At 68.3% G+C, this 55814-nt stretch carries 54 protein-coding genes (2 of these 54 only partly in view); 28 read left to right on the top strand and 26 right to left on the bottom strand.

What is annotated here, in order from left to right; genetic code table 11:
* From E5F05_RS01305 to E5F05_RS01295, 3 genes are all read right to left on the bottom strand, one after another.
* Positions 1 to 1378, bottom strand: the 5' portion of a protein-coding gene (locus E5F05_RS01305; protein WP_129117234.1) for a histidine kinase. The gene continues 908 nt to the left of window position 1, outside the view; 1378 of the gene's 2286 nt are visible here — the first part of the coding sequence; its start codon is at positions 1376 to 1378; its stop codon lies beyond the left edge, outside the window.
* 33 nt (positions 1379 to 1411) lie between these two features.
* Positions 1412 to 2008 carry a hypothetical protein gene (locus tag E5F05_RS01300; protein ID WP_129117233.1) on the bottom strand — a complete coding sequence of 199 codons (597 nt, stop codon included), beginning with the start codon at positions 2006 to 2008 and terminating at the stop codon, positions 1412 to 1414.
* A 544-nt stretch (positions 2009 to 2552) separates the two neighbouring features.
* On the bottom strand, positions 2553 to 3044 hold the full coding sequence (locus tag E5F05_RS01295; RefSeq protein WP_129117232.1) for a cupin domain-containing protein: 492 nt from the start codon (positions 3042 to 3044) through the stop codon (positions 2553 to 2555).
* A gap of 244 nt (positions 3045 to 3288) precedes the next feature.
* Here E5F05_RS01295 and E5F05_RS01290 point away from each other — a divergent pair, with 244 nt between their 5' ends.
* On the top strand, positions 3289 to 3585 hold the full coding sequence (locus E5F05_RS01290) for a DUF6916 family protein (RefSeq protein ID WP_129117231.1): 297 nt from the start codon (positions 3289 to 3291) through the stop codon (positions 3583 to 3585).
* Here E5F05_RS01290 and E5F05_RS01285 read toward each other — a convergent pair.
* From E5F05_RS01285 to E5F05_RS01255, 7 genes are all read right to left on the bottom strand, one after another.
* On the bottom strand, positions 3578 to 4084 hold the full coding sequence (locus tag E5F05_RS01285; RefSeq protein ID WP_206732969.1) for a GNAT family N-acetyltransferase: 507 nt from the start codon (positions 4082 to 4084) through the stop codon (positions 3578 to 3580). The two genes, E5F05_RS01290 and E5F05_RS01285, sit on opposite strands and share 8 nt — an antisense overlap.
* On the bottom strand, positions 4081 to 4605 hold the full coding sequence (locus E5F05_RS01280) for a phage tail protein (RefSeq protein WP_129117230.1): 525 nt from the start codon (positions 4603 to 4605) through the stop codon (positions 4081 to 4083). Before E5F05_RS01280 ends, E5F05_RS01285 begins: the two co-directional genes overlap by 4 nt.
* A 10-nt stretch (positions 4606 to 4615) precedes the next feature.
* The gene (locus E5F05_RS01275; RefSeq protein WP_129117229.1) at positions 4616 to 5122 is read right to left on the bottom strand and encodes a phage tail protein; all 507 of its coding nucleotides are present in this window, start codon (positions 5120 to 5122) and stop codon (positions 4616 to 4618) included.
* A gap of 15 nt (positions 5123 to 5137) precedes the next feature.
* Positions 5138 to 5635: a phage tail protein gene (locus tag E5F05_RS01270; RefSeq protein ID WP_129117228.1), complete on the bottom strand. Its 498-nt coding sequence runs from the start codon at positions 5633 to 5635 to the stop codon at positions 5138 to 5140.
* Between the two features lie 63 nt (positions 5636 to 5698).
* Entirely contained in the window at positions 5699 to 10015 is a 4317-nt protein-coding gene (locus E5F05_RS01265) for a beta strand repeat-containing protein (RefSeq protein WP_129117227.1), read from the bottom strand.
* Between the two features lie 13 nt (positions 10016 to 10028).
* Positions 10029 to 11642 carry an invasin domain 3-containing protein gene (locus E5F05_RS01260; protein WP_129117226.1) on the bottom strand — a complete coding sequence of 538 codons (1614 nt, stop codon included), beginning with the start codon at positions 11640 to 11642 and terminating at the stop codon, positions 10029 to 10031.
* Positions 11643 to 11653: 11 nt separating this feature from the next.
* On the bottom strand, positions 11654 to 12520 hold the full coding sequence (locus E5F05_RS01255) for a hypothetical protein (RefSeq protein WP_129117225.1): 867 nt from the start codon (positions 12518 to 12520) through the stop codon (positions 11654 to 11656).
* Positions 12521 to 12999: 479 nt separating this feature from the next.
* On the opposite strand from E5F05_RS01255, the gene E5F05_RS01250 reads away from it, so the two are divergent.
* The 7 genes from E5F05_RS01250 to E5F05_RS01220 all read left to right on the top strand — a co-directional run bounded on the left by E5F05_RS01250 (position 13000) and on the right by E5F05_RS01220 (position 18946).
* Positions 13000 to 13455: a MarR family winged helix-turn-helix transcriptional regulator gene (locus E5F05_RS01250; RefSeq protein WP_129117224.1), complete on the top strand. Its 456-nt coding sequence runs from the start codon at positions 13000 to 13002 to the stop codon at positions 13453 to 13455.
* The gene (locus E5F05_RS01245) at positions 13452 to 14426 is read left to right on the top strand and encodes a ring-cleaving dioxygenase (protein WP_129117223.1); all 975 of its coding nucleotides are present in this window, start codon (positions 13452 to 13454) and stop codon (positions 14424 to 14426) included. The genes E5F05_RS01250 and E5F05_RS01245 overlap by 4 nt, the downstream gene beginning before the upstream one ends.
* A 2-nt stretch (positions 14427 to 14428) precedes the next feature.
* Positions 14429 to 15397: a ring-cleaving dioxygenase gene (locus tag E5F05_RS01240; protein WP_129117222.1), complete on the top strand. Its 969-nt coding sequence runs from the start codon at positions 14429 to 14431 to the stop codon at positions 15395 to 15397.
* A 45-nt stretch (positions 15398 to 15442) separates the two neighbouring features.
* Positions 15443 to 16297, top strand: a complete 855-nt coding sequence (locus E5F05_RS01235; RefSeq protein ID WP_129117221.1) for an SDR family NAD(P)-dependent oxidoreductase — start codon at positions 15443 to 15445, stop codon at positions 16295 to 16297.
* Between the two features lie 40 nt (positions 16298 to 16337).
* Positions 16338 to 17921: a VOC family protein gene (locus E5F05_RS01230; RefSeq protein ID WP_164973290.1), complete on the top strand. Its 1584-nt coding sequence runs from the start codon at positions 16338 to 16340 to the stop codon at positions 17919 to 17921.
* Positions 17922 to 18008: 87 nt separating this feature from the next.
* Complete coding sequence (locus E5F05_RS01225; protein WP_129117219.1) at positions 18009 to 18593, top strand: NADPH-dependent FMN reductase; 585 nt, start codon at positions 18009 to 18011, stop codon at positions 18591 to 18593.
* Positions 18594 to 18628: 35 nt separating this feature from the next.
* Positions 18629 to 18946: a GNAT family N-acetyltransferase gene (locus E5F05_RS01220; RefSeq protein ID WP_129117218.1), complete on the top strand. Its 318-nt coding sequence runs from the start codon at positions 18629 to 18631 to the stop codon at positions 18944 to 18946.
* A 405-nt stretch (positions 18947 to 19351) separates the two neighbouring features.
* Here E5F05_RS01220 and E5F05_RS01215 read toward each other — a convergent pair whose 3' ends face one another.
* Together E5F05_RS01215 and E5F05_RS21080 are read right to left on the bottom strand one after the other, a co-directional pair.
* Positions 19352 to 19552 (bottom strand): ABC transporter permease family protein, encoded by a 201-nt coding sequence (locus tag E5F05_RS01215; protein WP_129117217.1) that lies wholly within the window; start codon positions 19550 to 19552, stop codon positions 19352 to 19354.
* The gene (locus E5F05_RS21080; protein ID WP_164973289.1) at positions 19537 to 19875 is read right to left on the bottom strand and encodes an ABC transporter permease subunit; all 339 of its coding nucleotides are present in this window, start codon (positions 19873 to 19875) and stop codon (positions 19537 to 19539) included. Before E5F05_RS21080 ends, E5F05_RS01215 begins: the two co-directional genes overlap by 16 nt.
* Before the next feature lie 297 nt (positions 19876 to 20172).
* On the opposite strand from E5F05_RS21080, the gene E5F05_RS01205 reads away from it, so the two are divergent.
* The 6 genes from E5F05_RS01205 to E5F05_RS01180 all read left to right on the top strand — a co-directional run bounded on the left by E5F05_RS01205 (position 20173) and on the right by E5F05_RS01180 (position 27805).
* Positions 20173 to 21894, top strand: a complete 1722-nt coding sequence (locus E5F05_RS01205) for an ABC transporter substrate-binding protein (protein WP_129117216.1) — start codon at positions 20173 to 20175, stop codon at positions 21892 to 21894.
* A gap of 81 nt (positions 21895 to 21975) precedes the next feature.
* Positions 21976 to 22992 carry an ABC transporter permease gene (locus E5F05_RS01200; protein ID WP_129117215.1) on the top strand — a complete coding sequence of 339 codons (1017 nt, stop codon included), beginning with the start codon at positions 21976 to 21978 and terminating at the stop codon, positions 22990 to 22992.
* A complete protein-coding gene (locus E5F05_RS01195; RefSeq protein ID WP_129117214.1) occupies positions 22989 to 23906 on the top strand; it encodes an ABC transporter permease in 918 nt (305 codons plus the stop codon). The genes E5F05_RS01200 and E5F05_RS01195 overlap by 4 nt, the downstream gene beginning before the upstream one ends.
* Positions 23903 to 24703 carry a DeoR/GlpR family DNA-binding transcription regulator gene (locus tag E5F05_RS01190; protein ID WP_129117213.1) on the top strand — a complete coding sequence of 267 codons (801 nt, stop codon included), beginning with the start codon at positions 23903 to 23905 and terminating at the stop codon, positions 24701 to 24703. The genes E5F05_RS01195 and E5F05_RS01190 overlap by 4 nt, the downstream gene beginning before the upstream one ends.
* Positions 24700 to 25977, top strand: a complete 1278-nt coding sequence (locus E5F05_RS01185) for a Gfo/Idh/MocA family protein (RefSeq protein WP_129117212.1) — start codon at positions 24700 to 24702, stop codon at positions 25975 to 25977. Before E5F05_RS01190 ends, E5F05_RS01185 begins: the two co-directional genes overlap by 4 nt.
* A 67-nt stretch (positions 25978 to 26044) precedes the next feature.
* On the top strand, positions 26045 to 27805 hold the full coding sequence (locus E5F05_RS01180; RefSeq protein ID WP_129117211.1) for a glycoside hydrolase family 35 protein: 1761 nt from the start codon (positions 26045 to 26047) through the stop codon (positions 27803 to 27805).
* Between the two features lie 35 nt (positions 27806 to 27840).
* Here E5F05_RS01180 and E5F05_RS01175 read toward each other — a convergent pair whose 3' ends face one another.
* The 3 genes from E5F05_RS01175 to E5F05_RS01165 are packed head-to-tail and all read right to left on the bottom strand — an operon-like array spanning position 27841 to position 30622.
* Entirely contained in the window at positions 27841 to 28668 is an 828-nt protein-coding gene (locus E5F05_RS01175; RefSeq protein WP_164973288.1) for a class II fructose-bisphosphate aldolase, read from the bottom strand.
* On the bottom strand, positions 28665 to 29642 hold the full coding sequence (locus E5F05_RS01170) for an SIS domain-containing protein (RefSeq protein WP_206732968.1): 978 nt from the start codon (positions 29640 to 29642) through the stop codon (positions 28665 to 28667). The genes E5F05_RS01175 and E5F05_RS01170 overlap by 4 nt, the downstream gene beginning before the upstream one ends.
* On the bottom strand, positions 29618 to 30622 hold the full coding sequence (locus E5F05_RS01165; protein ID WP_164973287.1) for an N-acetylglucosamine kinase: 1005 nt from the start codon (positions 30620 to 30622) through the stop codon (positions 29618 to 29620). Before E5F05_RS01165 ends, E5F05_RS01170 begins: the two co-directional genes overlap by 25 nt.
* A gap of 290 nt (positions 30623 to 30912) precedes the next feature.
* Between E5F05_RS01165 and E5F05_RS01160 the strand changes: the two genes are divergently transcribed.
* Positions 30913 to 31797 (top strand): 1-phosphofructokinase family hexose kinase, encoded by an 885-nt coding sequence (locus E5F05_RS01160; RefSeq protein ID WP_129117208.1) that lies wholly within the window; start codon positions 30913 to 30915, stop codon positions 31795 to 31797.
* 119 nt (positions 31798 to 31916) lie between these two features.
* On the opposite strand, the gene E5F05_RS01155 is transcribed toward E5F05_RS01160, so the two are convergent.
* The 5 genes from E5F05_RS01155 to E5F05_RS01135 form a co-directional block, all read right to left on the bottom strand.
* Positions 31917 to 32825, bottom strand: a complete 909-nt coding sequence (locus E5F05_RS01155; RefSeq protein ID WP_129117207.1) for an ROK family protein — start codon at positions 32823 to 32825, stop codon at positions 31917 to 31919.
* Complete coding sequence (locus E5F05_RS01150; RefSeq protein ID WP_129117206.1) at positions 32818 to 34152, bottom strand: alpha-L-fucosidase; 1335 nt, start codon at positions 34150 to 34152, stop codon at positions 32818 to 32820. The genes E5F05_RS01155 and E5F05_RS01150 overlap by 8 nt, the downstream gene beginning before the upstream one ends.
* A gap of 134 nt (positions 34153 to 34286) precedes the next feature.
* Complete coding sequence (locus E5F05_RS01145; RefSeq protein WP_129117205.1) at positions 34287 to 35147, bottom strand: carbohydrate ABC transporter permease; 861 nt, start codon at positions 35145 to 35147, stop codon at positions 34287 to 34289.
* Positions 35144 to 36091, bottom strand: coding sequence for a carbohydrate ABC transporter permease (locus E5F05_RS01140; protein ID WP_206732967.1), 948 nt, complete (start codon positions 36089 to 36091; stop codon positions 35144 to 35146). Before E5F05_RS01140 ends, E5F05_RS01145 begins: the two co-directional genes overlap by 4 nt.
* 37 nt (positions 36092 to 36128) lie before the next feature.
* Positions 36129 to 37376, bottom strand: a complete 1248-nt coding sequence (locus E5F05_RS01135) for an ABC transporter substrate-binding protein (RefSeq protein ID WP_129117204.1) — start codon at positions 37374 to 37376, stop codon at positions 36129 to 36131.
* 230 nt (positions 37377 to 37606) lie between these two features.
* Here E5F05_RS01135 and E5F05_RS01130 point away from each other — a divergent pair, with 230 nt between their 5' ends.
* The 10 genes from E5F05_RS01130 to E5F05_RS01085 all read left to right on the top strand — a co-directional run bounded on the left by E5F05_RS01130 (position 37607) and on the right by E5F05_RS01085 (position 47039).
* Complete coding sequence (locus E5F05_RS01130; RefSeq protein WP_129117203.1) at positions 37607 to 38788, top strand: ROK family protein; 1182 nt, start codon at positions 37607 to 37609, stop codon at positions 38786 to 38788.
* A 51-nt stretch (positions 38789 to 38839) separates the two neighbouring features.
* Complete coding sequence (locus tag E5F05_RS01125) at positions 38840 to 39541, top strand: FadR/GntR family transcriptional regulator (protein WP_129117202.1); 702 nt, start codon at positions 38840 to 38842, stop codon at positions 39539 to 39541.
* A gap of 129 nt (positions 39542 to 39670) precedes the next feature.
* On the top strand, positions 39671 to 40747 hold the full coding sequence (locus tag E5F05_RS01120; protein ID WP_129117201.1) for an aldo/keto reductase: 1077 nt from the start codon (positions 39671 to 39673) through the stop codon (positions 40745 to 40747).
* A complete protein-coding gene (locus E5F05_RS01115) occupies positions 40744 to 41088 on the top strand; it encodes an L-rhamnose mutarotase (RefSeq protein WP_206732966.1) in 345 nt (114 codons plus the stop codon). The genes E5F05_RS01120 and E5F05_RS01115 overlap by 4 nt, the downstream gene beginning before the upstream one ends.
* Complete coding sequence (locus tag E5F05_RS01110) at positions 41085 to 41900, top strand: amidohydrolase family protein (RefSeq protein ID WP_164973286.1); 816 nt, start codon at positions 41085 to 41087, stop codon at positions 41898 to 41900. Before E5F05_RS01115 ends, E5F05_RS01110 begins: the two co-directional genes overlap by 4 nt.
* Positions 41897 to 43219, top strand: a complete 1323-nt coding sequence (locus E5F05_RS01105) for an L-fuconate dehydratase (protein WP_129117199.1) — start codon at positions 41897 to 41899, stop codon at positions 43217 to 43219. The genes E5F05_RS01110 and E5F05_RS01105 overlap by 4 nt, the downstream gene beginning before the upstream one ends.
* Positions 43216 to 43959: an SDR family oxidoreductase gene (locus E5F05_RS01100; RefSeq protein WP_129117198.1), complete on the top strand. Its 744-nt coding sequence runs from the start codon at positions 43216 to 43218 to the stop codon at positions 43957 to 43959. Before E5F05_RS01105 ends, E5F05_RS01100 begins: the two co-directional genes overlap by 4 nt.
* The gene (locus E5F05_RS01095; protein WP_129117197.1) at positions 43956 to 44801 is read left to right on the top strand and encodes a fumarylacetoacetate hydrolase family protein; all 846 of its coding nucleotides are present in this window, start codon (positions 43956 to 43958) and stop codon (positions 44799 to 44801) included. The genes E5F05_RS01100 and E5F05_RS01095 overlap by 4 nt, the downstream gene beginning before the upstream one ends.
* Before the next feature lie 40 nt (positions 44802 to 44841).
* Positions 44842 to 46290, top strand: coding sequence for a M81 family metallopeptidase (locus tag E5F05_RS01090; protein WP_129117196.1), 1449 nt, complete (start codon positions 44842 to 44844; stop codon positions 46288 to 46290).
* Positions 46287 to 47039, top strand: coding sequence for a copper homeostasis protein CutC (locus E5F05_RS01085; RefSeq protein WP_129117195.1), 753 nt, complete (start codon positions 46287 to 46289; stop codon positions 47037 to 47039). Before E5F05_RS01090 ends, E5F05_RS01085 begins: the two co-directional genes overlap by 4 nt.
* A gap of 364 nt (positions 47040 to 47403) precedes the next feature.
* Here the strand turns inward: E5F05_RS01085 and E5F05_RS21075 are convergent, their stop codons facing one another.
* The 6 genes from E5F05_RS21075 to lsrA form a co-directional block, all read right to left on the bottom strand.
* Positions 47404 to 47547, bottom strand: coding sequence for a hypothetical protein (locus E5F05_RS21075; protein ID WP_164973285.1), 144 nt, complete (start codon positions 47545 to 47547; stop codon positions 47404 to 47406).
* Between the two features lie 52 nt (positions 47548 to 47599).
* Positions 47600 to 47749, bottom strand: coding sequence for a hypothetical protein (locus E5F05_RS21070; protein WP_164973284.1), 150 nt, complete (start codon positions 47747 to 47749; stop codon positions 47600 to 47602).
* A 530-nt stretch (positions 47750 to 48279) separates the two neighbouring features.
* Positions 48280 to 49302, bottom strand: coding sequence for an autoinducer 2 ABC transporter substrate-binding protein LsrB (lsrB, locus tag E5F05_RS01080; protein ID WP_129117194.1), 1023 nt, complete (start codon positions 49300 to 49302; stop codon positions 48280 to 48282).
* Positions 49303 to 49349: 47 nt separating this feature from the next.
* Complete coding sequence (locus E5F05_RS01075) at positions 49350 to 50363, bottom strand: ABC transporter permease subunit (RefSeq protein ID WP_129117193.1); 1014 nt, start codon at positions 50361 to 50363, stop codon at positions 49350 to 49352.
* The gene (gene lsrC, locus E5F05_RS01070) at positions 50360 to 51382 is read right to left on the bottom strand and encodes an autoinducer 2 ABC transporter permease LsrC (RefSeq protein ID WP_129117192.1); all 1023 of its coding nucleotides are present in this window, start codon (positions 51380 to 51382) and stop codon (positions 50360 to 50362) included. Before lsrC ends, E5F05_RS01075 begins: the two co-directional genes overlap by 4 nt.
* Positions 51379 to 52890 carry an autoinducer 2 ABC transporter ATP-binding protein LsrA gene (lsrA, locus tag E5F05_RS01065; RefSeq protein ID WP_129117191.1) on the bottom strand — a complete coding sequence of 504 codons (1512 nt, stop codon included), beginning with the start codon at positions 52888 to 52890 and terminating at the stop codon, positions 51379 to 51381. The genes lsrC and lsrA overlap by 4 nt, the downstream gene beginning before the upstream one ends.
* A gap of 208 nt (positions 52891 to 53098) precedes the next feature.
* Between lsrA and E5F05_RS01060 the strand changes: the two genes are divergently transcribed.
* The 3 genes in view from E5F05_RS01060 to E5F05_RS01050 are tightly spaced (at most 11 nt apart) and all read left to right on the top strand, a layout consistent with a single transcriptional unit that may run on beyond the window.
* Positions 53099 to 54058, top strand: a complete 960-nt coding sequence (locus E5F05_RS01060) for a sugar-binding domain-containing protein (protein ID WP_206732965.1) — start codon at positions 53099 to 53101, stop codon at positions 54056 to 54058.
* Positions 54055 to 55614 (top strand): autoinducer-2 kinase, encoded by a 1560-nt coding sequence (gene lsrK / locus E5F05_RS01055; protein WP_129117190.1) that lies wholly within the window; start codon positions 54055 to 54057, stop codon positions 55612 to 55614. Before E5F05_RS01060 ends, lsrK begins: the two co-directional genes overlap by 4 nt.
* 11 nt (positions 55615 to 55625) lie before the next feature.
* Positions 55626 to 55814, top strand: the beginning of a protein-coding gene (locus E5F05_RS01050) for a cupin domain-containing protein (protein ID WP_129117189.1). Its footprint extends 201 nt past the window's final position; 189 of the gene's 390 nt are visible here — the first part of the coding sequence; the start codon lies at positions 55626 to 55628; the stop codon falls past the right edge of the window.

Genomic DNA, 55814 nt, shown 5'->3' with positions numbered 1-55814 from the left:
CGATGGTCTGGGTGATGGCGGGCAGCAACGCCGAAGGGTGAGCAGCGCGCCCGACACGGTCGCTGAGCGTCCGCAGCACCTGGTACGGCTCGTCCCGCTCCCCGTACAGCAGGCGGTTCACGCCGCGTTGCAGCCCCCGGCGCAGGGGGTCGAACAGCACCGCGATCAGTCCGGTCGCCAGCAGCGACAGGGTGCCATCCGCGGGCAGGCCCAGCAGCGACCCCAGGCCGCGCACGACGAGGGCGTACACCCCGACGACGCCCGCCGTCAGCCCTCCGTACACGAGCGTGCGGTTCAGGATCACGTCGATGTCGAACAGGCGGTACCACAGCAAGGCAATGGTCGTGCAGACGGTGTACACGAGGTCGCACAGGCAATCCTCGATCAGCAGCCGCGAGAGCCACGGCACGGCGGGAAGCGCCTGAAGCTGCCACGCCCCGTGCAGGACGGTGATCAGGCTGGAGAAGCCGTACCCGAAGCCGAACCAGCGCACCTGTGCCCGGCGCGGCCCCTCCCGCACCGTCACCAGCAGGTAGACCACCACGGCGAGACTGAGCAGGTTGTACGCGGACATCAGGTGGAACACCAGGGGGGCATTCCCGGTGACCCAGATGACCGCCAGCACGACCCAGGGAACGCCGTACATCAGGAGGTACGTCCACCCGGTTCGCAGGACCCGGCTGGGGGTGGGAAAGCTCAGGATGAAGTGCAGCCCCAGCGGGGGGACGACCAGCCAGAACACCATCGAACCCAGAAGCCGCGCCAGGTAGAACGCGGCGGGGACGAGCGTGTCCGCCACACTCAGCAGTGACCCGGTGGTGCTGATGGCGGCGGCGACCGGAACGGCTTGCAGCAGCAGGAACAGTTGCGCGCTGCGGTACGTGGGTCGCCGCCAGAACACGTAGGCGGCCAGGACGAACCCCAGCCAGACGTACACGCCTCCCACGGGCGGGTCGATGAAGGTGTACCAGGCGGCTTTCGCCACCCCCCCGGCCGACCAGTAGCCCAGCGGGACCTCCAGGGTCAGCGTCTCCCCCGCCCGCTCCACCATGTACTCGACCGTCTGTCCCGCCGTGTAGTTCAGGGGGGACGGTTCGAAGCGGACGGCATGGCCCATCAGTTCGGTCATGGGCACGCCCTGCACCGCCAGCAGGTGGTCCCCCTCCCGCAGCGGGGAGGGCAGGCCCAGCAGGTTCTCCTGAAAGACCGGCGTCTCATCCGGCGCCGCGGCCGTTCGCCACCCGTCGGTGGGCAGGGACAGGCGGTAGGCCTTCTGCCCGGCGGACACGAGCAGCAGCAGCAGGACCAGCCCCAGCGTGACCCAGGCGGAGCGGCCCAGGCGCGAAAAGACGGGTCGGTGACCGGACTGCTCAGGCATGCCCATGACGTCCTCGGCGGCTGTGCGAGCGGCTTACGGAAGCTTGACCAGTTGCACCAGCATTGTGACACCCCTCGGTGTCCGCCCGCCGAAGAAGTCCTGGGTCGTCAGAGTTCCCGGTGTGGCGAGCGTGGGCGTCTCCGTCCCCTCCGGCCCGCACGGGCAAGGGATGACGTGGTTCTGGCTGTTTGCGCGCGGAGCGTACAGCAGGGAGTTTCTCGCCCAGATGGTCGGCTTGCCCTTCAACACGCCGTCCGGGAATCCGGAGGTGCGGAGGAAGGCCTCGGCTTTCTCGCCGTAAATGCACATCCCCGAGAAGGGCTTGACGTGCGGCTCGTCGCAAGCATCTTCTGGCCCGGCGCCAGGACGGCCACGGAAGATGTTGGAGCCGATGTAGGTCATGGTGCGCCCGTCGCTGTGGATGTGCCCGAAGAAGCTGAAGCTCTCCCACCACGGGGGGAGGACCGGCTGGCCGAACGCAGCAACACACAGCGCCTCAGTCTCACAGCGCATCTCGATGGTCCAGGCGTACTCCCCGGCGGGCAAGGCCTGGGGGGGCTGGGCCTGGCTCCCCGCACCCCCTCCGAGGCTCGCGAGCAGCAACAGGGCGGTCTGCATACTGTTGGTCATAAAGACCTCCTCGCCGCAACGGTAGGCCGGGCGATGTCCCAAGCGCATGGGAGCAGGGTCCGGGGGGCATGGGACACCCCTTGCCTCTTGACGCCCGCAGCGAGAACGGTGTTGGAGGTGCCTTTCCTCCAACACCTCCATTCGCTGCTTCGCAGCTTTGCAAGTCCCAAACGCTCTCTTTATTTCGCTCGCTCTGCTCTGCAAGTCCGCGCGGTCAAAAAGCAGGGCTCTTTTTGACAAAAGCTCTATATGCAACTCCAAGCGGCGATGACGTGCACACTGATGGCTATGCGTGAGCTACCGCTCCAGCGACCAGGCGCGTACCTGCTCAGCCAACTGCAAGAGGCCGGGTAGATCGAGGCTGTCTATCGGACCTCCTGACCTACCTGACCTCACGTGCTCATTTCCAGACCACCCTGCGGTATGCAGAAAGCAGCGATGCTCCAGCCGGTGCGGAGCTGAGGAAATGGCGGCGCCAGTCAGCTTTGGCTGCCTTCTCGCTTCCTAAGGCATGTGGGGGGTCACCGCACACGACCATACGGGGTCACCCGTCCCCCGGAAAATCCACGAACTCGTAGCCGTAACGTTCCGTGAACACCCGCAGCCGCACCTGTTGCCCGGCATCGTCTGGCCTGGCCTGCAAGGGGTGGTGGCCTTCAGCGGCCTCCACGAAGAACCGGTCCATCCCGCCAGGTGAAAAAATCAGCAGCACGTGCGTCTCGTTCGCGGTCTGGTTCGACGGTTGATGCACCACCCCGCGCGGAATCACCACGAATGTTCCGGCCCCCGCCCGAAGCGTCTCGTCTCCCACCCGAACGGTCAATTCGCCCGCGAGCACGTAAAAGGTTTCCTCGTGGTCGCGGTGCAGGTGCGGCCTCGGCCCGGGCGAGTGGGGCGGGAGGATGTTGTCATGAACGGAGTAGGCACCAGCCGTCATCGCGTCGGGGACCTTGAGGACCATCCGTCCCCCGATGGGATTCACGAGGACGCGGCCGTCCTCTGGACCCACCTTGCGGGCGTGTTCTTCAGCCGTCATGCTACCCTCCTGCCGCAGGTGCCCACGTCCTGGAACGTCATGCTGTGCCGATGCTTCCGCATAGTACCTGCCGATTCGTCCCGCACTCTGTGGCCGAGGCCCTGGCCTTAGGTTTCGCCCGTCGGTATCGTGGCCCCCTGCCACGCTTCCGGCTTGTGCAGACGGAAAAGGTTACGTCCTCGCCGGATCGGCCCCCAGCCCACACCCGCCCGTCGTGCCGCCCGGTTCCTTTTATGCTGGGGGAATGCTCCCGACCTGGACGTTTACCGCCCTCGAACCGCTTGTCGGCCAGACCTTTCTGCTGCACCTCGCGCCGGACCAGGTGCAGTCCCTCCGGCTGTCCGAAGCGCAGGCCCTCGGGGAGCCCCGCGGGGAAGGCGTCAGCGTTCCCTTTTCCCTGCTGTTCCACGGCCCTGCCCAGCCCTGGGCCGCCCAGGGCACCTATCACATGGAGCAGGCTGAGCTGGGTGCCCTCGACGTGTTCCTGGTCCCGCTGGGGCCGGACGCGCGGGGTATGCGCTACCAGGCCATCTTCAACTGACGCCGGGCGGGCGCCACTCCAGGAACCAGTACAGGCCGCGTTCCTCCAGCTGGACGAAGCCCAGCCGCCGGTAGAGCCGCAAGGCCGGGTTGAACCCCTCCACATGCAGCCGCACCGGCTTCGCCTCGCGCGCCGCGCCCCGCATCACCTCGCGGATCAGGGCCGTGCCGATGCCCCTGCCCCGGCACGCGGGCAGCAGGGTCAGCTCCATCAGCCTGTGTTCGTCTTCACGGCGGTGGACGTAGAGCCGCCCCACCGGCAGACCGCCTTGCTCAATCACCCGGAACTCAGCCCCGGGGTAGGACGCACGGTAATAGGCGTCCTGGGCCAGGAACTGCTGGCGCAGAAAGGCCACCTTCTGTTCTTCCGGCCAGGCCACCCGCGCGAGTTCCTCCGCACGGGTGCTGGTATAGAGGTCCAGCAGGAAGGTCTGGTCGGCCGGGGCCGTGTCCCGGTAGGTGATCCCCCGCAGGACGCCGCGCAGGTCCTCCGGCGTCAAGGGCGGGCGGGATACACGCCTTGCAGCGCGATGCAGAAGTTCAGGACGAGGTACGGCTGCATGTTGTTGTGCGGCTGGTCCGACCCGGCGGGCGCGAGGGCCTGCGGCGCCAGCGCCGTCAGCGGCGGCGTCCCGCCCACATAGGCATGGCCGCCCGTCGAACTGGCCAGCGCCAGCGTCGGCCCCGGCGCCAGGTTATCGCCCGGGAAGGGGTTCGCCCGCAGGGCATGGGTGTGGGCGGGCATCTCGGAGGCCAGCAGCGTCACCGTGGCCGAGCCGCCTATCTCGCCCAGCGAGTGCGCAGACAGCCCCGGCCCCTCGCCCGGCTGCATCGGCGCGCTGCCTTGCAGATTGGGGAGCGCGAAGGTGGACTTGCCGTCGCCGCCGTAGACCGTGCCCAGCAGCGAGAACAGCGCCGTGTTCTGCGACAGGGGCATGAGCTGCCCGTTGCAAAAAGCCCAGCCCCTGGGTGCGAAGTTAAAGGGAAAGATGCGGATTTCCGCCAGGAAAGGTTCTGCCATGTTCGGCTCCTCAGCTCGGGCTGGGGTACAGCCCGAAGAGCGAGATGATGAAGTTCACGCACAGGTACGGCTGGAGGTTGCTGTGCGGCTGGCTGCCGCCCGCCCCGCCGACGGCCTGGGGGGCCAGGTTCGCCGCCGGGTCGTCCTCCACGTAAAGTTGGACGCTGCCCGGATTGGTCGCCAGCACCGCGCTGCCCGGATTGGGCGTACTGCCGGTGGCGGTCGAGGCAAGCAGCGGGTGGCTGTGAAGCGGCGTCTGGTTGACGGTCAGGGCCACTTCCTCGACCCCGCCGCTCGTCGCCAGAGGATAACCTGCCCCCTGATGGACCGGGATGCGCCCGCGCAGGTCCGGCAGACCGAAGGTGTTCTCGCCGTCGCCGCCGTAGGTCGTGCCGAGCAGGTTGAACAGCGTTTCGTTTTCCGAGATGGCGAGCAGTTGGCCCGCGCAGAGTTCCCAGCCCACGGGCGCGAACGTTCCGGCGAACATACGAATCTCACCGACATAGGGATCACTCATGTCAGCCTCCTCTCTTCAGTTGGGGGTGGGAAAGATGCCCTGCAACGCGATGCAGTACGTGAGCGTCAGGAAGGGCTGCCGGTTCTCGTGCGGCTGGCTCCCCCCGGCGCCCGTGACCGAGGCGGGATGCAGGGACGTGGAGGGCGCCGCCGTCTGATACCCACCGCTGAAAGCGCCCAGAAAGGCGTTCGCCGGGGCGCTGGCCGAGCCGTTGCTGCTCGCGGCATTCAGCGCGTGCGTGTGTGCCGGAAGCTCGGCGAGTGAGAGCGTATGCGCCTCTTCCCCACCCCGTTCGCCCAGCGTGTGGCCGCTCCCGGCGTGGATGGGCACCCGCCCCTGGAGGTTGGGCAGCGCGAAGGTCGTCCGCCCATCCCCGCCGTAGGTCGTGCCCAGCAGCGAGAACAGCGCCTGATTCTGGTTGATCGGCAGAAGCTGCCCGTTGCACAAGGCCCAGCCGCGCGGCGCGAAATTGAAGCTCATGATCCTGATCTCGGAAAGAAAGGGTTCTGCCACAAGGCCTCCTGTGAAAGCACGGCAATCCCGGCGGGTGTTGGACGGCCCGCCGGGGAAGAAGGGTCAGGGGGTGGAGCAGGGGGCGCCGCCGACGAAGCCGCCCGCACCCGGATAGGTGGCGACGCTGGTGGCCGCCGTGGCCGACGCCCCCCCGTTGTTGCTCTGGACGAAGTTCATGACGGCAGCAGTATCGTTATTCGCTCCGACGTAGCCCGGCAGCCGCACGGTGGTCATGAACCGCTGCCGCAGGACGATATCGTTTCCGGCGCCGACACCCGAGCCAGTCAGGCTGTTCCCGCTGATGCTGGCGCAGACCTGGTAGGCGTCCGGGGTACCGCCCGGGCTGTTCGAGGTGGTGCCCGAGTTCAGGTAGATGCCGTAGATCAGCGCGCCGCCGTTCCCCGGATTGCTGATGGTGTTCCCGGTGATCGTCGCGTTCAGCGCCGCGTTGTGGGTCGTGGTGCCCGACGCCGACTGCGCGATACCGCCCGCCTGGAGGGAAACCCCATAGTTGTTGTACTGGTAGATCCGGTTGTTCTGGATCGTGGCCGAGTTGCTGCCCTGCACCGCCGAGATGAGCTGGATGCCCGACCCCTGCTGTGACCCCGAGTTCGCCACACCCGCCACGCCGATGGTGTTGCCCGAGATCGTGCCGCTGAAGGTGCCCGCGTCGATCAGTTTGGAAACCAGCAGCGCGGTGCCCAGCGCGTCGCGGAAGGTGTTGTTCGTGATGCTGTAAGTGAGCCTGGGGCTGTAGCCGACCGCGCCCCCGCTCGTGAGCGTCATGCCGCCCCCGCCGCTGACGATGCTGGGGTGATTGTTGGAGAGGGTGTTGTTGCTGAAGACCAGGTCCGCCGTCGGGCTGCCGGTCAGATTCAGCATGAAGAGTTGATCGCGGGCAGCGGTGAGGCGGCTGTTCTGCACCGTCACCTTCATCACGGCGCTGCCCTGCGGCTCGATCAGGACGCTGTTGCCGCCCGCCGTGCTGTTCGCCCCCACCGTCACGTTGTCGAGCAGGAGGCGGTCGAGGGCGCCCGACGTGTTGGTCACGCGCAGGTTGTTGGCCCGCCCGCCGCTGATGCTGCTGTTGCTGAAGCTGGCTGCGCCCGTCAGTTCGGTGAAGTACACGCTGCCCTCGGTGTAGGGGGCGTTCTCGTTGCTGCCGTTGGTGCCGCTGACCGTGCTGCCCGCGAGCGTGAAGCCGCTGACCCCGCTCCCCCGGATGGCGAAGTTGGGGTGGTCATTGAGTTGCATCCCGTTGAGACTGACGTTGCGCGTGTTGTTCAGGGAGATGCCGATGCCGCCCGTGGTCCCGTCGGCCCCGACGGTGTTCTGGATGGTGCCGCCGGACCCCGCCGCGCCGGTCCCGCTCACCGTCAGGCCGCCGCCGCCCCCAGTGTTGTTCAGCACGATGCCGTTGGTGCCACCGCTGGCGCTGATGCTCTGGAAGTTCAGGCCGCCCGCCCCGATGCTGGTGTCCGAAACGTTCAGCGCGGTGGCACCGGTGCTGCCCAGGGTGCTGCCGGTCCCGGTGGCCGTTACGGTGCCGCCGCCGGTCGCGCTGAAGCCGATGGTGTTCGTGGTGGCGATCTTGAGGGGACCGCTGAAGTTGACGGTCGCGCCCGTGTTGTTGCTCAGCGACACGCCGCGCGCCGCACCCGCCGGGTTGAGCGCCCCCGAGAAGGTGACGGTGCCGCCCGTCTTGCCGGAGACATTGACCGCGAGCGCACTCGCATTGCTGATGCTCCCCGGATACGTGAACGAGCCGCTGCCCCCGCTGACCTTGAAGGCGTCCCCGCTGGCCCCCGAGAGCGCATCACCTGCCGCGCCCAGCGTGGCCGTGCCGTTCACGTTGGAGAGCAGCACGTTGTTGGCGCCGCCCGTCGAGCGCAGCGTGGAGAAGCTGCCGGACAGCGTCCCGTTCGTGAGGCTCAGGGCCTGGCCGCCGGTGTTGATGCCCACCTCGGCAACGGTGAGTGTGCCGAAGCCCGACCCGCCGAGGGCCGTCCCCGCCGCGTTCCCCAGGTTGAAGCCGCGCAGCGTGTTGTTGCTGGCCAGGTTGAGGCCGTTTCCGCCCGAGGTGATCGTGGGCGGCGTGCCGCCGGTGGCCGGAAGGGCCGCGTCGGCGGGCACGGTCAGGCCGGACGCGGCGCCCAGGGAGACGCTGCTGCTCTGGCCGATCAGCTTCTGCCCGCCACGCAGGGTCAGGGGGCCGCTGTAGCTACCCGCGCCGGTCGCCAGGAAAACCGTGTCGTTGTCGGCGGGGTGCAGGGCCGCCCCGTCGTTGACGGCGGCAAAACTGGCGAGGTCCCTGAAAGGCGCGCCCTGCCGCCCGTCCCCACCGGGCGCGGCGGCGCTGTCCACGAACCAGATGCGGCCCGCGACGGTCAGGTTCACGCTCGCGGTTTTGCTGCCGAAACCGTTCGCCACCGTGTAGTTGAAGCTGGTGGTGCCGGTGAACCCGGCGGCGGGCGTGAAGCTGAAGGTGCCGTCCGGGTTCACGCTCACCGTGCCGCCGCCCCCGGTCGTGGTGGTGTCGGCCCCGGTCACGCGCAGGCCGCTGCCCGTATCGTTGGCGAGCAGCGAGAAGCCCGAACCGCCCGCCCTGGCGGTGTTGACCGGCACGTTGCCGATCACGGTGGGGGTATAGGTGTCATTGACCGCCGCAGGTCGCACCCCCACCGCGAGGGTCACGGTCCCGTCCGACGTCCCCACGCTGTTGCCCAGCCGGTACTGGAACGTGAAGTTCCCGGTGAAGCCCTGCGCGGGCACGAAACTGAAGCTGCCGTCCGCGTTCACCTTGAGCGACCCGCCCGTGCCGAAGGTGACGCTGCTGCCCGCCGCGTGATCCGCGACATTGCCCCCCAGATCGCCCCCCCCGAAGGAGGCGATGGCCCCCACCGGGAAGCCCCGGTTGTCGTTCGCCAGCAGGCCCGTCGTGGAGGACGCCGCGACGGTCAGGGGCGCCGTCTGATTGAAAGCGACGTGGTACGGATCGCCGGGAGCACTGGTCGCGCCCGGCCCGTCCGGCGCGGCGGTGGGCGGCCCCTGGATGCCGATGGTGTCGCTGCTGCCGGTGACCGTCACGCCGTAGTCGCTGGTGGTCGCCGTGACGGTCTGGGTGCTGCCCGCGGCCCCGGTCGGCGTGTAGGTGACGCTGGCCTGCCCGCTGGCGTCCGTCGTGGAGGTCGGGCTGGAGAAGCTGCCCGTGCCGCTGCTGCTCCAGGTCACCACGTCGCCCGCTTTCTTGAGCGGCTGGTCGGAGGCGTCGAGCAGCTGCGCGGTGAGGGTCACCGGGTCGCCCGACCTGGGCGCATAGGTGCTGGCCGTCACCTTGAAGGTCACGTGGACGGCCTGCGTGTACGTGAAGGTCTGGGTCAGGGGCGCCCCGAGCCGGAGGGTGACCGACACGCTCCCGCCGCCCGGCGTGTAGCGGTTGACCCCGCTGTTGATGACCTGCGGCGTGAGGGTATAGGCCCCCGGCACCAGAGCGGCGCTGCCGCGCACGGTGAGGTCGGGCAGGGCCGCGCCCCCGCCGTCCTGAAGCTTGACCGGCCCGGTCACGTCGGTGGGCAGCGCCGCGTTCGCGTCCAGCGTCAGCGCCACGGCGTTGGCGACGTGGAGCGCAGTGACCACCGTGCCCGTGCAGGCGTCGCGGCGCAGCGACACCACCGCATCGGTCAGCTTGGCGTTGGCGGTGGTCAGGGTGAAGTTGCCCAGGTGGTCGTCGGCGCTGACCTGCACGTCCGGCGAGGCGGGGCAGGCGTAGAGGGCGGGCGTCCCCGGTCCGCTCACGACCTGATTGGCCGGGTCGTACTGGGTGGCGCGGAAGTTGCGCGGGGTTCCGGCGGACAGCAGGTAGGTGCTGACGCCCACGTTGTCGTCGCTGGCGGCCTGGGTCGGCTGCACCTGCACGCCGTTCACCACGGCGGTCAGCGTGAAGTTCAGGCTGTTGGTCACCCCGGCGTCCAGCGTGCGGCTTTCCGGGCCGAAGGTGCCCAGCAGACTGCCGGTCCCGTCCTGGCCCGCGTAGGCGGTGACCGTGAAGGTGTGGGCGCCGGGCGGCGCGACATCGGTCAGGGTGAAGGTACACAGCACCGGCCCGCTGCCCGTGCAATTGGGTTGCCCGGTGCCCGCCGCGAAGGTCTTGGCCGTGCCATCGATGGTGACCTTGACGGACTGGGTGGCGCTGGACACGTACTGCGGCGTCAGGGGGGCGGCTTCCGGTCCCGCCGGAATCAGGATCGCGAGTTGAGCCGAGGCGAGCGCCGGGGAGGCCGGAGGCGTGGGCGGTGGGGGCGCCTTCACCTCGGGAGAGGCGGAACAGGCGGCGAGCAGCACGGTCAGCAGACCGAGACGCCAGGAGGGGGAACGGCGCATAAAGTCTCCGGTGTCAGTTGATGGTGATGGTCACGGCGGTCACGGTCACGTCGAAGGTGAAGCTCTGACCGTTCGTGTCCTGCACGGTGATGGTGCTGATGCCGACCCCGACGGGCGTCACGGTGAGGGTGCCGCCGCTGAGGCTGGCGGTCGCCACGCCGGTGTTGCTGCTCGCCGCGCTGAAGCTGCCGCTGTAGTGGTCTTCCTGCACCGTGAAGGTCTTGGCGGCGGCGGAGGCGAAGTCGTACCGCGCCCCGGCGCTCAGGCTGGTGCTGCCGTCCTTCACGACCAGCGGGTAGGCGCTGACCATCAGGTCGGCCTGGCTGACCAGTGTGCCGTTCACGCGGGCGTCGAACGTGACCTTGCCCGGCGTGGAGGGCGCCGTGACGCTGTAGGTGTAGACGTTGCCGCTGCTGCTGGTCGCCGTGACCGTCGCGCCCGCCGGGCCGCTGATCACGGGGGTGGCCGTGACCGGGTTGCCGTTGGCGTCCTTGAGGGTGAGGGTCAGGGTGGTCGTCGCCTCCACCTTCACGCTGTCGGGCGTGAAGACCAGGGTGGAGGTGACCCCGGCAGGCTGCCCCGCCACGCTGGTAAAGGTCGCGCTCTGGCTCACGCCGTCGCTGGTGGCCGTGACGGTGCCGCTGCCGACCGCCGGACTGGTTACGACGGTCGTGCGGGCGGTCCCGGCGGCCCCGGTGGTGACCGGCGTGGTGACGGTGCCGTTGGTGGTGACAAAGGCGACCGAACGTCCGCTGATCGGCAGCGGATTGCCGCGCCCGGTCCTCAGGGCAGCGGTCGCCAGGACGCTCGACCCGGCCACCGGCGAAGACGTGTCCAGCGTCAGGCTGAGCGTCTCGGCGGGCACGCGCACGCTGCCGCTGGTCAGGACCGTGCCCGCCCCGCAGTTGTCGCCCGTGACGACGCTCAGGGTGGTGGTCTGGTCCTGGCCGGTCGGTTCAGGCGCCGTCAGGGTGTAGCGTCCCCGCCCGGTCGCCGCGACCACAAAGGCGGCGTTGCTGCTGCACAGCAGGTCGTCGGGGCGGCCCGGATCGACGATGATCTGGCCGCTGGGATCGGTGAGGGCCACGCCCAGCGCGTAGTCGCCCCCCCGGTCCAGGTCGGTGGTCCCGCTGCCGTTCGTCACCTCGGCGGCGCGGTCGGTGAAGGTGTAGCTCGCGCCCGCCGCGACGCCCGTCAGGGTGATGCTGAGGGGATTGTCCTGGCCCAGGTTCACGCTGACGGTCTTGCTGGCCGTCGCCAGCACCGTGAGCTTGCTGTCCAGCGCGTCCACCGTCAGGGTGAGGTCGTTCCCGGCGGCGACCTTCAGGCTCAGCGTGAAGGTGCAGGTGGTGCCCTCGGCGCCGGTCACGCAGTGGTCGCTGCCCGTGGTCACCGGCAGGGTCTGGTCGGTGCCGCCGATGCGGATACGAATCTGGGTGGTGCTGCTGGACACGTACTGCGGGGCGATGGCGGCGGGATCGGCGGCGCGCGGAATCTTGACCGTGACGGTCACGCGGGTAGCGGCCACCGTCACCGGGGGCGGGTTCTGGGTGGTGGGACCGGGGGCTTGGTTGCAGCCAGCGAGCAGCAGGGCGCTCAGGAGCAGCAGGGCGCGGGAGGTGTTCATCGGGAATCCTTTCAGTTCAGCCCGACCGAGGTGGTCGTGACCGTGACGGGAACGGTGGCCGTCTGATCACCGGACTGGAAGACCAGGACGCAGGTCCCGGCCTTCAGCGGCGTGACGGTAAAGGTGGCGCTGGGCGCCCGGCCCTGATCGGGCGTGATGCTGACGATGCCCGCGCAGGTGCCACCGGGGGTGATGGGGGCCGTTTCCCCGGCCCGGGTAACGGTCAGGGTGAGGGCGTCCGGGGTGCCCGTGAAGTCCAGCCGGTTGGGCGTGACCGCCAGCGCCTGCACGGGCGGCGGGGCGGTGGTCACCACGAACACGCCGCTGGTGTTGCCCACGGTCGCCACCGCCGCGACCGCCGTGCTGTAGGCGTTGCTGGCCTGCACCCGCAACTGCAACCGGTCGCCGTTCTGCACGGTCCCGGCCGCCCCCGCGCGCGCTTCGCCGTTCACCAGCAGCGTGCCGCCCTGGACCTTCACCGGGGCGGCGGCGGTCAGGCCGGACAGCGTGACGGCCTCGCTGGTGACCGTGCTGCCGGGCACGGCACCGCTCACGGGCGGGAACGTGAAGGGATCGGGCGAGACGACCGCAGGCGCCCCCGCCGTGCAGACCAGCACGACCGGCACCTGGGTGACCGGACGCGGGGGTGTGGAGCGCAGCGTCACCTGGCCTACCCGCGTCTCGGGTGCGGCACCACAGGTCGCCGTGGCCGTGAGCTGCCGGTCGCTGACCGGGGTCAACGTGAGCCAGTCGGGCGCCGTGTCCACGCTGGAAGTGGTCCCGTCCGTCCAGCCGGGAAGGGCCAACGTGGCCCTCGCCGTCTGCCCCACTGGCGCGACCAGCACCAGTGGCTCCAGGGTGGGCGGCAGGGGCGACACGGAGACTTGCAGGCATGCCGTGAGCAGTGCAGGCAGACAGATGAGCAGCCGAGGAGTTCTCCCCATCAAGACCTCCAGAATAAGAAGAGGGGCAGGCCGCCGAGGCGCTGCTCAGGCTGAGGCGCGCCCTCTTTCGTAGCTCAGCCCAGGCGTTTAAAAATCCTTGTAACTCTACCCATATTTTTCTAAGGCTGCTGTCATCTTCTCCCCACCCCCCAATGGGGGTACTCGTCTTGGCGCTCGCCCCCACGTGCCCACACCGGGCGTGAGGGGGTCTGGATACGCTTCCGCACGGTTGTAGAGGCAGGGGTCACACTAGCGGTGAATCGCGGCGGCCATTCCTGGCGCGTTGGCGGCGGTCAGCGGGCGCTCCTCATAAAAGCAGGGGATATCGCCTCACTTACTTGCTTTGCAAAGCAAATAGATGTAAGATGAACCCAATGAAGTGGTGGCGGTGGCCCGCCGCCCGAGGAGGACCGATGCCCCAGCTTTCCAGCACTGAACTGCGCGCCTGGCGCGGCTTTCTGCATACCCACGACACCCTCTGGAAGACCCTGGACACGGACCTCGCCCGCGAGTTCGACCTGAGCCTGCCCGCCTACGAGCTGCTGCTGTCCCTGGAAGACGCGGGGGAAGCGGGCGTGCGGATGACCGACCTGGCCCGCAGCCTGCGCTTCTCGGGAGGCGGACTGACCCGGCTGGTGGACCGGCTCCAGCAGGGCGGCCTGCTCGAACGCCGCCGCTGCGCGACCGATGGCCGGGGGTTCGAGGCCGTCCTGACGCCGGAGGGCCGCCGCCTGCTGAAGCGGGTCCACGTCAAGCACCTCCAGGCCGTGCGCGCCCTGTTCCTGGACCAGCTCACGCCCGAGGAGCAAGCCACCCTCGCCGCGATCTGGGACAAGCTCCAGTCGTCCCTACAGGAGAAGCCTTCATGACCACATCCTCTCTGCACTTCAGTGGCATTCACCACGTCAGCGCGCTCACGGCACGGGCCGAGCGGAACCACGCCTTTTACACCCAGGTGCTGGGTCTGCGGCTGGTGAAGAAGACCGTCAACCAGGACGACCCGCAGATGTACCACCTGTTCTACGCGGACGGGGCGGGCAGTGCGGGCAGCGACATGACCTTCTTCGACTTTCCCCGCGCGGCGCGGGAACACCGGGGCAATGACAGCATCACCCGCACCACCTTCCGCGTGACGGGCCGGGAAGCGTTGGCGTTCTGGGCCGGGCGCCTGACCCGTGAAGGTGTGCCGCACGGCGGCATCGTCACCCGTGACAGCCGCCTGCACCTGGACTTCGAGGATTCCGACGGCACCCGCCTCTCCCTGATCGACGACGGGGGCGAGGGACCGCGCGGTGTGATCAACCCGCTGACGGACATTCCCGCCGCCTTCCAAATCCAGGGCCTGGGGTACAGCGGCTTCACGGTGGCGGACCTCGCGCCCACCCGCGCCTTTTTCGAGCGCGGCCTGAACCTGCGGGAGGTGCGGACGTATCCCACGGAAGCGTTTACCACCCACGTCTTCCAGATGGGGGAGGGCGGCCCACACGCCGAGCTGCACGTCACCGGGCGGGACGACCTGCCCCGGCACCGCCCGGGCGCGGGAGGCGTCCACCACGTCGCGCTGCGCGTGCGGGACGAGGCGGAACTGCGTGGCTGGCTCGCGCACCTGGAGGAAGCGGGCTACCCGAACAGCGGGCAGGTGAACCGCCACTACTTCCAATCGGTCTACATCCGCGACCCGAACGGCCTGGTGATCGAACTCGCCACCGACGGCCCCGGCTTCACCACCGACGAAGCCCTGGAAACGCTGGGCGAGCGCCTGGCCCTGCCGCCCTTCCTCGAACCGCGCCGCGCGGCCATCGAAGCCCACCTCCGCCCCCTTTCCCTGCAAGGAGCCTGACCATGACCAAGAGTGACCTGCACTTCAGCGGCATCCATCACCTGACCGCCGTGTCCGCGAACATCCGCGAGAACAAGCGCTTCTACACGCAGGACCTGGGGATGCGGCTGGTGAAGCGCAGCGTGAACCAGGACGACACCAGCGCCTATCACCTCTTCTATGCGGACAAGGTGGCGACGCCGGGAACGGACCTCACCTTCTTCGATTGGCCGGTGGAACGTGAGCGCCGGGGCAATCACACCGTCACCCGCACGGCCCTGCGCGTGAAGGACGACCAGAGCCTGCGCTACTGGCAGGACCGCTTCGGGAAGCTGGGCATCCGGCACGGCGACCTCACGGAGCGGGACGGGCGGCTGTATCTGGATTTCGAGGACCCGGAGGGGCAGCGCCTCAGCCTGGTCACGGACGGCGGGGCGGGCGACGCGCCGACGCCCTGGGAGCAGAGCCCGGTGCCCGCCGAGCACCAGCTTCGCGGCCTCGGCCCGATCACCATGACCGTGCCGAACCTGCGGACCACCGATCTGGTGCTGCAAAAGGTGATGAACCTGCGCCCGGTGCGTGAGTACCCCGACCCGGAAAGCCCCGCGCACACGGTCCACGTCTACGAGATGGGCGAAGGTGGTCCCCACGCCGAACTGCATGTGGCGGTGCGACCCGACCTGCCCCCGGCCCATCCCGGCGCGGGCGGCGTGCATCACGTCGCCTTCCGGACGCCGAACGACGAGCAGTACCACGCCTGGAACGAGCGCCTGAACCAGTTTGGGATTCGCAGCAGCGGTGAAGTGGACCGTCACTACTTCCGCAGCCTGTACTTCCGTGAGCCGAACGGCGTGCTGTTCGAGATCGCCACGGACGGCCCCGGCTTCGGCGTGGACGAGGACATGGCGACGCTGGGCGAGAAGACCATCCTGCCGCCCTTTCTGGAGCCGCGCCGCGCGCAGATCCTGGCGGGCCTCAAGCCCCTGGACTGAAACTGAGGGGGGCGCCCAGCCGTCTGTCCTTCCGGAGGAGAAACTATGCAGCGTTTGGCCGACAAGACCGCCGTCGTGACCGGGGCCGCCCGTGGCATTGGCCGGGCCATCGCCGTCGCCTTCGCCCGTGAGGGTGCGGTCGTCGTGGGCCTCGACCAGGCGGGACAGGTCAGCAAGACCACCGCCTATCCCCCGGCGACTCCCGCCGATCTGGAAGAGACGGGCCGCCTGGTACGGGAAGCCGGGAGCCGCTTCATCGGCATTCAGGTGGACATCCGTGACCTGGCCGCCCTGCGGGGCGTGGCCGAGCGGGTCAGGAACGACCTGGGCCACCTGGATATCCTGGTCGCCAATGCGGGCATTCAGGTGTTCGCGCCGTTGTTGGAAATGAACGACGCACAGTGGAACGACGTGATCGACACCAACCTGACCGGGACGGCCAACACGGTGCGGGCCTTTGCCCCCCTGATGGCCGAGCGCGGGTACGGGCGGATCATCGTGACGGCCTCGGGCCAGGGCAAGAAGGGCCTGCGGCACGGTAGCAGCTACGCGGCTTCCAAATGGGGCATCATCGGCTTCATGAAGTCGGCGGCGATGGACCTGGGCCAGCACCACATCACGGTGAATGCCCTGGTGCCGGGGCTGATCTCCACCGACATGACCTGCAACGAGACGCGGCTGACCGAAGCCTACGAGGACTATAGACCCCCCACCTCCCAGCCGCCGAGCGTGCAAGAGGTCGCGCGGGTGCGGGCCGAACACTCCCCGCTGGGGCTGCCCTGGCTGCCACCCGAAGACATAGCCCCGATGGTGGTCTTCCTAGCCTCGGACGAGGCGAAACACATCAGCGGGGCCACCTTCGCCGTGGACGCCGGGGCGAGCAGCGAGTTCACCGGCTGAGCCGTATCCATCCCCGCAACCCAGCGACAGAAGGATGAAGATGACCAACGGGATTCACCACACCACCGGCATCACCGGCGACGCGCAGGCGAACGTGGATTTCTACGCGGACCTGCTGGGCCTGCGGCTGGTGGGGCGCACGGTCAGCCACAACGACCCCACCACCCTGCACCTGTTCTATGGGGATGCGGCGGGCACGCCCGGCACGCTGCTGTCTTTCTTCGCCTGGCCGGACACCGCCCGGGGACGGCGCGGCTCCGGGCAGGCCAGCGAGATCGGCCTGACGGTGCCTCTGGAGAGCCTCGGGGACTGGGTGCAGCACTTCCTCAGCCGGGGCGTGACGTTCAGCGGGCCGACCCGTGACGGCGACACCAGCCGCCTCACGCTGGAAGACCCTGACGGGTTGCCCATCGTCCTGGTCGGCGTGCCGGACGCGCCCGCCGGGCGGCCCTGGAACGGCTCCACCGTCCCCGCCGCGATGCAGGTTCGTGGGATACACCATGTCGTCTTCTGGACGGAAGACCCCCAGGGCACGGGCGCGGTGCTGGAACGGCACCTGGGGTTCCGGCGGGTGGGCGAGCAAGGCGGCCTCTCGACGTACCGCGCGGCGGCACCGCTGGGCCACACCGTGTACGTGCGGGATACCTCCGGCTTCTGGCCCTCGGCGGGCGGCGTCGGGACGCTGCACCACGTCGCCTTCCGCACGGCGAGTCCCGAGAGCGAACGGGCGATTCTGAAGGCGGTGAAAGAAGAAGGCCTGGAGGTATCCGAGGTGCGCGAGCACGGCTACTTCCAGAGCATCTACTTCCGCGAACCGGGCGGCAGCCTGATCGAGGTGGCGACGGACGGCCCCGGCTTCACGCTGGACGAGGACGCCGCGCACCTCGGGGAGAAGCTGGTGCTGCCCCCCGAACTGGAAGCGCAGCGGCAGGACATCGAGGTGACACTACCCCGCATCGCCCTCCCCGGCGAGGCCCGTCTCCCGGCCCGTGATCTGGACTGGATTCACCGCTTTCAACCCGGCACCACTGGCCTGACCCTGCTGCTGCTGCACGGCACCGGCGGCAACGAGACTTCCCTGCTCGCGCTGGGACGGCAACTCGCCCCCGAAGCGAACCTGCTGAGCGTGCGGGGCCGCTCGCTGGAGGAAGGCTCGCCCCGCTTCTTCCGCCGCTTCAGCGCTGCCCGCTATGACCAGGCGCACCTCGCGGAGGAGGCCGACGCGCTGGCGCAGTTCGTGCGGGACGCGGCGGCCCTCTACGACCTCGATCCGGGGCAGGTGATCGCCCTGGGTTACTCGAACGGGGCGAACATCGCGCTGGCGAGTCTCGTACGCTGGCCTGCCGCGTTCGCCGGGGCGGTGCTGCTGCGCCCGGTGATGCCCTTCGAGGCCCCGCCGCAGACTGACCTGGGCGGCCTGCCGGTGCTGGTCCTGCACGGCCAGCGTGATCCCTTCCTGCCCCTGGCGGAACCCGTGACCCCCTATCTACGCCGGATGCACGGCGATGTTCAGGAAGAGCGGCTGGAGGCGGGGCACGAACTCACCGCCCAGGACCTCGCGGTGGCCGCCGGGTGGCTGCGGGAACAGGCCCAGCGCCTCGCGGTGCGGTCCTGGCCGGAGTGAACCGGAGTTCATGCCCGGTGATTCTGTTGCTGCGGTTGTCCTGGGGCACGCCTCCCTCGCCCTGCCTGAGACACACAAGGAGCTGCCATGAGCCAACCCTCCCCCTCCGATACCCCCCGCCTGGTGGTCTGTGCCATCGCGGGCAGCCTGCGCCGCGGCTCGTACAACCGGGCGCTGCTCCGTGCGGCACAGGAGGTTGCCCCCGAAAGCCTGGATATCCGCATCTTCGACCGCCTGGGTGATGTGCCGCTCTACAACGCCGATGTCGAGGCCGCAGGGGACCCCGAGGCGGTGCGGGCGCTGAAGGACGCCATCCGGGAAGCCGACGCCCTGCTGATCGCCACGCCCGAGTACAACCACAGCGTGCCCGGTGTCCTGAAGAATGCGATTGACTGGGCCTCCCGCCCACCACGCGGCGCCGTGTTGGCAGGAAAACCGGCGGGCATCCTGGGCGCGAGTCCCGGTATGACTGGCACAGCCCGTGCCCAGAGTGCCCTGCGGCAATCGTTCGTGTTCACCCAGACCCCGGCGATGCTGCAACCGGAGTTCCTGCTGGGCCGCGCCACCGAGAAGTTCGACGAGGCGGGGCGGCTGACCGACGAGGGGACCCGCACCTTCCTGAAGCAGTTCCTGCTCGCACTGGAGGCGTGGACGCTCCGCCTGCGCGATTGAGCCGCTGAACCCCCTTTCCCCGAAATGGAGGCGCTATGACCCAGGAACACTCTTCCATCACCGTTCAGGACAACCCCCAGGCAGGCCGCTTCGAGGCGCGCGTGGGGGAGCAGCTCGCCATCGCCGCCTACCGCCCGGTGGGGAACGCCCTGATGTTCACGCACACCGAGGTCCCTGCGGCCCTGGAGGGGCAGGGGGTAGGGAACCGCCTGGTGCATGACGCGCTGGAGGAGGTCAGGGCGAGAGGCCTGCAAGTCATTCCGATGTGCCCCTTCGTCGCGGCGTACATTCGCAGGCATCCCGAGTATCACGATCTCGTTCAGCCGCAGTACCGGGCCAGACTCGGCCTCTGAGGGGGAGCAGACATTCAGGTGGGCGGGACCTTTCCGGATGCGGACGTGCTGCGGCTCACCCGGAGGTCCGGCGTCAGCAGCTCAGTCACCGCCAGGGACAGATCCTCCTCCTCCGTCGGCCTACACCCCAGAACACTCAACTCTTTCGCCGCAACGCCGGGGGCCACCTTGATGAACCCTCCTGACCTTCTCTTCCCAGCCAGTGCTGGCCGGACGTGGAGACCGGGGACGACGAGCCGCAACTGGTGGTGCAGTCGGGCAAGGGGCGCAAGAGCCGGGTGGTGCCGATCAGCCCGCGCAGGATAGGTGCTCCGGGCGTCTGCTCCTCAAACTTCGGGGCCGCCAGGCCGGGCAGGGGCCAGACAGACGCCCCCGCCCGGCCTGGCGGGGCCACCGCGCCCGCGTTCACTTCCCGCTGCCCATCGCCGGGCCACTGATGATCTGGCGCTGCGCGAACACGAACAGCAGCAGCATCGGCCCGGTCGCCACCAGGGCGGCGGCCATCACCTGCTCCCACTCCACGGTGTAGCGCCCGCCCACCAGGCCGCACACCTGCATGGTCACGGTGGCCTGCTCGGAGCGGCGCAGGATCAGGTAGGCCAGCACGAACTCTTCCAGCAGTAGATGAAGTTGAAGCCCGCGGCAATGGCGCTGCCGGGCAGCGCCAGCGGGAGAAACACCCGGGTGAAGCTGGTCAGGCGGGTGCAGCCGTCAATCCAGGCGGCTTCCTTCAGCTCGGTGGGAATGGTCGAGAAGTAGCTTTGCAGCTTCCAGGTGCTGAACGCGATGCTGAACACCGCGTAGATCACCACCAGCGGCAGGTACACCAGCGGGTAGGGCCAGGTCTGGATGAAGGCGAGATTGCTAGCAATCAGAACCGTTTCCAGTTCAAAACGGCGGGCGGTAATGGTCGGATTCGGCGGAATCAACCAACGACAGCAGCCCGCGCCGGTAGCCAGCGGTGACGACCGGGGCAAGGCTTCCTCTCCCCCGGCGGCTTTGACAAGTTGACTCGGGGAGATGCCTGAGTCGGGACTGAGCCGCAGTCGTGCCGTCACTGCTTCCCCGGGAGTGAACTGCTCCTGTTTTGACCGAATCCTGAAGAAACAACCAAGTTGTGCCGCCTGAGTCTTGAGCGCCGCACAGAGAACCTCTACCGTGGTTTCCAACAGCAGCTCGGAGAAACCGTGTTCGGCAGCGCCCCGTCGCGCTGAGGGAGGCCTTTTATGTTGAAACGTCTGACCGTCGCCACCCTGTCCCTGGCGGCCCTGAGCGGCGCTCTGGCGCAGCAGGGCAAACCGGACGTCCTCACCAGCGTGACCTCGGGCGGGTGGGACCCCGGCTTCGATCCGGCGTACTGCTGGTCGGCGGGCTGCGCCTGGATTCTCAACAACACGATGGAGACGCTGTTCCGCAAAAAGGACACGGACGCCTCCGCCATCGAGCCGATGCTGGCGGCGCAGATGCCGACTCAGGCGAACGGCGGCATCAGCAAGGACGGCAAGACCTACACCATCAAGCTCAAAAAGGGCCTGAAGTTCAGTGACGGCACGCCCCTGACCGCCGACGACGTCGCGTACTCCTTCAAGCGGATGCTGGTCTACGCGGCCCCCAGCGGCCCCAGCTCGCTGCTGACCTCGCCCCTGCTGGGGACCGAGGACATCGTCACCACCAAGACGCCCTGGGCGGCCATCGACGGTGCGGTCAGGGCGACCTCGCCCGACACCGTCGTCTTCAAGATCAAGCGGCCCTTCGCGCCCTTCGTGTCGATCCTCGCCTTTCCCAGTTTCGGCATCGTCTCGAAGGCGGCGGCGGTGGGGGCGGGCGACTGGAGCGGCACGGTCAAGGACTGGCAGAACTTCGTGGGGATGGACGTTGCCAAGAGCAAGTTCGCCAGCACCGGCCTGATCACCAGCGCCCCCTTCCTGGTTGAACGCTACGACCCCGGCAAGCTGGTCGTCCTGAAGCGCAACGACCGGTACTGGCAGGCCCCGGCGAAGTTCTCGCGGGTGATCGTGCAGAGCGTGGACGACGACAGCACCCGCGTCCAACTCCTCAAGACCGGCGACGCGGACATGGCCGAGCGCAACGCGATTCCGGCCCCCCTGCTGCCCCAGCTCCAGGACTCACCGAACATCAAGGTGGACACCGACCCGCCTCTCGGCATGAGTTACGGCATGTTCTTCACGTACAAGATCACGCCGTCCGACCTGACGGGCAGCGGCAAGCTCGACGGCAACGGCATCCCCAGCAACTTCTTCACGGACAAGAATGTCCGCACCGGCTTCGCCTCCGCCTTTGACTCCACCGGGTACATCAAGGAAGTGCTGCAAGGCCGCGCCGTGCCCGCCAGCACGCTGAACGTCCAGGGGCTGCTGGGCTACAGCAAGAGCAACCCGCAGTACAAGTTCGACAAGGCCAGGGCCACTGCCGCCTTCAAGAAAGCCTTCGGCGGTCAGCTCTGGGACAAGGGGTTCAAATTCACCACCCTGGTGGGCGCCGGAAAAACGGACAACATCCGGATGCTGGACATCATGAAGCGCGGGCTGGAGAGCATCAATCCCAAGTTCCGGATGGACATCAAGGAAGTGCAGGGGTCGCAGCTCAGCGCCCTGTTCCTCGACCACAAGGTGCCGCTCTACGCGGGAGCGTGGGGCGTGGACTACGCCGATCCGCACAACATGTTCCAGCCGCTGGTGGGGTCGGACGGGTTCTATGCCGCCCGCACGCTCTACAAGAACCCCAAGGTGGACAGCATGATCGAGCAGGGGCTGGTCGAGACCAACCCGGCCAAGCGCGCCAGCCTCTACCAGCAACTGGGCCGCGTGGTGTTCGACGATGTGGGCCTCCTGCCGGTGTACAGCCCCACCCGCGTCCGCGTGCAGCAGAAGTGGATCACGGGCCGCGCCGAGGGGGACGAGTACTACTACCACATCGTCAAGAAGTGAATCCCGGTTCAGCCGCCTGCATGCGGGCCAGGCGCCCCGGCGGGCGGCTGAAGTTCCGGTGGCCCGCCGGAAGGAGGTCCCATGCTGAACTACATTCTCCGCCGGTTGCTGCAACTGCCGCTCGTGCTGCTGGGCATCAGCTTTCTGATCTTCGCCGTGATGCAGTTTCTCCCCCCCGCCGTGCGGGCGAGCGCCTACATCCAGAACGACAAGCAGATGGGCGCCCTGCCCGCCCTGATCCAGCAGTACGGCCTCGACCGGGACGTCTTCACGCAGTATTTCGCCTGGCTGGGACAGGTGTTCCGGGGCAACCTGGGCTGGAGCGGCTCGGTGAGTGAGCCCGTGCTTCAGGCCATGCAGACGCGGCTCCCCGCGACCATCGAGCTGGCGCTGCTCACCTTCGTGTGTACCGTGATCCTGGGGGTGGGGCTGGGGCTGATCGCCGGAGCGCGGCGGGGCACCTGGGTTGATCAGGCGATCCGGCTGTACAGCGTGGTCACCTGGACGCTGCCCACCTTCGTGCTGGCGATCTTCATCCTGGCCTACTTCTACGGCAAGCTGCGCTGGTGGCCGCCGGGCCGCATCGACAACCTGCTGGCGATCACCGAGGGCATCCCCTCGGTCAACGGGTTCCTGCTGCTGCCCGCCATCCTCAGGGGGCAGTGGGAGGTTGTGGGTGACCTGCTGCGGCACCTGATGGGGCCAGTCCTCACCATCACCATCGTGGCTTGCGGCGGCCTGGTCCAGATCGTGCGCGCCAACGTGATCGAGCAGGTGCGGCAGGATTACGTGCGGACCGCGCGGGCCAAAGGGTTGCCGGAAACCCTGATCCTGCGCAAGCACGTGCTGCGGAACGTGATGATTCCCGTCGTGACCTGGATTGGTGGGCTGCTGTTCGGTCTGCTGAGCGGCGCGACCATCGCGGAAACTGTCTTTAACTACCCCGGCGTCGGCCTGTGGGTCACCAAGGCCGCCACGGTGAGCGACACGGCAGCGGTGGTGGGCTTCGCCCTGTTCTCGGCCACCGTGATCGCCGTCGTCAACCTGATCGTGGACCTCCTGTATGCCGTCATCGACCCGAGGGTGAGCTACTCATGATCACGACCCTGTCACGCGGCGCCCGCTCCGGTTGGCGCGAGAACCGCATTCTGCGGCGTTTTCTGAGGAACAAGCTGGGCCTGCTGGGGCTGACGCTGGTGCTGGTCTTCATCCTGGTGGCGCTCCTCGCGCCCGTGATCGCGCCGGTGCCGCCCAACTCATACGGCTCGTCCTTCGGCATTCCCAACCGCATGGCGCAGGACGGCTTCTCGCCCATTCCGCAGCCGCCGAGTAGCCAGCATCCGCTCGGGCTCGCGCAAGACGGGTACGACATCCTGTTCGGTTTGGTGTGGGGCACGCGCACCGCCTTTATCGTGAGCGGCATCGTGGTGACGATCAGCCTGGTGGTGGGGGCGCTGGTGGGCACGCTGGCAGGCTTCTACCGGGGCTGGATCGACACGCTGCTGATGCGCTTCACCGACGTGGTGTACGCCTTCCCGGACCTGATCCTCCTCATCACCCTGGTGGTGGCGCTGGGGCGCAACGTGACCAGCCTGATCATCGCCACGGCACTGCTGGGGTGGGCGGGGTACGCGCGGCTGATCCGCGGGGAAATCCTGAAGGTCCGCGAACTCGAATACGTGGACGCGGCCCGGTCCCTGGGCGCGAACAACCGCCGCTTGATCCTGCGGCACGTGCTGCCCAACAGCCTGACCAGCCTGCTGGCGCAGGTCAGCCTGAATATCGGCACGGTGGTGCTGAGCTTCGCCACGCTGAGCTTCCTGGGGCTGGGCGTGCCGAACGGCTTTCCCGACTGGGGCCAGCTCATCAACCTGTCGCGCAACTGGGTCACGGAAGGCCAGCAGTGGTACACCTATGTGTATCCCGGCGTGACCATCCTCCTGTTCGGCGTGGCCTGGAACCTGCTGAGTGACGCGCTGCGCGAGGCCGCCGACCCACGGGGGCAGTCGTGAAGAGTGTTCAGCGGCAGGATCAGCTTTTCCGGTTCATCGGGGAGACCGGCGAGACGTCGGTGGAGACGCTGGCCGCACGCTTCGGCGTGTCGGTGACCACCGTGCGGCGCGACCTGGACGCGCTGGAGCGGCGCAAACTGATCGAGCGCACCTGGGGCGGGGCGCGGGTGGCGATTCCCGTGGTGTACACCGAGGAGGCCTTTCAGGGCGAGGCGGTCAAACGCGCCATCGCCGCCGCCGCCGCCGCCCTGGTGGGGCCGGGGATGACCATCGCCATCTCGGGCGGCTCGACCTGCACCGAACTGGCCCGCCGCTTGCGGGGGCAGCGCATCAAGGTGCTGACCAACGCGCTGAACGTGGCCCTGGAACTCCGCAGCACGCCCCACACGCGGGTGGTGCTGACGGGCGGCGAGCTGAACAACGCCAGCTACGAACTGGTGGGCGATCTGGTGGGCCGCAGCCTCAGCGAGTACCGGGTGGACATGGCCTTTGTGGGGTGCAGCGGCCTGACGCCGGACTTCGGCTTCAGCATGCGCGACGACCCGGAGGCGGTGGCGGCGCGGGCGATCACCCAGGTGGCCGCGCGGGTGGTGGTGCTGGCCGACCACCGCAAGGTGGGCTGCAAGACCTTCGCCCGCTTCGCCCAACTGCACGAGGTGGAGCGTTTCATCACCGACGAGGGCCTCAGCGAGGAATGGACGGCCCGGCTGGCGCAGGCGGGCCTGCACGTCGAGAAGGTGCCCCTGCTGCACGGTGACGACAAGCAGGCGACCACCTCTGAGAAAGGAACCGCATGACTGTCCCCCAACCCGACCCCGTGCGCCTGATCGTGGTGGGCGCTGGCAACCGAGGCCACGCCTACGCGAAGTACGCCCTCCAGCACCCGCAGGACGTGCGGATCGTGGGCGTGGCCGAGCCGCGCGAGTTTCAGCGGACGCAGCTCGCCGCCGAACACGGCCTGCCGCCGGAGCGCGTCTGGTCCGACTGGCGCGAGCTGCTGAGGCACCCCCGGCTGGCCGACGGCGTGATCATCGCCACGCAGGACGAGCAGCACGTGGAACCGGCGGTGGCGCTCTCCGGACTCGGCTACCACCTGCTGCTGGAAAAGCCGATGGCGCCCAGCGCCGCGGAGTGCGTGCAGATCGTGGACGCGGTGAAGGCGGCGGGCGTGATGCTGGCGGTCTGCCACGTGCTGCGCTACACCCCGTACACCCAGGCCTTGCAGCGGGTGCTGCGAAGCGGGCGCATCGGGCAGATCGTCAGCGTGGAACATCTCGAACCGGTGGGCCACACCCATCAGGCGCACTCCTTCGTGCGCGGCAACTGGCGGAACGAGGAGGAGAGCAGTTTCATGCTGCTCGCCAAGTCCTGCCACGACCTCGACTGGCTGAGCTACGTGATGGGCGAGCCGTGCGAGGCCGTCAGCTCCTTCGGCGGCCTGCTGCACTTCCGGCGCGAGAACCAGCCGCCGGGGGCTTCCGACCGCTGCCTGACCTGCCCGCCCGAGGTGGAGGAAAGCTGCCCCTACTCCGCCCCCCGCTACTACCTGGGCCTGGTGGAGCAGGGCAAGACCGGCTGGCCGGTGGAGGTCATCACGAACGACCCCACCCGCGAGGGGGTCCTGCGCGCCCTGGAAACCGGGCCGTATGGCCGCTGCGTCTACGCCTGCGACAACGACGTGGTGGACCATCAGGTGGTGAACCTGCGCTTCCGCAGCGGCGCGACGGCCAGCTTCACCATGACCGCCTTCAACCGCGGCAGGGGGCGGGAGACGCGCATCTTCGGCACGCGGGGGGAAATCTACGGGGACAGCCGCTGCATCCACGTCTTCGACTTCCTGACCGGGCAGACCGAGGTGATCGATACCCAGGTCGCCTCCGACGGCGCGATCACCTCCGGGCACGGCGGCGGCGACGACGGGATCATGGCGGCCTTCGTCCGGGCGCTGGCGACGAATGACCCCAGCCACATCCTCTCGGGGCCGGACGCGACGCTCGAATCCCACCTGATCACCTTCCGGGCGGAGGAAGCGCGGCGAAAAGACGCGGTGCTGCGGATGGAAACGCGGTGAGCCAGGCGGCAGGCGCGGGGCCTCCCGTGGTCGAGACGCCCTCCCCCATCCCCACCGGAGACCTCCCGTGACGCCCCCCTTCGACGTCCGGCCCGACGGCTTTTTTCTGCACGGCCAGGCGTTTCGCCTCCTTAGCGGGGCGATCCATTACTTCCGCGTCCACCCGGCGCAGTGGGCGGACCGGCTCGCCAAGGCCCGCGCGCTGGGCCTCAACACGGTGGAAACCTACGTGGCGTGGAACCTGCACGAACCCCGGCCCGGCGAGTTTGACTTCGCGGGACAGGCGGACCTCGTGGCGTTCATCCGCGAGGCCGAGCGTCAGGGGTTGGCCGTGCTGGTCCGCCCCGGACCGTACATCTGCGCCGAGTGGGAGTTCGGCGGCCTGCCCGCCTGGCTGCTGCGCGAGGGGGACATGCGGCTGCGAACCTCGCACCCGGCCTTCCTGCGGGCCGTGGAGCGGTTTTTCGGGGCGCTGCTCCCCCGGCTGGCCCCGCTGCAAATCACGCGCGGCGGCCCCGTGCTGATGATGCAGGTGGAGAACGAGTACGGCAGTTACGGCAGCGATCAGGCTTACCTGCGCGCGCTGGCCGAGTTGTTGCGGCAGGGCGGCATCGACGTTCCCCTCTTCACCAGCGACGGCCCCTGCGCCCCGATGCTCACGCACGGCACGCTGCCCGGCGTCCTGAAGACGGTCAATTTCGGCTCGGACGCGCCCAAAGCTTTCGGTGTGCTGGCGCAGCATCAGGCGCAGGGGCCGCGGGTATGCCTGGAGTTCTGGAACGGCTGGTTCGACCACTGGACGGAAGCCCACCATGTCCGCGCCGCCGCCGACGCGGCCCGCACACTCGACGACATCCTGCGGCTGGGAGGGCATGTCAACCTCTACATGCTGCACGGCGGCACCAACTTCGGCTTCATGGCGGGCGCGAACACGGCCCCGGACGGCACCTACCAGCCCACCGTCACCAGCTACGACTACGACGCGCCCATCAGCGAGGCGGGCGACCTCACGCCCAAGTACCACGCGCTGCGCGAGGTCATCGGGCGCTATGAAGCCCTCCCGCCGCTGCCCGAGTTTCCGGTATGGCGGGCGAGCATCGGCGGCGTGCGTGCGGCGGGGCGGGCACCCCTGTGGGACGCCCTGCCGGAACGTGGCCTCACCGCGCCCCAGCCCCTCGGCATGGAGGAACTCGGCCAGGCTTACGGCTACCTGCTGTACCGGGGCCGCTTCCGGCATGTGCCCGGCGAGGCTACCCTGCATTTTCCCGCGGTGCATGACCGTGCCCTGGTCTTCCTAAATGGCGAGCGGGTGGGCACGGTGGAACGCGACGGGCCAAAGACGCTCCCCGTGACGCTGACCGCAGCAGAGTTCGAGCTGGAGATTCTGGCCGAGAACCTGGGGCGGGTGAACTACGGCCCGGAGCTGCATGACCGCAAGGGGCTGCTCGGCGCGGTGCGGCTGGGGTACATCCACCTGCACGGCTGGGAGCATTTCCCCCTGCCGCTGGCCCCCCTGCCGGAGCTGGACTGGCGGGAGGACGGAGTGAACGGCCCGGCCTTTCACCGCTTCGGGTTCGAGGTGTCCGCACCGGGCGACACCTTCCTCGCCCTGCCCGGCTGGCACAAGGGGACGGCGTGGGTGAACGGCTTTCACCTGGGCCGGTACTGGGAGGTCGGCCCGACCCGGACGCTGTACGTGCCGGGGCCTGTCCTGCGGGGCGGACGCAACGAGCTGGTCGTGCTGGAGGAGGAAGCGGCGGGGGACGTGCCCGAGTTCCGGTCAGAACCGGACCTGGGCCGGGTCCAGGAGACGGCCAGGGGGGGTTGACCCGGCCAGGTTCACGCCCCACCGCCTGACCGACCCTACCGCAGCGCCCTGGCCTTCCCGCTCGCCCCCAGCAGCCGGATCACCGCCCGCGCCCGCGCCTGGTATGCCTCGCGGCCCGCGCCCAGGGCACGGCGAGGATCGCGGGCGCCCGTCTGGAAGACCTCCAGGGCCGCCTCGCTGAACGCGGTGGTGAGTTCAGTCGCCACGTTGACCTTGCTCAGGCCGCAGCGGGCCGCCACCTCAAGGTCAGCCTCGACCACGCCGCTCGCCCCGTGCAGCACCAGCGGCAGCGGCGTCTGCGCGGCGATGGCCTCAAGGCGTTCGAGGTCGAGGCGGGTGGTCTTCTGCGCCTGCTTGTGGACGCTGCCGAGCGCCACCGCCAGCAGGTCGCAGCGGCTGTCGCGGGCGAACTGGGCGAGTTGGGCCAGGTCTTGATGCTGCGTGGCCTGCCTCTCCCCTTTCTCGGTGACCTCGTACTCCGCTTCGAGGTAGGCGCCCGCCGCGTGCAGCCGCTCCGCGAGGGGGGCCAGGACCGCCGGGTCGTCACTCTCCAGCATCACCCCGTCGAAACCCGCCTCCACCGCCTGCCAGGCCACGTCCGGCGACTCGGCGTGATCGAAATGCAGGATGACTGGCACGGCGGCGCAGGCCCGCAGTTCCCGCCCCAGGGCCGCCAGCATGGGCAGGCCCGCGTACCGTGCGGCGTTCTGCGAGAACTGGAGGATGACCGGGGCGCCCTCCGCCTCCGCCGCGCGTACGGCGGCCTGCGCAGTTTCCATGTTCACCGCGTTCAGGGCGGCCAGGGCATAGCCCTCACGCCGGGCGGCCCTCAGCAGGTCGAGGGCCGGAGCAGTGATCGTCACGCGAGGCTCACCACCTTGGTGAGGTGGCGAGGTTGCTCGGAGTCGATGCCCTTGCTGCGGGCCACCCGCTGCCCGAACCACTGGAGGAGCGGCAACACCGTCAGGCCGCGCCGGGCCGCGTCCTCCTCCTCCAGCGGTACGCTCAGGTCGCCGGGGCCGCCCAGACCCAGCACCCGGGCGCCCTTGTCCTGAAGCTCACGGGCCAATTGAGCCTCCTCCCCGGCGGTGTCGGGATGGTAGAGCAAGGCGACCAGCGTTTTCTGGTCCACGAGGCTGACCGGGCCATGGCGGTACTCCAGCGGGTGATAGGCCTGGGTGAAGGACAGGCTCATCTCCTGCAACTTCAGCGCCCCTTCCTGCGCCAGGCCGTGCAGTTCCGCCGCGCCCAGAAAAACGAAGTGCGTCCGTCCGGGGAGCAGCGCGTCGAGGCGCGGGCCGTACTCGTGCAGGAGTTGCTCGGCGGAGGCGGCCAAGGCGTTCCCGTCCACCGCGAGGCCCGCCAGCCGCAGCCCTTGCAGCAGCATCAGGCTGGCGGAGGCGGTCATCACGATGCCCTCGGCGGGGTGGGTGGGGGTGGAGACCACGGTGTCGGCCTCGCGGGCCAGGGTGCTACTTTGCTCACACGTCACCCCGACCACATGCAACCCCGCCTCGCGCGAGGCCCGCAGCGCCTGCACCGTCTCGGTGCTCTCGCCGCTGCGCGAGACGGCGAGCAGGCTCACCTTCTCCTGCCGGGTCACGTAAACCTGCTGGTGCCGCACCCATTCGTTACCCGGAACGGCCAGGGCGGCCTGCCCCTGCCGGTTGAAGGTCGCGGCCATCGTCTGCGCGAGGTAATACGACGTGCCGCAACCCACGGCCACCAGCCGCCCGCCGAAGCGGTAGGGCGGGACAGGTTCGGCCTGCTGCCACAGAGGAAACTGTTCGAGGATGCTGCGTTCGACGTTGCTCATGGGGCTGATGTTGTGGGACATGGTTCTCCTCTCGTGCCTTGTGGCGTGCCGCCTGGAAGGTGGGCGAGTTCGGTGGCGAGGGTCTGGACCCATTCAGGGGTGAGGGTCCATCCGGCCCGACGTGCCCCCAGAAGTGCCGCGCCGCCCAGCGGGGGCAGCCGGACCTCCCGGAAGTGAGCCGCGCCGAGTTCGCCTTTCAGGTGGTCGCGGACGATGCGGCTGCGCGTGACGCCCCCGGCGACGCTCCAGCGCGGTCCCGCCGAGGGCAGGCGGCGCTGCGCGGCCCGCGCGGCCTGCGCGAGTTCACCGGCGGCAGAGGCCAGAAGCTGCCGGGCCTCCGGTTCTCCTCTCTCGGCGGCAGCGTCCACCACCCGTGCCAGCGCCGCGATGCCCGACCGGGGATGCCCCAGGCGACCCAGCCAGGTCAGGACGGCGGCGGAGGGCGTGAGGTCGGGTGAGCTGGGCCATTCCCCGCGCACGGCCTCCAGCACGGCCTGCTCCAGTCCGCCGAAGGCCAGGCGACCGTCCAGCGAGCGGGTCAGCCGGTTCAGTGCCCGCAGGCCGATCCAGTGCGCGCTTCCTTCATCCCCGAGGACATCGCCCCAGCCACCCGCGCGGGTGTGCCCGCCCGCCCCGTCCGCCGCCCAGACCATCGAGCCGGTGCCCGCCAGGATCAGGGTGCCCGCGCCGCCAGCAAAGGCACCCACATGTGCCGCCTCGACATCGTTCACCAGCGTGAGGGGGACGGCGAGCCCCCGCGCGGCCTCGTCCTGCCGGGCCGTGACCTCTGGGGCTTCCCCATAGCCGGGCAGCCCCAGGCCTGCCGCGCCGTAGGGCCGGGGCACCCGCGCCAGGAGCACCTCCAGCACGGCGGACCAATCCGGTTGGTCGAAGGGGTTGACTCCTTCCCCGCGGGCATGGAAGACCACATGCCCACGTTCGTCGATCAGCGCCGCGTCGGTCTTGGTGCCCCCACCATCCACCGCGAGGATGGCCCTCACCGTGTTCCGCCTGTCCCGCCTGGGACTTCCCCACCCGGCCCACACCAGGGGTGAGCGAACACCCAGCGTCTTGCCATCTGCTCCTCCCCCTTCCTTCAGCCACGCCGAAGTTTGTCGTGCCCCCATCTTAGGCAGCGCCGCGTGGATAAGCATTTCGCCGTTGCTCTATTTCGGGCTTTTCGCTCAGAAGGTCGCCTGGTTCGGGGCAGGAATGCCCGAGTTGATCTCCATTCATTCAACCTGGCCGCGTGGGGCCACAGCGCCGCGCACGTGCCGCCTAGGATGCGGGCATGTTCGTTCCGCTCACCCTCAATCCAGCCATCGACCGCATTCTGCGTCTGGACCAGCCTCTCCAGCCGGGCGAGCTGCACCGCGTCACCGAACGGCGCGAGCAGGCGGGCGGCAAGGGGGTCAACGTGGCACGCGCCCTGCGGACCCTGGGGGCGGAGGTCACGGCGGCGGGCGTGCTGGCCGGGTTCAACGGGCAGAAGTTCGCGGCGTTGCTGGCCGCCGAGGGCCTCGCGGGGCAGCACGTCTTTCTGGACCGGGGCGAAACCCGGGAGTGCCAGATCGTCCTCCGGGAAGGGCACCCGACCGAGATCAACGAGGCGGGCGTTCCCCACGACGCCTCCGCCCTGGAGCGCCTGCTGACCGCCTGCGCGGGGCACACCCTGGTGCTGTGCGGCAGCCTCCCCCCCGGAATGCCGCTGGAGGCGTTCGGTGCCCTCATCCACCAGCAGGCGCCAGCCGCCGCCGATACCAGCGGCCCAGCCCTGCGGACCGCGCTGGAGGCGGGGGCGGCCCTCGTGAAACCCAACGAGGCCGAGCTGAGGCAGATCGCCGGGAGCGCGGAGCTGGAGGCCGCGAGGCGCCTGAGGGAGAGGTTCGGGAGTCGGCTCCTGGTCACGCGCGGCGCGCAGGGGGCCTGGTTGGTCGGTCAGGAGACGTGGGAGGCGCGCGTTCCCAGGGTCGACGTCGCCAATCCCGTCGGCGCGGGCGACTGCACCCTCGCCGGGTTTCTGTGGGCCGAAGCCCAGGGCCTCCCCGAACAGGAAGCGCTGGCCTGGGCCGTGGCCTGCGGCAGTGCCAGTGCCCTCCAGGGCGGCCCGACCGCCCTTACCCGGCAGGCCGCCGAGGAGTTGCGGCAGGCCGTGGAGGTCAGCAGGGCCAGGTGATCCCCGACCGTGTTTGCTCGGAGGACGAGCGGGGCGAGAATAAGGGACTCGGGGACCACGTTGCTTCCAACTGGTGTTGTTGTTTTTTCAACCCGGGTTGGAAGCAATGCAATGCCCTCTCAGGCTTCCCCGGACAGGAGAGGCGTCAGGCTCGCCATCCCGGCCAGCCCGGCCGAGTCGCCCAGAACGGCATGCTGGAGAATCGGCTTGACGGGGCAGAGGCTGGCCTGGAGGTGCTGGGTCAGAATCTTCAGGCTCAGTGGGCGGAAACCAACGCCTCCACCCAGCGCCACGCGCCGGATGCTGAGGGGAGCGGTCAGGCCCAGCACCTTCTCGGCCAGGGGGGCCAGCGCCGCGCGGATGAGGCCCTCGGCCTGGGCATCCCCAGCTTCCGCCGCCCTGTAAAGCTGCTGCACGTCCCGGTACCCCTGCTCCCCGGCCAGGCGAGACAGGGCCGAGCCACTGCTCAGGTATTCCACCAACTGCTGCCCCTGGGGCGTGAGGACCGGAACGTAACCCAGTTCGGCGGGACCGCTGTAGGCTGCCCCCCCGGTTCGGCTGGGCAGCACGAGCCCCCCCCCGATGCCGGTGCTGACGGTCACATAGAGGAAATTCTCGGTCACGCCCAGGGCCTGGTACTCGCCGAGGGCCGCCGCGTGGGCATCGTTCACCACCTGAACCGGGCAGCGCAGCGCCTCTTCCAGGCGGCATTGCAAGGGGAACTGCTGCCAGCCCGGCGCGATGCTGGTATCCAGGGCGGTGACATGGCCATCCTCGACGAATCCGAAGATGGCCACACCCACCCGGCTGGGCCGGGGATTCAGGGACAGGATCTCGGTGGCCAGGTGGCGCGTCACCGCTTCCGGTCCCTGAAGGGCGGGGGTTCGGCTGTACCGGGGGGGCTGGAGGCCGTCTTCGCGGGGGATGGTCACCCGTGTCGTGGTGGCCCCCACGTCGAGCACCACTGGGCCGCCGCTCAGCCCCGCTCCCGCCCACCCGCCCTTCACCGCAGAGGCAGGATCAATCATGGAGGAACAGCTCCACGACGGGGACCAGAACGTCGGGGCGGCGTCTGGGAAGTTTCAGCGACAGGGTGCCCGGCAGGACACTGGGCACCACGTTATCCACGTGCTCCGGGTCGTCGGTCCGGCTGGCGTCGATCTCCTGGTAGAGCACCTGTGAGTGGTCATGCAGGAACCGGGCGAACTGCACTTTTCCAGCCAGACCCGGCAGGTGCAGGAAGCCCAGCGGCCAGCTCAGGATGTGGACGTACAGGCGGCCAGGTTTGCTGGTGTAGCGGCAGTCGGTGGCGGCGGGCAGGTCCGCTGGGCCGGACCCGTAGATGCTGGCGCCATGCAGGTCCATCCAGCGGCCAATCCCCACCAGGCGGTCCAGTACGGGTTCGGGGAGCTGCCCCCGGGCATCGGGGGCGACATTCAGCAGCAGGTTCCCACCCTTGCTGACCACGTCAATCAGCAGCTTCACGAGGTCCTCACTGCTGAGGTACTGCTCGTCCGGCGAGTACGTCCAGCTCCCGCTCGTGCCCATGGTCACGCAGCTTTCCCAGATCACCGGCCGGTCGCCCTCCATCAGGCGCGTCATCGGTTGCTGCTGCTCCGGGGTGACAAAGTCGGCGGGAAGATCGGCACGGTTATTCATCAGGATGTGGGGTTGCAGTTCGCGGGCGGCCGCGAGGAGTGCCTCGGCCTGCCAGTCCTCGCGGCCTTTCCCCTGGCTCCACGCATAGCCGTGGTTCCACTTCGGATAGCTGAAATCGAACCAGAGGATGTCGATCTTGCCGTACTCACTGAGAAGTTCCCTGACCTGGCCGTGCAGATAGGCGGCGTACTTGCGGATGTCGCGGCCCTGCTCTGCCAGGCGGAAGGCCTCGTCGTCCCGCTGCGGGTGGAGGCTGTCCACCGGGAACTCGGGGTGGTGCCAGTCGATCAGGGAGTGGTACAGGCCCACTCGGAGGCCCTCATTCCGGAAGGCGTCCAGCAGGGGCCGCAGCAGGTCGCGCCCGGCGGGAGTCTGCATGGCCGTGTAGTCCGTCAACTGGCTGCCCCATAGGCAGAAGCCGTCGTGGTGCTTGCTAGTCACCACCATGTAGCGGGCCCCGGCCTGCCGTGCCGCACGCGCCCACTGGGCCGGGTCATAGCGGTCAGCCTCGAAGTGGTCGAGGTAAGCCTGGTACTGCTCCGTGGTGAGCCGCTCACGGGTCTTGAGCCACTCGTGCCGCCCGGCGACGGCGTACACGCCCCAGTGGATGAAGATGCCGAAGCGGGCCTCGGTGAACCATTGGACCTGCTCGGGGGGCAGGGCAAACGAACGGGGAGAAGTGGAGGTATCAGTCATACGTGTCCTGGTTGAAGGGCAAGAGGAACTTCCTGGAGCATTCGGCCGGTTTTCCTGGCCTGCCCGGCTGTATCAGTGGGTCAGGAAAACCGGCGCGAGGAAGCGGGCGCGGGAAGGCAGACCGTGGTGGTGGCTTACCCCTTGATGGCGCCCGCCGTGATGCCCTGGATGATGGAGCGCTGCATGACGAAGAAGACGATCAGCAGGGGCAGCACGGCGAGGCCCGCAGCGGCGAACAGCGTGGTCGGCTCGAAGCCGTACTGGCCGACGAAGGAGTACACGCTGACCATCATGGTGCGGAACTCCGGCTTGTAGAGGAACAGCAGGGGCAGCAGGAAGTCGTTCCAGATGCCCAGGCTGATGAACATGCTGATCGTGGCCGTCACCGGGCGCAGCAGCGGGAAGACGATGTACCGGAAGCTCTGCAGGGGGTTGCAGCCGTCGATATACGCCGATTCCTCCAGCTCTGCCGGGAGACTCGCGATGAAACTGGTGTAGAAGAAGACGGCAAAGGGCAGGTTGAGCGCCGTGTACAGCACCATCACGCCCCAGTAGGTGTTGATCAGGTGCAGGTTCTTCATGACGCTGTACAGCGGGATCATGATCATGAAGAACGGCATGATCAGGCCGACCATAAAGAGCTGACTGGACACGGCGGTCAGCCGGTTCTTCACGCGGGCCAGGGGATAGGCGGCCAGGCTGGCGCTGACCACGATCAGCAGGCTGGAGCCGAGCGTCACGATCAAGGTGCTCAGCAGGGACGGCAGGTAGCCCATCTGGGTGAAGGCGTTCCGGTAGTTGTCCAGGTGAGGCCGGGCAGGGAACGCGAGGGGGTTCATGCTCTGTTCCAGCGGCGTTTTCAGCGACGTGCTGACCATAAACACCAGCGGCAGGAGGTACACCACCGTCAGCACCACCAGCAGCAGGCCACCGAGAATGTGCAGGACCTTCCGGGCGGTGAGCGGGCGGCGGGCGGGAAGGGCGGGCGCACTCACAGCCGGGCCTCCCGCGCACGCAGGACCAGCACCTGAAAAGCGGTCACGACCATGATCAGGAGCAGCATCACCAGCGCGAGGGCCGCGGCGTACCCGAACTGATTGCCGGTGAAGGCCGTGCGGTAGATCAGCATCCCCAGCGTGAGGGTCGCCTCGCTGGGACCGCCCGAGGTCATCACGAAGGGCAATTCGAAGACCTTCAGGCTGCCGATGGTGCAGAGCGTGATGCTGACGGTGGCGGCGGGCGCGAGCAGGGGCCACTCCACCCGGCGGAAGAGGGTCCAGCCCTGCGCGCCGTCCAGTTTGGCGGCGTCGTAGATCTCGTCAGGAATCCCCATGTAGCCCGCCAGGTAGATGGCCGCAGTCTGCCCGGCGAACATCCAGACCTGCACCGCCGCGACGCTCATCAACGCGAGGCTCTGGTCCCCCAGCCAGACCTTCTGAAGGTTCTCCAGGCCGAGCGAGGCCAGCAAGGCGTTCAGGCCCCCACCCAGCGGGGAGTAGATCGCGGCCCAGATGTAGGCGGCCACCAGGGCGGCGATCATGCTGGGCGTGAACAGCAGTACCCGCAGGACATTGCGCAGCCGGGGGTAGCTGTTGAGGGCGCGGGCGAAGGCCAGGCCCAGCAGGTTCTGCGCGATCACGGCCACCAGGGCATACACGACGGTGTTCTTGACGGCTTTCAGGGCCTGCCCGTCAGTGAGGAGGCGGGTGAAGTTCTCGCCCCCCACGTACTGGGCCTTCCCAGCCCCGCTGTACTCCGTGACGCTCAGGTACAGGCCGTTCAGGGTGGGCCACAGGACGAAAATGCCGTAGATCAGCATCGCCGGGGCCAGGAAGAGCAGCATGGTCGAGGTGGGGAACAGCCGTCCGGCCCTGGGTTTTCTCCGTGTGGGAAGACTGGCAGTGCTGGGTGCGGCAACGCCTTGAGCCTGGTTGGTCACGCGGCCACCTCCAGTACGGGGCGGGAAGGCACGGCGATCACTTGAAGCGGGCGAGTTGGTCCGCGAAGGCCTTGTCCCAGTCGGAGAGCACCTGAGCGGGAGCCGTCCCATTGATCAAATCCTGCAAGCCCTTGCGCATGGGCGTGGTCATGTCCGCGACGGGCCACTGGTAGGGCAGGTAGCTGACCGTACGCCCGTCTTTGACAGCGGCAGCCAGCGGATTCATCTCGGCGGGTAGCGTTCCGGCCACGTCCTTGAAGGGAGAGAAGGCACCGGACTTGGTCAGGTAGAACTTCATGTTCTCGGGGGAGCTGAAGTAGTTCAGGTACGTGCGTGCCGCAGCGGCGTTCTTCGTCTTGGCGTTGATCATCATGCTCATGCCCGCCAGGTCCATGCCGATGGGCTTGCTGCCCGCGGGGCCGCCGGGGTAGGGAATCATCTGGAACTTCAGGTTGGGGTTGTTCTTCTGCACGATCTGCACGCCCCAGGAGCCCATCGGGATCATGGCGACGCGGCCCGCCGAGAATTCGCTGTAGGCGTTGTCGAAGCTGTCGATGCCCAGGGAGAGTTTCGGGTTGTAGTAGCCCGCCTTGCCGTACTGGTTGAGGGTGTTCAGGGCGTTCACCCAGGGGGCGCTGTTGAACTTGGCCTTGCCGGTGATCAAGCGCTGGTCGTAGTCGGGCGTGGTGCGGTAGAGGGTGTTGGCCGCGATGAACTCGGCCATGATCTCGTAGCCCCAGGCGTCCTTGCCGCCCAGCAGCAGCGGGGTGATGCCCTTCTGCTTGAGGCTGTTCATGGTCTTGACGAAGCTGGGCGCATCGGTGGGAATGCTGGCCCCGGCTTTTTTCAGCAGGTCCGTGTTGACGAACATGCCGATGCCGCTGTACTCGGCGACCATCTGGTAGACCTTCTTGTCCGCAGTGGAGAGCTGGCGGGCGGAGGGCACCATGCGGGACACCCAGGGCTGGCTGGTGAGGTCCAGCAGATAACCCGCGCGGGACCACAGCACCATGTCGTTGCGCGCCAGGCCCATGAAGATATCGGGCGCGTCCCCACCGGCCAGGCGAGCCTTGATGATGTCCTTGTAGGCATCGTACCCATTGATCGGCTCGTACTGCACCTTGATGTCCGGGTACTTCTTCATGAAGTTCTCGTTGATCTGGCGCATCATCTCGCCCTCAATCGGGCCGTACTTGAAGCCGGTAATTCGCAGGGTCGTCTGCGCCAGCGACTGACCGGCGGCGAGCAGGACGGCAAGGGCGAGCATGGTCTTCATTCGCGGCATAGGCACCTCGGGAAGGGGTCACTGGGGACCGGGAACGGGAGGGCGGACGGGGCGGACGAGCGGCCTTGAAACGTCCTGCGACACCGTGACCGGGAAGGCCACCCGGCCACTTAGTTTACACAGAAAACTAAGTGTAGGGACCGCCTCCACGATCTGTCAATCCGCTCACCGTCCCCGGGTGGCCTCACCGCTGTTGCCCACCTGCGCCCAGGCTCTAAGCTGACCCCGACATGCGCCTTACCGCCCGCCAGAAGTTTGTCGAAGCGTTCACGCTGCATCAGCCGATCAGCCGCGTTCAGATGGCCGAGATCACCGGCCTGAGCAAGGGGGCCGTCTCGGTGATCAGCCGGGAGCTGATCGAACAGGGTGCGGTCAAGGAATACGCGACGCTGGGACCCGCGAATGGGCAGTTCGGCCGCCCCAGCGTCCTCCTCGAACTCGCTCCGGAAAGTGCGTTCTTCGTCGGCGTGTGCATCATCCAGGGTGCCCCGCTGCTGCTGGTGCTCACGGACCTGCTCGGCAACGTGATTCGCGAGCAGCGGCTCCCCCTGCCTGGCACCCCGGAGCAGGTCGCCCAGGTCATCCGTGATCAACTTCCGGCCCTCCGCGGGGACCTGCCTCCCGGCAAGGTTCGCGGCATCGGGCTGGCCCTCTCCGGCGCCGTCGATCACCTGACGGGCATCTGCCTGCATTCCGCCAACCTCGGCTGGCAGGACGTGCCGATTGCCGCCCTGGTCGAGGAGGCCACTGGCCTGCCCACCTGGCTGGAAAACGACGCGCACGCCATCGCCATCAGCGAGCGGTTCTTCGGCCGTTCGCGCAGCACCGAGAACTTCAGCGTGGTCACGGTGGGGTACAGCATCGGCTGCGCCCACTTTGTCGGCGGGGAACTCTACCGGGGCTACCACGGCGGTGCCGGGGAGATCGCGCACCTCACCGTCCAGCCCGGCGGTGAGCGGTGCCGCTGCGGCAAACGAGGTTGCCTCGACACCCTCGCCGCCCACTCGGCTCTGGAGCGCCACGCGCGGGAAGCGGGGCTGGGTCCCCTCACCGTGCGGGAACTCGACGACCTCGCCGAACAGGGGGATCGTCAGGCGCTGGCCCTGCTGACCACGGCGGGTGAGGCGCTTGGCCTGGCCCTCGCGCACATCGTGCAGATCAACCGGCCCGAACAACTGCTGATCCTCGACGAGGTCAGCGGCGAGCGCAGCGTGTACCAGCAGGCCATGCGTGCCGCTCTGGAGGACAACATCCTGCCCCGCTTCCGGCGTGACCTGAACCTGGTCCTCCACCAGGAAGCCCCCAACTTCCGTGCCCGGGGCGCGGCCAGCGTCGCCTCCCGCGCCCACCTGCTGGGCCTGACCGGGACTCCCACCAGTCTCGATGCGCCGGATTCCGGGGTACTCCGCTAGGCGGGGCCGCCCGCGCGCTCCCAGCCTATACTGCGCCGTCAAGGAGGCCGTATGCCCATTCAGGCCGTCGAGAGCCGACGCCTCTACACGCAGATCGCCGAGCAGATCACCCGCCTCGTTCAGGAGGGGGAGTTCCGCGCGGGGCAACAGCTCCCGTCGGAGCGCGACCTGAGCCAGCTTTTCGGGGTGAGCCGCCCGACGATCCGCGAGGCGCTGATCGCCCTGGAGGTGTCCGGGCTGGTGGAGGTCCGGGTGGGGGTGGGCGTCTTCATCCGGGAGGGGGCGGCTCCGGCGCTCCCCGCCACCGCCCCCTCCCCCATCGAGGTCCAGCAAGCCCGCCTGCTGATCGAGCCGGAGGTCGCGGCCCTGGCTGCCCGCACCATTCAGCCCGAGCAACTGGGCCTTCTCGGGGAGAACCTACGGCTCCTTGGGCAGGAGTTGGAGGCACGGCGCTGGAGCTACGCGCTGGACCGCGAGTTTCACCTCGTGATCGCGGAGGCGGCGGGCAACCAGGTCGTGTACGGCATCCTGGTCGGCCTGTGGGACCAACGGGGACATACGGTGTCCAGCAAGTTCGATGAGCATATCGCCGCCAGCGCGAAGGCGCGTGCCCGGGTGCTGCGCGATCACCAGGCAATCTACGGCGCTCTGGCCGCAGGGGACGCGAAGGCGGCCAGGCGCGTGGTCCAGGCCCACCTGTCGCAGAGCGTGCGGCAGATGACCGACAACTGGCTCTCCGCAGACGGAGGCTGAATCCGATCTTTCTACGGCAACTGGCCTGACCACTTGACAGCCAGGGAGGAGATCACTACGGTGGGACGGTCTTCCCTCTCTGTCTTCCGCTGCACCTTCCCGCGCACGTTGCCCTCCCCCGGAGGTCTTATGGCAAATCCCCCGCTTTCCTCCCACGCCTCCGCCCGCGGGAAGGCCCCGGTTGCGACCCGTGCGCTCCTGAATGGGCGGGGCCACGTCTGCGCGCTGGGCCTCGGCACAGCCAACCTGGGCGGACTGTACGAGCCGTGCGAGCCGGACACCGCGCTTGACCTCGTGGATGAGGCGCTGGCGCTCGGCGTGACCCACCTCGACACCGCGCCCTGGTACGGCTTCGGGCAATCGGAGACGTACCTGCGGTCAGCCCTCGCCCCACACGCCCGCGAAACCTATACCCTCTCCACCAAAGTGGGCCGCCTGCTGCGCGCGGACGCCCCTGTCCACCCCTCGCAGATTGGAGAGGACGGGCAGAAGGTTTTTTGCACGTCCAGCCCCCTGAACGTCGTATACGACTATTCCTACGATGGAGTGCAGCGCAGTGTCGAGGAGAGCCTGGCGCGTCTGGGCCTGGATCGGCTGGACATCGCATTTATCCATGACCCGGACGTCACCGGTGTCCGTACCCGCGACTTGCTGGGTGGGGCGGCGCGCGCTCTGGAGGACCTGCGCGACCAGGGCGTCATCCGGGCCTACGGGGCGGGTATGAACCAGGCCGCCCAGCTCACGGAGATCGTGCGCGAGAGCGGCTGTGACGTGATCCTTCTCGCGGGCCGCTACACCCTGCTTGAACAGGGGGCGCTGGACGACCTGCTGCCCGCGTGTCTGGAACGGCGGGTAAGCGTGGTGGTGGGGGGCGTGTACAACAGCGGCCTGCTGGCCGACCCGGAGCACGGCCACTACGACTACGCGGCGGTACCGGAAGCCCTGCGGGACCGTGCCCGGCGGATGCAGGCCGTCTGCGCCCGCCACGGCGTCTCCCTCAAGGCCGCCGCCCTGCAATTCCCGGCGGCACACCCAGCCGTGGTGAGTACGCTCGTGGGGGTGGGCACCACGGCGCATCTGCGGGAGAACGTGGCCCTGTGGCAGCAGCCTGTGCCGCAAGACTGCTGGGCGGAACTCCGCGAAGCCGGGCTGCTGCGACCCGACGCACCCGTGCCGGATGCGCCCCCTGAACGGGAGATGCCGTGAGCGGCGTGAAACGGGTCGGGCAGGTGATCCGCCTGCGCCCCGAATACCGGGAAGCGTACCTCGCGCTGCATGCCGAGCCGTGGCCGGGTGTCCTCGCCACGCTTCAGGCCGCGAACATCCGCAACTACTCCATCTTCGAGTACGGGGAGCTACTGTTCGCGTACTTCGAGTACACCGGGGAAGACTGGGCGGCGGACACCGCCCGCATCGCCGCCGACCCGGTCACGCAGGCATGGTGGGCACGGACGGATCCCTGCCAGGAGCGCCTGCCCGGCACGCCGGATGGCGAGCAGTGGCTGACCCTGCCGCAGGTGTTCTGCATGCCGGGGGACGCGCCGTGAGGGGGCCGGTCATCGACACCCACATCCACTTCTGGCACCCGGAGCAGCTCCACTACTTCTGGCTGGCGGACAGCGAGCCGCTCTGCCGCCCCTTTCTCCCAGAGGCGCTGGACGCGGAGCGCCGGGCCGCCGGGGTGGTGGCGGGCATTTACGTGCAGGCCAGTCACGACCCGCGTGAGAATGCCTGGGCGCTCGACCTGGCGCGCCGGGTGGGGTGGATTCGGGGTGTGGTGGGCTGGCTGGACCTCACGGCGCCCCTGGAGAAACCCGCCGACCCGCTGTTCAAGGGGGTGCGGCACCTCACGCACGCCATCCCGGACCGGCTGTGGCTGCGCCGCGCCGACGTGGGGCACGCCCTGGACCGCCTCGCAGAGTGGAATCTGAGCGTGGACCTCGTCGTGCGCGCCGAGCAACTGCCGGAGGCTGAGCGTGCCATCCGGGAACATCCCGGCACGACCTTCATCCTCGACCACCTGGGCAACCCACCGTTGGAGGGCGACCTGACGCGCTGGCAGGATGACTTAAGCAGCGTGGCCGCCCTGCCGAATGTGGCCGTCAAGCTCAGCGGCCTGCTTACCCACTTCACGGCCCCGGTCGACGAGACGCGCCTCGCGGAAGCCGTCAGGCATGGCCTGAACGTTTTTGGTCCTGAGCGGGTCATGTACGGCGGCGACTGGCCCGTCAGCACCCTGAAGACTCCCTACCTCACCACCCTGGACACCCTGGCCCGCGCCGCCGGTCCGCTGGCGGACGCGCGCCTGTGGTGGGAGAACGCCTGCCGCTACTACCGTCTCGACCGGGAGCCCGCATGAAGATCACCCATGTCACCGTCAAGGACCTCCGTTTCCCCACCAGCCGGGATTTCTCCGGCAGCGACGCCATGAACCCGGACCCGGATTACAGCGCCGCCTACGTCATCCTCCACACCGATGGGGCGCTGGAAGGGCATGGCCTGACCTTCACCATCGGACGGGGCAACGACCTCGTGTGCGCCGCCGTGCAGGCCATTGCGGGCCGCCTGGTCGGGCGCAGCCTCGCGGATCTCACGCGGGATATGGGGGCCTTCTGGCACGAGTTGACCGGGGACAGCCAGATGCGCTGGCTCGGCCCGGACAAGGGCGTCGTGCACCTTGCCACGGGCGCCGTCGTGAACGCCGTGTGGGACCTGTGGGCGAAAGCGGAGGGCAAGCCCCTGTGGAAGCTGCTGGTGGACCTCACGCCGGAGGAACTCGTCCGCTGCCTGGACTTCCGGTACGTCACGGACGCCCTCACGCCGGAAGAGGCGCTGGCGCTGCTGCGAGAGGCTCGCCCCGGCGTGGAGGACCGTGAGGCGCACCTGCGCGCGCGCGGCTACCCGGCCTACACCACCAGCGCGGGCTGGCTGGGCTACAGCGACGAGAAAGTCCGCCGCCTTACCCAGGAGGCGCTGGACGCGGGTTTCGGCGGCTTCAAGATCAAGGTGGGCCGCGACCTGGAGAGTGACCGCCGCCGCGCGGCCATCGTGCGCGACGTGATCGGCCCCGACCGGGCCTTGATGGTGGATGCCAACCAGGTCTGGGAGGTGGAGGAGGCGATCGAGTACAGCCGCCAGCTCCTCGACTTCCGGCCCCTCTGGGTGGAGGAACCCACCAGCCCCGACGACCTGCTGGGCCACGCGCGGATCGACGCGGCGCTGCGGGAGGCAGGCACCCGCGTCGCCACCGGCGAGATGCTGCAAAACCGCCTGATGTTCAAGCAACTGCTGCAACTGGACGGGATCGGGTACGCGCAGATCGACGCCTGCCGGGTGGGTGGCGTGAACGAGAACCTGCTGATCATCCTGCTGGCCGCCAAGTTCGGCGTGAAGGTCTGCCCACACGCGGGCGGCGTGGGCCTGTGCGAGTACGTGCAGCACCTCAGCATGTGGGACTACGTGAGCGTCAGTGGGAGCCTGGAGGGCCGCTTCACCGAGTACGTGGACCACCTGCACGAGCATTTCCTCGACCCCGTCCGCATTGAGCGGGGTCATTACCTCGCGCCCATCCGGCCCGGCTACAGCATCGAGATGCACGCCCAGACCCTACTGGACTACCGCTACCCCGACGGTCCCGTCTGGACCCAGGAACATCGCCCCCAGGAAGTGCAGCCATGAACCGACTCGCCGGAAAGAATGTTCTCGTTACTGCCGCTGGTCAGGGGATCGGCCGCGCCATCGCTGAGCGCCTCATTGCCGAGGGCGGGAACGTCACCGCCACCGACCTCCGTCCGGAGTTGCTGGAAGGGCTGGACGCCCGGACCCGCGCGCTGGACGTAACCCGCCGTGACCAGATTCAGGCGCTGGTGGATGAGCTGGGCACCGTGGACGTGTTGGTGAACAGTGCCGGGTTCGTCCACAACGGCACGATCCTTGACACGACCGACGCCGACTGGGACTTCAGCTTCAACCTGAACGCCCGCTCGATGTTCTGGACCATGCAGGCCGTGCTGCCGGGGATGCTTGCCACCGGGGGGGGGTGCATCATCAACGTGGCGTCCGTGGCGAGCAGCATCCTCGGCGTGCCGAACCGCTTCGTGTATGGTGCGAGCAAGGCTGCCGTGATCGGGATGACCCGGTCGGTGGCCGCCGACTACGTCACGCGGGGCGTGCGTGTGAACGCCATCTGCCCCGGCACCGTGGAAAGCCCCAGCTTGCGGGAGCGTATCCGCGCGCAGGCCGCGGCCAGCGGCGAGGACGAGGAGACTGTGTACGCTGCCTTTGTCGCCCGGCAACCGCTGGGACGAATCGGGAAACCGGGGGAGGTTGCGGCCCTTGCCGCGTACCTCGCCAGCGACGAAGCCAGCTTCACGACAGGCCAGATTCACGTCATCGACGGCGGCTGGAGCAACGCATGAAGCTGCTGCGCTACGGCCCCGCCGGGCAGGAACGTCCTGGCCTGCTCGACGCGAGCGGCACACTCCGCGACCTGAGCGCCATGATTCCCGACCTCACGCCCGCCACGCTGACCCCGGCGACCCTGGACCGGCTGCGCGCCCTCTCCCCGCAGGACCTTCCTGCTGTGACGGTCCAGCCACGCCTGGGGCCCTGCGTCGGCCAGGTGGGGAAGTTCGTGTGCATTGGCCTGAACTACCGCCACCACGCCGACGAAACCGGGGCGGCGTATCCGGAAGAACCTATCCTCTTCATGAAGGCCACCAGCGCCATCATTGGCCCGAACGATGATGTCCTGCTCCCCCCGGGAAGCACGAAGAGTGACTGGGAGGTCGAACTTGGTGTCGTGATCGGCAGGCTAGCAAAGCGCGTGAGCGAGGCTGACGCCCTTTCCCACATCGCCGGGTACTGTGTCGTCAACGACCTGTCCGAACGTGAGTACCAACTGGAACGCGGCGGCACCTGGGACAAGGGCAAGGGCTGCGACACCTTCGGCCCGATTGGCCCCTGGCTCGTCACCACCGACGACGTCCCCGATCCGCAGGCCCTCGGCCTGTGGTTGGATGTGGACGGGGTGCGCCGCCAGACGGGGCATACGGGCGACATGATCTTCAGCGTCGCGCAGATCGTGAGCTATGTCAGCCGCTTCATGAGCCTCCAGCCCGGCGACATCATCAGCACCGGCACGCCGCACGGGGTCGCCCTCGGCATGACCCCACCTCCCTACCTGCGACCGGGGCAGGTCATGCATCTCGGCATCGACGGTCTGGGCGAGCAGCGCCAGACCTGCCGCGCCGACATCTGACCCCTGTCCCCTCCCAGGTTCTCTCCAAGAAGGAGCATGTATGCGTATCGCCGTCGGCGGCATCCACACCGAGTGCAGCACCTACAATCCGGTGCTCAGCGAGGACCATCACTTCCGGGTCGTGCGTGGCCCGGAGTTGCCCCAGCACCCCAACTTCACCTACCTGCAAGACACGCAGCACGAGATCATCCCCGTGCTGCACGCCCGCGCCATCCCCGGCGGTCCCGTGTCCCACGAGACGTACCAGCGCTTCAAGGCCGAGTTCCTCGAAGGTCTGCGCGCCGCGCTGCCCCTCGATGGGGTGTACCTGGCGATGCACGGGGCCATGTTCGTTGAAGGTCTGCTGGACGCCGAGGGCGACTGGATCGCCGCGACCCGCGAGGTGGTCGGCGAGGGCTGCCTGATCTGCGCCAGCTACGACCTGCACGGCAACCTCAGCGGACGCATCATCGACAACCTCGACGCTCTGACGGCCTACCGCACCGCGCCGCATATCGACGTGTTCGAGACGCAGCAGCGGGCCTTCGACCTGCTCGTCCACTGCCTGGAGCAGGGCGTCCGCCCCCGTCTCTCCTGGGTACCCATCCCAGTACTTCTGCCGGGCGAGCGGACGAGCACCGAGGACGAACCCGCCCGGCGCCTGTACGCCGAACTGGGCGAGTTCGGCGCCCTGCCCGGCGTGCTGGACGCCTCTCTGCTCGTCGGGTATGTCTGGGCGGACGAGCCACGGGCCACGGCCAGCGCGGTCATCACCGCCCTGGAGATGCCCGCCGATCAGCAGGCCACCGCAACGGAGGCACTGGCCCAGCGGTACTGGGACGCCCGGCAAGAGTTTCAGTTCGGTACACGGGTGGGCAACGTCGAGGAATGCGTCACCTGGGCGAAGGCCAGCGAGACCGTGCCAGTGATCCTGGCTGACTCCGGCGACAATCCGACTGGGGGCGGTGTGGGGGACCGGGCCGACGTCCTGCGCGAACTCCTGCGGCAGGACGTGCCAGGCGTCCTCGTGGCGGGCATTGCCGACGCTCCTGCCACTCGGCAATGCTTCGAGGCCGGACTGGGGGCTACCGTCGAGCTTCAGGTGGGCGGCCAGCTCGACTCCAGCAGCCCGCCCGTGACCTTCCGGGGAAAGGTGCTGCACCTCGATCCCGGAACGGACACGGGCAACCCGCAGGCCGTCGTACAGGGTGGTGGCGTCACCCTGGTGCTCGCGAGCCAGCGCCGCCCCTACCATGACCTCGCGGACTTCGGGCGCCTCGGCCTCGACCCCCGGCAGGTGGGGGTGCTCGTCGTGAAGTCCGGCTACCTCTCCCCGGAACTGGCCCCCCTGGCAAATCCCAGCTTGATGGCCCTCTCCCCGGGCGTGGTCGACCAGGACATTCCCCGGCTGGAGCGGCGGCAGACCCACCGCCCCACCTTTCCGTTCGACCAGGCGTTTGAGTGGACCCCGGTGGCCCGCTTCTCCAGGCAGCCCGCCCGACAAGCATGACTCCGTTGATCGAGGTGTGCGTTGAGGGTGTGGACGCGGTGGTGACCGCCCAGCAGAACGGGGCCGACCGGGTAGAACTCTGTGCGGGGTTGGCCCTGGGGGGCCTGACACCTGGCCCCGGCGTCGTGGAACGTGCCCTGGAGGTGGCCCGGATTCCGGTGCATGTCCTCGTCCGCCCGCGTGAAGGGGACTTCCTGTACTCCGATGAGGAATTCACTACCCTGTTGCGTGACGTGGAATGGCTGCGGGAATGCAGCGTCCACGGCGTTGTCATCGGTTGCCTCACGCAGGCAGGAGAGGTGGACCGGGAACGCACCCGGCAACTGGTCCAGGCCGCGCGCCCCATGAGCGTCACGTTCCACCGGGCCTTCGATCAGGCGCGCGATCCCCTGGAAGCCCTGGAGGTGCTGGTGGAGTGTGGGGTAGACCGTGTCCTCACCAGCGGCCAGCGAGGGAGTGCCGTGGAAGGAGCAGCGACGCTGAGGCAACTTGTCAGCGCGGCGGGGAACCGCATCACCATTCTGGGGTGCGGCGGGCTGCGGCCCCACAACATCAGGCAGGTGCTGGAGGGTGTACCCCTGGCAGAGGTGCATTTCTCCGCGCTGCAAGCCGTCCCCAGCCCGATGACATTCGGGCAGACTCAGGTTCACTTCAACAAGGCTGCGCCGGACACGGAGGACCTTAAGCGGGAAACCAGTGCAGAGCAGGTGCGGCGGATGGTCGAACTCATCCGCACGTTCATGGGGTAAGGAGCTGCGGTTCCGGCGGTTGTGGCAAGTTACGGACTTCGAGGAACGAGGAAGCAGAGGAGCCTCAGGAAAACAGGCGGTTTGAACTTTGGCTCTTCCTGGCTTTTAGGGAGCTGAGAAGAGGAGCAGGGGGGGCTGGGAGCCGAGCAGGGAATGACCGCGCTGGCGAATGTTGTACATGGTCTGAAAGAAGCCGATATAGAGCGGCGGGAGCCGTTGGGAGATACCGCGGTGGGGACGAAACCGGGAGCGAAATAGACCCCAGACGCCTTCGTGTTGTCGTGAACTTCGCTCAGGCTGGCCCCCTTCGCATCACGAGCAAAACTCTCCCTCACCATGACTGACGGTCAGGTGGGTGCACCTCTCACTCAGGCAAACGGGCGTAGCTGCTGTAGTCGGTGTTGATACAGCTTCCGCCCTGAATCACCTGCGTGATCCAGGGTTTGATGGTGCGGTGCTGAACGTTGTTGGACATCCGCAGGAAGAGCTGACCGCCGCGGGCGATCATGTCCAGAACAGTCGCCCTCTCTGTGGCGGGCGAGGACGGGACACGGCCCCCTTCAGGCGTCCTCTTCAGCCAGCACGCCCCTTTTCCGGACCTCGCGGGGCTGGTGCCCCGCAGTGAGGTACACCTCGCCGATTTCAACGGTGCCCGAGAGCTGCGGCGTGGTCGACGCCTCCACCACGCTTTGCCGGAGGGGTTGCGTCATCTGCTGCGCATCGTCTTCGTTCAGCCCGAGTTCGTGAGCGGGTCTTTCGGTGGCTGAGATTCAATCCCAGCAGGTACAGACAGGCGACCCACACCCGCAGCGGTTGACGGTGTCCAGCGAAGACCGTCCCCGTTAGGCCATCGAACTTCTGCCAGCGTGCGAGACAGCACGACCGCTGTCTCGCACGCCGGGTGGCGTCACGTCCCTGTTTCTTCACTTGAGGAGAGCGGCAGTCCGGGCGGCGTATACCTTCAGGCCAGCGACGTTCTCGAACGACCTGGAAGCACTTCTCGTCGACGCCCGAGCAGGTCCGGCACTGGGACGAGCACTTCCGGAATGAACCTGTGGGGCCGGAACTCCGGGTGCCGCCGGGCATGACGGTGTAGCCAATTGGCGGGGGAGGGGGCGGCAACACCATGACCTGTAGCGCCTTGCCGAAGGAACTCCGTTCCCCTTCAGGCCACGGTCGCCCAGCAAGCGGGCCAGTGGGGTTCCCGAAAGTCCCCACTGGCCACACCCCGTCGGGCAGCTCAGAAGTTGTACTTGTCGATGTTGTCCTTCGTGAAGACCACCCGCTCGGGCAGCAGGATGATGCCGTTGTTCGGCGCCTCGTACGTATAGCCCTGCACGCTGTTGGGCGACACCTTCACCGTGCCTACGCCAGGCACGTTGACGCTGTCGCCCACCTTGAGCTTGCCGTTCTTCAGAATCTGGTTGGCCACGGACACCGCGATGCGGCCCTGCTTGGTGACGTCCCACAGCCCGAACTGCTTGACGGTGCCGCGCTTGACGTAGGGGCGCATCACGTTGGGCGTGCTGAAGCCCACGATCACCACCTTGCCGTTGCGGTTCAGGTTCTCGGCGGCCTGGGCGGCGGCGGGCAGTGCATTGGCGTCCGGCGCGATAATCGCGTCGAGGTCCGGGTAGGTCTTGAGAATCGACTCGGCGGTCTGGAGTGACTTCTGCGCGTCGTTGTAGCCGTACTGGGTGGTCACGATCTGCCAGCCCGGGTGCTCCTTGGCGATCTTGGCCTTGGCCGCCTTGACCCACTGGTTCTGGTCGGTTACGGTCGGACTGCTGTAGAAAAAGGCCACCTTGGCATTGGGCTTGGCCCCCAGCTGGCTGGCCGCCATATCCACCAGCATGCCGCCGAGCTGGTCGGGCGTGCCCTGATTGACATAGTAGTTGCGGCACTCCGGGTTCACGTCACTGTCCCAGGTCATCACCAGGATGCCGCGCTGCATCGCCCGCTTGAGGGAGGGACACAGGCCGTCCGGGCTGACGCTGGAGACGATGATGGCCTTGTAGCCCTGGTTGATGTAGTTGTTGATGAACTGCACCTGCCCGGAGACGCTGGGTTCGGTCGGCCCATCGTAGGTGACGGGAACACCGAGTTCCTTGCCGGTGTCGGTGGCGCCCTTCCCGCCGCTGGTGAAGAAGCCCACCCCCACCAGCTTGGGAATGAAGGCGATCTTCCCGGTGCCCTGGGCCAAGGCCAGGCCGGTGGCGACGGCGGCGGCGGACAGCAGGGCGGTGAGCGTTTTGCGGTTCATAAGACCTCCTGGGGGAGCGGGAAGCGGCGGGAGAAGGGGCCTCTGCTTCAGGGGGATGCCGCCGGTCCTCCTTTCGTCTGTCTCAGCACCCGGCGGTTCTGGTGCCAGCGCGTGAGCATCAGGGTCAGGGTCCGGAGGGCGACCGCGGCGATCAGCAGGACGCCGGAGAGGGTGTTCGAGATCTGACTGGAGACGCCGACCGCCTGCAGGCCGATCTGCAGGTAGCCGACGATGAAGACGGCCAGGACAGTGCCGAGGATGCTGCCGGACCCCCCGTAGATGCTGGCCCCGCCCAGCACCACCGCCGTCAGCGCCGGGAGAAGCGCGGTGCTGCCCAGGTCGGCGCGGGCGCTGGAGAAGTACGAACTCAGCACCAGACCCGCCAGGGCCGCGAGGACGCCAGCGATCACGTAGCTCCAGGTCCGCACCCGGCGAACCGGGAGGCCGCTGTAGCGGGCAGTGCGGTCATTACTGCCGATCAGGTAGAGCTGCCGACCGTAGCGGCTGCGCCCCAGCAGGAGGCCCACCAGGAGCGCGAGCCCCACGAACAGCAGCAGGGGGTAGGGAATGGGGCCGACCGTCCCGTTGGCCAGCGTCGAGAAGGCGTCGGGAAAGCCGCTGATGCCCTCGTAGCCGTTGGCTCCCACCGTGCCCGAGAGCAGCAGGGCCAGGCCGCCGTAAAGGTACAGGGTGGCCAGGGTGATGACGAGCGGCTGCACCTGCGTCACGGTGATCAAAAAGGCGTTGAGCGCCCCGGCTGCGGCCCCCGCCAGCAGGCCGAGCAGGCAGGCGAGGACCAGCGGGATGCCGTGCGACCAGGCCACGCCCATGGTGATCGCCGCCAGGCTGACGGTGCTCCCGACACTCACGTCGATGCCGCCGCCCACCACGACCAGCGTGAGGCCCAGCGCCACGATGCCGATCGCGATGAAGTCGCTGGTGCTCATCAGCAGGTTGCCCAGGTTGGCAAAGCTGGAATTCAGCAGCGAGAAGAGCAGCAGTTCCAGAATCAGGGCCACCAGCAGGCCCACTTCCCAGCCCATACCGCGCAGGCTCTTCATAGCTGCCTCTCCTTGACGGTGGGCAGGCTGCTTTGCGCCCGCTCCTCGTGGGCGCGCCGGTACCGCTCCAGGCGCAGGCCCTGCATCACCCGTTCCCGGATGCGGGCATCGATCACCAGCACCACGAGCAGGATCAGGCCTGCCACCATGTCGTTCCAGTACGCCGGGACCTTCAGGAACACCAGGAAGCTGTCGACACTGGTCAGGAAAAAGGCGCCGAGGACCGCGCCGAGCACCGTGCCCACGCCGCCCAGCAGGCTGATGCCGCCGATGACGCTGGCGGCAATCGCCCGCAGCTCGATGCCGGTGCCCGCCTGGCTGGGGATGAAGCCGATCTGGGCGGTGAAAATGATCCCGGCCACGGCCGCGCAGAGACCTGCCAGGCTGAAGGCGGCGATTTGCACCCGCCGGGGCCGGATGCCCAGGAGTTCGGCGCCCGCCGGGTTGTCGCCGGTCGCGTACATGGCCCGGCCTGCGGCGGTGGAGCGGAGAAAGAGCGCCAGGCCCACCAGGGTGACCACCGCGAGCCAGACCACTGGGGGAAGGCCCAGCAGCCCCGGCTGGGCCAGACGCTTCACGTTGTCCGGCAGATTCTCGATCCACTTGCCCTGGGTCAGGATCAGGGTCAGGCCGCGGTAGATGCCGAGCGTCCCGAGGGTGGCGACGATGGGCGGCACCTGGAGCTGGGTCACGATCAGGCCGTTCAGGAAGCCCGCCGCCAGCCCCACCAGCAGCGTGAGCGGCAGCGCCACCTCCAGGCCGAGGCCGCGTTGCAACAGCAGGCCCAGGCTCACGGCGCTCAGGCCCAGGATCGATCCCAGCGAGACGTCGATTCCCCGCGTGAGAATCACCACCGTGGCCCCGGCGGCCACCACCATCAGGATCAGGGCGTTCTTGAAGATCAGGCTGACCGAGTCCAGGCCCGCGAATTCCGGCCGGAGCAGGGCCAGGCCCCCGAACAACAGCAGGGTCAGGAGCAGGATGGACAGCTCCCGGTGGTCATTCAGCAGCCGGATCATACGGGAACCGGCCTCCGCTCGAAGCAGCGCCCGGCGATGGCCTCCGGCGTGAGCTGTTCCCCATGCAGCTCCCCGGTGATGAGGCCCTGGCGCATGATCAGGGCGCGGTCACTCAGCCGGGCCACCTCCTCGAAGTCCGAGGAGATCAGCAGCACGGCCACGCCCCGCGCGGCCAGCGCGTCGATGATCGCGTAGATCTCGTTGCGGGCCAGCACGTCGACCCCGCGGGTCGGCTCGTCCAGGATCAGCACCCGGGGCTCGCAGGCCAGGCACTTGGCGATCAGGGCCTTCTGCTGGTTGCCGCCCGAAAGCTGCCGCAGTTCCTGACCCGGACCCTGGCAGCGGATCGCCAGTTCCTCGATCATCTGCCTGGCCTGCCGGTGGACCCGCCCGGCATCCAGCAGCCACCCCTCACGGTGCAGGACTGCACTGGAGGTGTTCCAGGCGATGGAGGTGTCCAGGAAGAGGCCCTGGTGCTGCCGGTCCTCGGTCAGGTAGACCACGCCCGCGTCCAGCGCCGCGCGGTGTGACCCGGGGCGCAGCGTCTGCTCGCCCATGCGGACCTGCCCCTGATCGGGCTGGCGCAACCCGACGATGGTTTCGGCCAGTTCGGTGCGGCCGGACCCGATCACGCCAGCAATGCCGAGAACCTCGCCTGCATGAAGGTCGAAGGTCAGCGGGCCGAAGCCCTCCCCCGCGTACTCCACCACCTGCAAGGCGGCCTGGGTTCCGACCTGCCGGTTCACCTCGCGGCTGCTCTGGCCGGGATCCTCGTTGGTCATCGCCCGGACGATGCCAGCGTCCGTGAAGTCCTCGGGGCGGCCCCGCAGCACGATCTCCCCGTCCCGCAGCACGCTGATGGCGTCACAGAGTTCGCGAATCTCGTGCAGCTTGTGGGAAATGAAGAAGATGCCGACGCCGTCCTGGGTCAGTCGGCGCAGGCGGCCAAAGAGGAGCTGCGTCTCCTTGGGCGTCAGCGAGGAAGTCGGCTCGTCGAGGATCAGGACCCGGGCGCGGCGCATCAGACCGCGCAGGATCTCCACCAACTGCTGCTGGGCAACATCGAGGTAGCGGGCTGGCAGCCGGAGGTCGAGCTCGAGTTCCAGCAGATTCATCAGCTTCTCGAGCCGGGAGCGCTGATCCGCCTCACGGGGCAGACGCAGGGTGACATTCTCCAGCACGCTGAGATTGGGAAAGAGCAGGGGCTCCTGAGGAACCAGGTAGGCCCCGAGACGATGCACGGCGGCGGGGGACGCCTGGCCCAGGAGGGTGCCGAGCAGCCGCACCTCGCCGCGTTCCGGCCGGTACAGCCCGGCCAGCACTTTCATCAAGGTGCTCTTGCCCGCACCGTTGCCGCCCAGCAGGGCGTGGATCTCGCCCGCCCTCAGGGTCAGGTTGACGCCCCGGAGCACCGGCACGCCGCCGAAAATCTTCCAGACATCGCAAATCTCGACCAGCGCCGCTGGCGGGGGACCGGGTGGACCGTCGGGTGAAGCCGCATACGCCATGTGAACCTCATGGTCGGGCATCTGAGCATTTGATTCGTATGTGTACTTTGGTTCATTCATACCACCCCCTCTGGGTACTGTCAATCCAGCACGGACCCCCCTCTTCCGACTACACCTCCGGTTGACAGCGGCCTCACCCACAGGCGTATAGTTTGAACAGTTCGCAGCAACAACAACATTTGTTCACTCTGGGGGCCAGAGGGGGTCTATGGCACTGAAAGCCTTTGAATCGCCCATCACCGACGTGGAGATGGAGGACGAGGAGTTGCTCAGCCGCGCGGCCTGGTACTACTACCACGACGGCCTCACTCAGGCGGATATCGGCGAGCGCCTCAATCTTCCCCGGCTGAAGATCTCGCGCATGCTCGAAAAGGCCCGCAGGCTGGGACTGATTCAGGTCCAGGTCAACTCCACCTACGGCAGTTGCCTCGCCCTGGAGCGCGCCCTCACTGGGCGTTTCGGACTGCATACCAGCGTGGTGATCCCCTCGCTGGAAGGCGGCCACCTGAATGACCGGCTGGGCCAGGCGGCCGCGCAGTACCTGATGCAGACCCTCAAGCCAGGCGCCATGCTGGCGATCGGCTGGGGCGACACCGTCACCCGCGCGCTCCAGCGCCTCGCCTACACGGTGGCCAGCCGGAACATCTCCATCATCAGCCTGACGGGAGGCGTGACCGGGTACCTGCAAGGGCTGGGCCTGCCGCAGATCGCCGCCCCCAACATCCACCTGATCCCGGCCCCCATCGTCGCCAGTTCCGCCACGCTCGCCCAGGCGCTGCGGGAGGAGCCGCAGATCGCTGAGCTGTTCGCCATGACCCGGCTGGCCCACGCAGCCCTGGTCGGGATCGGCGCGACCAACGCGCAGGCCACCCTGGTGCAGTCTGGCTATGTCAGCCCGGCGGAACTGACCCTCTTCCAGCGGATGGGAGCGGTCGGCGACATCCTGGGACAGTTCTTCGACAGGAGCGGCACGCCCCTCGATATCCCGCTGCACCAGCAGCTGATCGGCGTGAGCCTGGAACAGTTGCGGGGAATCCCGATCCGCATCGGGGCCTCGGGCGGGAGCCAGAAGGTGGCTGCCATGATCGGCGCGCTCCGCGGCGGACACATCAACGTGCTGATCACCGATGAGGAGACGGCGGCGGCACTGCTGAGGGAGGACACATGAGTGGCTCCCTGCTGGCCATCGATGCCGGAACAGGGAGCGTGCGCGCGGTCCTCTTCACCCCTGAGGGCGAGCAGCGGGCGGTCGCCAGCCAGGAGTGGACCCACGAGGGGGACGGCACACCCGGCGTCATGAATTTCGCCGTGGAACGCAACTGGCGGCTGATCTGCGACTGCATTCGGCAGGTCATGCAGCGCGGCGGAGTCAGTGCGGACCAGGTGCTGGCCGTCAGCGCGAGCAGCATGCGCGAGGCCATCGTGCTCTACGACCGGGACGGCCGCGAGATCTGGGCCTGCGCCAACGTCGACGCGCGGGCGGCGGATCAGGTGAGGTTCCTCCAGCAGCAACACACCGACCTCGAACAGCAGACCTACCGGGAGAGCGGGCAGACCTATGCCCTGAGCGCCATCCCGCGGCTCCTCTGGATCAAGCAGCACCAGCCCGAGCTGTTCGCCCGGGTCCACCGGCTCAGCATGCTGAGCGACTGGGTGCTCTACCGCCTCAGCGGCGCGCTCGCCAGTGACCCGTCCAACGCCTGCACCAGCGGGATGTTCAGCCTGCGCCGCCGCGACTGGTCCACCCTGGGGCTGGAGCGCCTCGGCCTGCCCACGGACATCTTCCCGCCCGTCGTCGAGGCTGGCACCGCCTTTGCCGAGGTCAGCCCGCAAGCTGCCCGCGACACCGGCCTGCACGCGGGCACGCCGGTGGTGATGGGTGGCGGCGATGTCCAGCTCGGCTGCGTGGGGCTGGGCGTGGTGGGACCGGGGGACACGGCGATCCTGGGCGGCACCTTCTGGCAGCAGGAGGTGAACCTGCCCGCCCCCACGGTGGACCCCGCCATGGACATCCGGGTCAACTGCCACGCGGTCCCGGGCCTCTGGCAGGCGGAAACCATCGCCTTCTTCGTCGGCGCCTCGATGCGCTGGTTCCGGGACGTCTTCTGTCAGGACGAGAAGAAGCGGGCGGAACTGGAGGGCGTCGACGCCTACACGTTGCTGGAGGAGCAGGCGCGGCAGGTGCCCCCCGGCGCCCACGGCGTCCTCCCGATCTTCAGTGACGTCATGCGCTACAGCGCCTGGTATCACGCCGCCCCCTCATTCCTGAACCTCTCACTCGACCCGTCGCAGTCGGGCCGCCATGTCCTGTTCCGTTCCCTCCAGGAGAACGCCGCCATCGTCACCGCCCAGAACCTGCTGCTGATCCGGCAGTTCACACACATCGACAGCGACGTGCTGACGTTTGCTGGCGGGGGCAGCAAGGGTGACCTGTGGTGCCAGATCCTGGCGGATGTCACGGGCAAGCCCGTCCGCGTCCCCGTCGTCAAGGAGGCCACGGCCCTCGGCACCGCGATTGCCGCCGGGACAGGGGCAGACATCTACCCCACCCTGGCCGAGGGAGGCACCGCTCTGGTGCGCTGGGAACGCATCTACACGCCCGATCCCCAGACCACGGCCCTCTACGAGCAGGTGGCCGCCCGCTGGAAGGAAGCGTACCGGGTCCAGCGGGGCCTGGTCGACCGGCAGGTCACCGACTCGCTCTGGAAAGCGCCAGGACTCTGAAGGAGGTTCACATGCATCAGGCCAAGATCGACGAGACGCCCCTGAGGTACGACACCTACGGCCCCGGGTACCTGTCACGGGGCCCCCGGACCGATTTCGGGGTGGTGGTGCTGCCGCCCGGGCAGGACTTCCCGAACCACTACCACGAGCAGACCGAGGAATCCTTTTTCACCCTGGAAGGCCGCGTGACCCTCTGGACC

The organism is Deinococcus metallilatus (assembly GCF_004758605.1).
Lineage (GTDB): Bacteria > Deinococcota > Deinococci > Deinococcales > Deinococcaceae > Deinococcus > Deinococcus metallilatus.
The sequence above is the reverse complement of the archived record's forward strand: the minus strand, read 5'-3'. Positions and strand labels throughout refer to the sequence as shown.

What these genes read in the sequence shown, in the direction of transcription:
- lsrC (WP_129117192.1), bottom strand. Translation starts at nt 51,382, where the DNA reads ATGATCCGGCTGCTGAATGACCACCGGGAGCTGTCCATCCTGCTCCTG.
- E5F05_RS01090 (WP_129117196.1), top strand. Translation starts at nt 44,842, where the DNA reads ATGCGTATCGCCGTCGGCGGCATCCACACCGAGTGCAGCACCTACAAT.
- E5F05_RS01225 (WP_129117219.1), top strand. Translation starts at nt 18,009, where the DNA reads ATGAGCCAACCCTCCCCCTCCGATACCCCCCGCCTGGTGGTCTGTGCC.
- E5F05_RS01235 (WP_129117221.1), top strand. Translation starts at nt 15,443, where the DNA reads ATGCAGCGTTTGGCCGACAAGACCGCCGTCGTGACCGGGGCCGCCCGT.
- E5F05_RS01155 (WP_129117207.1), bottom strand. Translation starts at nt 32,825, where the DNA reads ATGATTGATCCTGCCTCTGCGGTGAAGGGCGGGTGGGCGGGAGCGGGG.
- E5F05_RS01195 (WP_129117214.1), top strand. Translation starts at nt 22,989, where the DNA reads ATGATCACGACCCTGTCACGCGGCGCCCGCTCCGGTTGGCGCGAGAAC.
- E5F05_RS01185 (WP_129117212.1), top strand. Translation starts at nt 24,700, where the DNA reads ATGACTGTCCCCCAACCCGACCCCGTGCGCCTGATCGTGGTGGGCGCT.
- E5F05_RS01240 (WP_129117222.1), top strand. Translation starts at nt 14,429, where the DNA reads ATGACCAAGAGTGACCTGCACTTCAGCGGCATCCATCACCTGACCGCC.
- E5F05_RS01100 (WP_129117198.1), top strand. Translation starts at nt 43,216, where the DNA reads ATGAACCGACTCGCCGGAAAGAATGTTCTCGTTACTGCCGCTGGTCAG.
- E5F05_RS01245 (WP_129117223.1), top strand. Translation starts at nt 13,452, where the DNA reads ATGACCACATCCTCTCTGCACTTCAGTGGCATTCACCACGTCAGCGCG.
- E5F05_RS01170 (WP_206732968.1), bottom strand. Translation starts at nt 29,642, where the DNA reads ATGTCCCACAACATCAGCCCCATGAGCAACGTCGAACGCAGCATCCTC.
- E5F05_RS01280 (WP_129117230.1), bottom strand. Translation starts at nt 4,605, where the DNA reads ATGGCAGAACCTTTCCTGGCGGAAATCCGCATCTTTCCCTTTAACTTC.
- E5F05_RS01300 (WP_129117233.1), bottom strand. Translation starts at nt 2,008, where the DNA reads ATGACCAACAGTATGCAGACCGCCCTGTTGCTGCTCGCGAGCCTCGGA.
- E5F05_RS01105 (WP_129117199.1), top strand. Translation starts at nt 41,897, where the DNA reads ATGAAGATCACCCATGTCACCGTCAAGGACCTCCGTTTCCCCACCAGC.
- E5F05_RS01085 (WP_129117195.1), top strand. Translation starts at nt 46,287, where the DNA reads ATGACTCCGTTGATCGAGGTGTGCGTTGAGGGTGTGGACGCGGTGGTG.
- E5F05_RS01130 (WP_129117203.1), top strand. Translation starts at nt 37,607, where the DNA reads ATGCGCCTTACCGCCCGCCAGAAGTTTGTCGAAGCGTTCACGCTGCAT.
- E5F05_RS01075 (WP_129117193.1), bottom strand. Translation starts at nt 50,363, where the DNA reads ATGAAGAGCCTGCGCGGTATGGGCTGGGAAGTGGGCCTGCTGGTGGCC.
- lsrB (WP_129117194.1), bottom strand. Translation starts at nt 49,302, where the DNA reads ATGAACCGCAAAACGCTCACCGCCCTGCTGTCCGCCGCCGCCGTCGCC.
- E5F05_RS01120 (WP_129117201.1), top strand. Translation starts at nt 39,671, where the DNA reads ATGGCAAATCCCCCGCTTTCCTCCCACGCCTCCGCCCGCGGGAAGGCC.
- E5F05_RS01295 (WP_129117232.1), bottom strand. Translation starts at nt 3,044, where the DNA reads ATGACGGCTGAAGAACACGCCCGCAAGGTGGGTCCAGAGGACGGCCGC.
- E5F05_RS01265 (WP_129117227.1), bottom strand. Translation starts at nt 10,015, where the DNA reads ATGCGCCGTTCCCCCTCCTGGCGTCTCGGTCTGCTGACCGTGCTGCTC.
- E5F05_RS21070 (WP_164973284.1), bottom strand. Translation starts at nt 47,749, where the DNA reads ATGACGCAACCCCTCCGGCAAAGCGTGGTGGAGGCGTCGACCACGCCG.
- E5F05_RS01125 (WP_129117202.1), top strand. Translation starts at nt 38,840, where the DNA reads ATGCCCATTCAGGCCGTCGAGAGCCGACGCCTCTACACGCAGATCGCC.
- E5F05_RS01230 (WP_164973290.1), top strand. Translation starts at nt 16,338, where the DNA reads ATGACCAACGGGATTCACCACACCACCGGCATCACCGGCGACGCGCAG.
- E5F05_RS01135 (WP_129117204.1), bottom strand. Translation starts at nt 37,376, where the DNA reads ATGCCGCGAATGAAGACCATGCTCGCCCTTGCCGTCCTGCTCGCCGCC.
- E5F05_RS01095 (WP_129117197.1), top strand. Translation starts at nt 43,956, where the DNA reads ATGAAGCTGCTGCGCTACGGCCCCGCCGGGCAGGAACGTCCTGGCCTG.
- E5F05_RS01160 (WP_129117208.1), top strand. Translation starts at nt 30,913, where the DNA reads ATGTTCGTTCCGCTCACCCTCAATCCAGCCATCGACCGCATTCTGCGT.
- E5F05_RS01260 (WP_129117226.1), bottom strand. Translation starts at nt 11,642, where the DNA reads ATGAACACCTCCCGCGCCCTGCTGCTCCTGAGCGCCCTGCTGCTCGCT.
- E5F05_RS01150 (WP_129117206.1), bottom strand. Translation starts at nt 34,152, where the DNA reads ATGACTGATACCTCCACTTCTCCCCGTTCGTTTGCCCTGCCCCCCGAG.
- E5F05_RS01290 (WP_129117231.1), top strand. Translation starts at nt 3,289, where the DNA reads ATGCTCCCGACCTGGACGTTTACCGCCCTCGAACCGCTTGTCGGCCAG.
- lsrA (WP_129117191.1), bottom strand. Translation starts at nt 52,890, where the DNA reads ATGGCGTATGCGGCTTCACCCGACGGTCCACCCGGTCCCCCGCCAGCG.
- E5F05_RS01205 (WP_129117216.1), top strand. Translation starts at nt 20,173, where the DNA reads ATGTTGAAACGTCTGACCGTCGCCACCCTGTCCCTGGCGGCCCTGAGC.
- E5F05_RS21075 (WP_164973285.1), bottom strand. Translation starts at nt 47,547, where the DNA reads ATGATCGCCCGCGGCGGTCAGCTCTTCCTGCGGATGTCCAACAACGTT.
- E5F05_RS01250 (WP_129117224.1), top strand. Translation starts at nt 13,000, where the DNA reads ATGCCCCAGCTTTCCAGCACTGAACTGCGCGCCTGGCGCGGCTTTCTG.
- E5F05_RS01220 (WP_129117218.1), top strand. Translation starts at nt 18,629, where the DNA reads ATGACCCAGGAACACTCTTCCATCACCGTTCAGGACAACCCCCAGGCA.
- lsrK (WP_129117190.1), top strand. Translation starts at nt 54,055, where the DNA reads ATGAGTGGCTCCCTGCTGGCCATCGATGCCGGAACAGGGAGCGTGCGC.
- E5F05_RS01275 (WP_129117229.1), bottom strand. Translation starts at nt 5,122, where the DNA reads ATGAGTGATCCCTATGTCGGTGAGATTCGTATGTTCGCCGGAACGTTC.
- E5F05_RS01200 (WP_129117215.1), top strand. Translation starts at nt 21,976, where the DNA reads ATGCTGAACTACATTCTCCGCCGGTTGCTGCAACTGCCGCTCGTGCTG.
- E5F05_RS01060 (WP_206732965.1), top strand. Translation starts at nt 53,099, where the DNA reads ATGGCACTGAAAGCCTTTGAATCGCCCATCACCGACGTGGAGATGGAG.